Consider the following 55,931-nt stretch of genomic DNA (forward strand, 5'->3'; position numbering starts at 1 on the left):
CACCCCAACCCTCCCCCGGAAGGGGAGGGAGCCAACCCCAATCCCACTTTCAAGATGCTTCGACGAACCCTTCACTGCGCCTTTGCCGCCATGCTCCTCATGGCATCGGCCGCCCACGCGCTGACCGCCGACGAAGCCCGGGCCATCGCCTCCGGCGAATCCGAAGCCCGCATCGCCGCGCTCAACAAGGCCGTGCTCACGGCCGACGAGAAGACCGCCGCCTTCATCCAGGCGATGTCCGACGACGCAGTCAAGTACACCGAGGACAAGGTCTTCGTGATGAAGGACGACAAAGGCTTCGACCCCGTCACCGGCGCCGAGCTGAAAGTGCCCGACACCGCCGAAGACGTCGTCAACAACAACCTCATGCGCGGCGCGCTCGATGCCGCGCAGGCCGCGCTCAAGCTCACGAGCAAGGACGACGCGGTGCGCGCCGAAGCCGCACAGGCCCTGTTCAAGGAGCCCGACGAATCACGCATCCCGATGGTCGAGAAGGCGCTGGCCGCCGAGACCAACCCGAAGATCAAGGCGCAACTCGAACTGGTGCGCGCCGCCAGCATGCTCACCAGCGCCGACAGGGCCAAGCGCCTCGTGGCCGCGAAGGAACTGGGCAGCAACCGCAACCCCGACACCAAGCTGCTGCTCAACCAGCGCCTGGGCGACGAAACCGAAGCGGACGTCAAGGCCGCCATCGTCGCGTCCATCGCCAGCATCGACGGCTCGCTGGTCTGGGGCGACCGCATCAACGCCGTGTTCAGCGGCATCAGCCTGGGCTCGGTGCTGCTGCTGGCCGCGCTGGGCCTGGCCATCACCTACGGGCTGATGGGCGTCATCAACATGGCGCATGGCGAGCTGATGATGATCGGCGCCTACGCCACCTACGTGATGCAGGGCATCTTCCAGAAGTACCTGCCCGAGTCGACGTTCGGGCTGTACCTCGTCGCTGCGATCCCGGTGTCGTTCCTCGCATCGGCGCTGGTCGGCGCGGTGCTCGAACGCGGCGTGATCCGCTTCCTCTACGGCCGCCCCCTCGAGACGCTGCTCGCCACCTGGGGCATCAGCCTGATGCTGCAGCAACTCGTGCGCACGCTGTTCGGCGCGCAGAACGTCGGCGTGGAAAACCCCGGCTGGATGAGCGGCGGCTTCTCGATGCTGAGCAACGTGACGCTGCCGTGGAACCGCATCTGCATCATTATTTTTGCGGCGCTGGTATTGCTCGCGATGGGATGGCTCATCGGCAAGACGCGGCTGGGCCTGTTCGTGCGCGGCGTCACGCAGAACCGGCCGATCGCCTCCTGCATGGGCGTGAACACGGCACGCATCGACACCTACGCCTTCGCGCTCGGCTCCGGCATCGCGGGCCTCGCGGGCTGCGCGCTGAGCCAGATCGGCAACGTCGGCCCTGATCTCGGCCAGAGCTACATCGTCGACAGCTTCATGGTGGTCGTGATGGGCGGCGTCGGCCAGCTCGCGGGCACCGTGTATGCGGCGCTGGGGCTGGGCATTCTCAACAAGTTCATCGAAGGCTGGGCGGGCGCGGTGCTCGCGAAGATCGCGGTGCTTGTCTTCATCATCATCTTCATCCAGAAGCGGCCGCAGGGCATCTTCGCGATGAAGGGCCGGAGCGCAGAAGCATGAGCAAGGTTGTGTTGCCAACCAAAGGTCCGCTCCTGAGCGGCAAGGGCTGGACGGCCTTCTTCGTCGCGCTGATCGTGGTCTGCGCCGTGGCGCCGGTGCTCAACATGTGGGTGCCCGCCGGTAGCCCGCTGCACATGAGCGACTACGCGGTGGCGCTGGTCGGCAAGATCATGTGCTACGCGATCTGCGCGCTGGCCATGGACCTGATCTGGGGCTACACCGGCATCCTCTCGCTGGGCCACGGCCTGTTCTTCGCGCTGGGCGGCTACATGATGGGCATGTACCTCATGCGCCAGATCGGCCGCGACGGCAACTACAAGAGCGACCTGCCGGACTTCATGGTGTTCCTCGACTGGAAGACGCTGCCCTGGCACTGGACCTTCAGCGACAGCTTCATCGCCACGCTGATTCTGGTCGTCGCGGTGCCGGGCCTCATCGCCTTCGTGTTCGGCTTCTTCGCCTTCCGTTCGCGCATCAAGGGCGTGTACTTCTCGATCATCACGCAGGCCATGACCTTCGCGGCCATGCTGCTGTTCTTCCGCAACGAGACGGGCTTCGGCGGCAACAACGGTTTCACCGACTTCAAGCGCATCCTGAACATCCCGATCGCCACGCAGGAGATGCGCATGACGCTGTTCGCGCTCACCGGCCTCACGCTGCTGGGCTTCTTCCTGTTCGCGAAGTGGCTCATCGGCAGCAAGTTTGGCCGCGTGCTGCAGGCCATCCGCGACGCGGAGACGCGCGTGATGTTCTCGGGCTACAACCCGCTGCCGTACAAGCTCACGATCTGGGTGATCTCCGCCGTGATGTGCGGCGTGGCCGGCGCGCTGTACGTGCCGCAGGTCGGCATCATCAACCCGGGCGAGATGAGCGCGGCCAACTCCATCGAGATCGCCATCTGGGCGGCGGTGGGCGGGCGCGCCACGCTGATCGGGCCGATCATCGGCGCCTTCATCGTCAACGGCGCGAAGAGCTGGCTCACGGTGGCGTACCCCGAGTACTGGCTGTATTTCCTGGGCGCGCTGTTCATTGCCGTCACGCTGTTCCTGCCGAACGGCATCGTGGGGCTGGTGCGCAAGTGGTTGTCGAGGGAGAAGGCACCGGCGGCCGGCGCCACGGCGGCGGTGAGCGACGGCCGCGAAGAAGCGCAACGCGCACTCGCCGCCTCGCAGGGCATGGAGCCGGAATCGCTGCACGCGCCGCTGGGCGCCGAACCGAAGGGAGCACGCGCATGACCCCCGACCTGATGGAAGCTGGCGCCGAGCGCGCCGCACGCGCCCGCGGCATGCCCTACGACAGCGGCAGCACCGAATCGGGTGGCCGCGCCGCCGACTTCGGCCGTCACGTCACGCCGGGCGAGGTCGACGTCACCCATGGCCGCATCCTCTACCTCGAGGACGTGAGCGTGAGCTTCGACGGCTTCAAGGCCATCAACAAGCTGTCGCTCGACATTGCGCCCGGCGAACTGCGCTGCATCATCGGCCCCAACGGTGCGGGCAAGACCACGATGATGGACATCATCACCGGCAAGACGCGGCCTGACGAAGGCACCGTGTTTTTCGGCAGCACCATCGACCTGCTGCGCCACCGCGAAGCCGACATCGCCCAGCTGGGCATCGGCCGCAAGTTCCAGAAGCCGACGGTGTTCGAGCACCTGACCGTGTTCGAGAACCTCGAGCTCGCGCTGAAGACCGACAAGGGCGTGCGCGCGTCGATGCTGTTCAGGCTCGACTCGGCGCAGAGCGACCGGCTGGCCGAAGTGCTGCAGACCATCCACCTCGCCGACAGCGTGTCGCGCCTGGCCGGCAACCTGAGTCACGGCCAGAAGCAGTGGCTCGAAATCGGCATGCTGCTGATGCAGGACCCGAAGCTGCTGCTGCTCGACGAGCCTGTGGCCGGCATGACCGACGAGGAAACGGCGCGCACGGCGGAGCTGTTCCTCACGCTCAAGGGCAAGCACTCGCTGATGGTGGTGGAGCACGACATGAGCTTCATTCGCACCATCTCCGAGATCGTCACCGTGCTGTGCGACGGCTCCGTGCTTGCGCAGGGCACGCTGGACGAAGTGCAGGCCGACGAGCGCGTGATCGAGGTCTATCTCGGCCGCTGAGGAACCGAACCCATGCTCACAGTCAAGAACATCCACCAGTACTACGGCGGCTCCCACATCCTGCGCGACGTGAGCTTCGAGGCCACGCTCGGCAAGGTCACCGTGCTGCTCGGCCGCAACGGCGTAGGCAAGACCACGCTGCTCAAGTCGCTGATGGGCCTCGTCCCCATCAAGAGCGGCAGCATCGAACTCGAAGGCAAGCCGATCCAAAAGGCCACGCCCTACGACAGGGCCAGGGACGGCATCGGCTTCGTCCCTCAAGGCCGCGAAATCTTCGCCAGGCTCACGGTGGAAGAAAACCTGCGCATGGGCCTCGCCTACAAGAGCGGCAGCACGCCCATCCCGCAGGAACTGTTCGAGCTGTTCCCCGTGCTCAAGCAGATGATCAACAGAAGGGGCGGCGACCTCTCCGGCGGCCAGCAGCAGCAGTTGGCCATCGCCCGGGCGCTGGCGCCCAAGCCGCGCCTGCTGATCCTCGACGAACCCACCGAGGGCATCCAGCCCAGCATCATCAAGGACATCGGCCGCGTCATCCGCATGCTGGCCGACCGCGGCGACATGGCCATCGTGCTGTGCGAGCAGTACTACGACTTCGCGCAGGAGCTGGCCGACGACTACCTCGTGATGGAGCGCGGCGAGATCATCGCGCGAGGCCTCGGCAAGGACATGGAAGCGCAGGGCGTGCGGCAACTGGTGGCGATCTGAGCCCACTGGCCAGGCCCTCGCGGCCCTGCCAGTACAAGGTCTTCGGCAATTGCGTATCGGCGCGATTTCAGGGTTTACCCTAAAATCGCGCCTTGCCCGCGGCCGCCGGGCACCCCTCCCAGGAGCCTGGCCTTGAACGCCTCCCCACCCGCGCTGGACAGCGCGGTCACCGACATTTCTTCCTTTTCCCTGCCTTCGGGCAAGCCCGCCAACTTCCTGCGCGCGGTGCTCGCGCTTGGCGTCGGCGGCTTCGCCATCGGCACCGGCGAGTTCGTCATCATGGGCCTGCTGCCCGAGGTCGCGCGGGACATCGGCGTGAGCATCCCGCAGGCCGGCCACGTCATCAGCGCCTATGCGCTCGGCGTGGTGATCGGCGCGCCGGTGCTCGCGGTGCTGGCCGCCGGCTGGCGCCGCCGCGCGCTGCTGATCGCGCTCATGGCCGTGTTCGCGGCCGGCAACTTCGCCAGCGCCGCGGCTCCCAACTACCTGCTGCTGAACCTGCTGCGCTTCGCCGCCGGACTGCCGCACGGCACCTATTTCGGCGTGGCCGCGCTGGTGGCCGCCACGCTCGCTCCGCCGGGGCGCCGCGCGCGGGCCGTGGGGCTCGTGATGCTGGGGCTCACCGGTGCCACGCTGGTGGGCGTGCCCATCGCGGCATGGCTGGGCCAGTTCTTCGGCTGGCGCGCGGCCTTCGTGTTCGTGGGCCTCATCGCGCTGGTGGCCATCGCGCTGCTTCGCCGCGACATTCCCGACATGGCGCCCGCCGCCGGCGCCAGCCCCTGGCGCGAACTCGGCGCGCTCAGGCGCAAGCAGGTGTGGTTCACGCTGGGCATCGCGGCCATCGGCTTCGGCGGCATGTTCTCGGTGTTCAGCTACATCAAGCCCACGCTGATCGAGGTGGCCGGCATGCCGGTGGGCGGCGTGCCCATCGTGCTCGCGCTCTTCGGCCTCGGCATGGTGGTGGGCAACCTCGTGGGCTCGCGGCTGGCCGACAAGTCGCTGATGCGCACCATCGGCGGTGTCCTGGCCTATGCGGCGCTGGTGCTCGCGGTGTTCACCTTCGCGGCGCACCACGTCGTGGCTGCAGCATTCACCGTGTTCCTCATCGGCTCGACCGTGGCCATCGGCCCGGCCCTGCAGATCCGCCTGATGGACGTGGCCGGCGACGCGCAGACGCTCGCCGCCGCGCTCAACCACTCGGCCTTCAACATGGCCAACGCGCTCGGCGCATGGCTCGGCGGTGTGGCGATTTCCGCCGGGCTGGGCTGGACTTCGACCGGCTGGGTCGGCGCACTGCTCGCTCTGGCGGGCCTGGGCATCTTCGGCTGGGCGATCGCAAGCGCCCGTGCCGCCGCACGCCGGCCGGCCGCCATCGCCTTCTGAGCCGGCTGCCGGCTACTTCGCAGCGGGCGTCGCGGTGCGCTCGCGCAGCAGCGCCGCGAAGTTCTGCAACTCGGCTGCATTGAGATCCGACACGGCCCAGGCCTGCATGCCGCCCTGGGTCCAGTGCACGAGCTGGTAGCCCTGCCGCGCGGAGAGCACCGGCGCCTGCACCTTTGCATCCGCAGCCGGCCACACGAACAGGTTGATGACGTGCGGCCCCGAGCGGTAGACCAGCGCCGCCACCGTGCGCCCGTCCAGGTAGTCGAGCCGCCCGCCCGCGAGCGGAAAGCCCTCCGCGGCAAGGTCGACCACCGGCGGTGAAAAGTCGAGCTTGCCGGCGAACCACGGCTTGACTGCGTGATGGTCGGACGAGGCCACGTCGGCCAGGTGCGATGCCATCAGCGAGCGCACATGGTTGGCGGTGACGCCCTCGGCGAGAGCGTCCGAAGGCGGCACCGGCGTTGCCAGAAGCACGAGCGCCAGGCCCCAGGCCGTGGCCGCGCCGGTGCCGAACCATGCCAGCCCCTGCCACAGGCCCCGGTTTCGCCGCACAGGCGCGGGTGCAGGCGTGGGCGAGGCGGCCACAGCTTCCTCTGCACGCACCGCCTGCCCGATGCGCGCGGCCAGCCCCTCGGGCGGCATGTGCCGCGCGGCATGGCGTCGGATCAGCGTGCCCAGTTCCTCGTCAGACATTGACATGGCGTGTCCTTCCTCCCGCGTCGCCGGGACGTTCGTCGCGCAGGCTCTCGCGCAGCATCGCCCGCGCGCGCGACAGCCGCGACATGACGGTGCCCAGCGGCACGCCCGCGATGCGCGCGATGTCCTCGTAGCGCATCTCCTCCAGCTCGCGCAGCACGATCACCTCGCGGTACACCGGCGGCAGCGCGTCGATGGCGGCGTTGATTCGCTCGCCCTGCGCGCGCTGCTCCCACTGCCGCGCCGGATCGCCGGCTTCGGGCGAGGAGGGTGCTGAAACCGCCTCGCTGTCGCGCAGCTCGTCGAACTCCACCTGGTCGGCGAGCTGCCGGTTCTGCCGCATCCAGTCGTAGCAGGCGTTGCGCACGATGCCCAGCAGCCACGGCCGGGCGCTCTCGCCGCGCAGCCCATCGAAGAACCGGAACGCGCGCAGATAAGCCTCCTGCACCGCGTCGTCGGCCAGCTGGTCGTCGCGCAGCAGCCAGCGCGCAAGGTTCCATGCCGCATCGAGATGCGGCAGCGCGGCGGCTTCGAACTGGCGTGTGCGGTCGGTCGACAGGCTCAAGGGCTCCTTCTTCCTGCATGACGTGGCAGCCCGGTTTTTTATTCCAGCTTTTTTCGGCCCCCGCCGGAATAAGTAGGGCATGCCATGCGTCATGCCCTCTGCGGATTCTGCTTCTTCTTTCTTCTTCCAGGAGGTCTTCACCATGATCGCCATGCCCGGCTTCGCGCGCATCCTCGTCATCTTTGCGGCCCTGGCGGCTTCGGCCGCCGCCGCGCTTGCAGCAGGCCCCAAGGCCTATGTCGGCAACTTCAAGGACAGCACCGTCAGCGTGATCGACACCGGCACCGAGCGCGTCGTCGCCACGCTGCCTGTGGCGGCGGGGCCCGACGGCATCATCGTCGCGCCCAACGGGCGCAGCGTGTTCGTGAGCGGCTCGGGCGCCGCTGCCGTGAGCGAGATCGACGCCGCGAGCGACCGCGTCACGCGCGCCATCGACGTGGGCAAGGGGCCGCAGGGCCTGGCCATGACCACCGACGGCAAGTGGCTGCTGGTGGCCGTCAACGGCGACGACCGCGTGGCCTTTGTCGACACCTCGGCCCACGGCGTGAGCGCCACCGTGCCGGTGCCCAAGCCGCACACCATCGCCATCCGGCCCGACGGGCGGCAGGCCTACGTCGCTTCGCAGGAGCCGGGGCACTTCGCGCTGGTGGTCATCGACATGGCGACGCGCGCCGTGGTCACGCAGATCCCGCTCGACAAGCCGCCGCGCGACCTCGAGTTCAGCCATGACGGCAAGGCGCTGTACCTCACGCTGGCCGGCGTGGCCGCCGTGCAGGTGCTCGACCCCGCCACCAACCAGTGGGGCGCGCCGGTTCCCACGGGCGTGTCGCCGCACATCGCGCAGCACTTCATGGGCATGGCGAGCGGTGTGGTGGTGGTGCAGGGGCCGGGCGAGGTCATGTTGTTCGATCCGGCCACGCACGCGGCGGTGCGCAGCATCCCTGTGGGCAAGCAGCCGCACTGGCTCGACCTGTCGGCGGACGGCAAGAAGCTGTGGGTGAGCAACGAGGGCTCGAACGACGTCAGCGTGGTCGACCTTGCCGGCGGGCCCATGCACACGGTGGCGGTGGGCAACGCGCCGCGCAAGATCGCGTTGCAGCGCACGGCAGCTTCCGAAGGCGCGCACGCAGGCGGCTCGGCACACGTGGCCATCCGCAACTTCGCCTTCGAGCCCGCGCAGATCACCGTCAAGGCCGGCCAGCGCGTGAGCTGGCAGAACGACGACGGCGCGCCGCACGGCCTGGTCTTCAAGGACGGCTCGACGGGCATCGACCTGCTGCTGCCCGGCAAGGCCTTCGCCCGCGTCTTCGACAAGCCGGGCGTGTACGACTATGTCTGCTCGGTGCATCCGTACATGACGGCGCGGGTCACGGTGGTGGGCTCGCAGCCAGGGTCCTGACTGTCGGCTTTCATCCGGCCCGATTGACAGGGGCGAGCGAACCGGGGGACATTGCCCCGGATGAAGGAAGAAAGACTCTCGCGCCGACGCCTGCTGTGCGGCGGGCTGGCCGCCGCTTCGCTGGGCCATCCGTTCCTGCGGCTGAATGCGCAGCCGGCCACGGCGTCGCGCGATCCGTTCACGCTGGGCGTGGCCTCGGGCGTGCCGTGCGCCGACGGCTTCGTGCTCTGGACACGCCTGGCGCCAGAGCCGCTGCAGGGCGGCGGCATGGGCGATACGCCCGTCGAGGTGCGATGGGAAGTCGCCGACGACGAGGGCTTCAGGCGCGTCGTGGCGAAGGGCTCGGCGATCGCTATGGCCGAGCTTGCGCACTCGGTGCATGTCGAAGTGCAGGGGCTGTCGCCGGGCCGCCCTTACTGGTATCGCTTCACGGCCGGCGGCGCACGCAGCCCGATCGGACGCACGCGCACCACGCCCGCCGAGGACGACGGGACGCAGCAGCCGCTGCGCTTCGCCTTCGCCTCCTGCCAGCAGTACGAGCAGGGCTACTACGCCGCCTACCGCGACATGGCCGCGCAGCCGCTGGACTTCGTGGTGCATCTCGGCGACTACATCTACGAAAGCTCCTGGGGCTCGCGCCACGTGCGGCGCCACGAGGGCGGCATTCCCACGCAGCTGGCCGGGTTCCGCGAACGCTACGCGCTCTACAAGACCGACCCGCACCTGCAGGCCGCGCATGCCGCCTTTCCCTGGCTCGTGACCTGGGACGACCACGAAGTGGCCAACGACTACGCGAACGATTTATCGCCGCGCACCGTCGACCCCGCACAATTCCTCGCGATTCGCGCGGCCGCCTACCAGGCGTGGTACGAGCACATGCCGGTGCCCGCCAGCATGCGCCCGCGCGGGCCCGACGCCACCATCTACGGCCGCCATCGCTTCGGCCGCATGCTCGACGTGCTGCTGACCGACGGACGCCAGTACCGCTCGCACCACGCCTGCCTCGCGGGCCGCGGCGCGTCGCCGCTGGCCGACTGCCCCGGCCGGCTCGCGCCCGAACGCAGCTTCTTCGGCGCGGCGCAAGAGGCGTGGCTCGCGCGCGAACTCGCGGCGCCACCCGCGCAGTGGACCGTGCTCGCCCAGCCCACGCTGCTCGCCGAGGCCGACCGCAAGCGCGGCCCCGAGCACGGCTACTGGATGGACGGATGGGACGGCTACGCCGCCGCCCGCGCGCGCCTGCTCGACGGGCTGGCCGCACACAAGGCGCGCGGCGGCAACGCGCTGGTCGCGAGCGGCGACGTGCACGCCTTCTGGGCCGCCGACCTGCGGCGCGAGGCGCAAGGGCCGGCGGTGGCGACCGAATTCGTCGGCGGCGCCATCACCTCCGAAGGGCCGAGTGCCGCCAACGTGGCGAACATGCTCGCGAAGAACGAGCACCTGTGCTACGGCCGCGGCGACAAGCGCGGCTACGCGCTCGTGACGCTCGATGCCCGCGGCTGCGAGGTCGAGTTCCGCGCGGTGGAGGACGAGAAGAACGCCGATTCGGCCGTGGCGCCCATGGCCCGCTTCTCGGTGGCCCGGGGCGCGCCCGGCGTGCATCTCGAAACCACCTGAATCTCCGCCGCCTGCAGGATCGCGCGGCCGTGCCTATGATGGCCGCGCCATTCTTCATCCCTCTCTTCCTCGGAGCGAGACCCCATGAGCATTCCCACCATCCGTCTCGGCCGCACAGGCCTCACCGTGTCGCGGCTCGCCCTCGGCACCATGACTTTCGGCCTGCAGACCGACGAGACGGTGTCGCACCAGATCCTCGACAAGGCGGCCGAAGGCGGCATCAACTTCCTCGACACTGCCGACGTGTACCCGCTCGGCGGCACGGTCGAGACCACCGGCCGCACCGAGGAAATCATCGGCCGCTGGCTGCAAAAGCAGGGCCCCGCGGGCCGCCGCCGCTTCGTCGTCGCCACCAAGGCGGTCGGCAAGGTCGGCCCGAACAGCTGGGACCAGGGCGCGTCGCGCAAGCACCTGCTGGACGCCATCGATGCTTCGCTCAAGCGGCTGCAGACCGACCACGTCGACCTGTACCAGCTGCACAGCGACGATCGCGAGACGCCGCTCGAAGAGAGCCTGGAGGCGCTCGACGTGATCGTGAAGTCGGGGCGGGCGCGCTACATCGGCGTGTCGAACTTCCTGGCCTACCGGCTGGCGCGCGCGCTGGGCAAGGCCGAGCTGCTCAAGCTCACGCGCTACGTGTCGGTGCAGCCGCGCTACAGCCTGCTGTTCCGCGAGATTGAGCGCGAGCTGCTGCCGCTGGCCAGCGAGGAAGGCCTGGGCGTGATTCCCTATAACCCGCTGGCCGGCGGATTGCTGACTGGCAAGTACAAGCCCGGAGCGAAGCCGGAGGAGAACACGCGCTTCACGCTCGGCACCGCCGGCGGCATGTACCAGGACCGCTACTGGAACGAGCGCAGCTTCAACACCGTGGCCCAGCTGCACAGGCTGGCGGACGAGGCCGGCGTGCCGCTGGCCACGTTGGCGGTGGCGTGGGTCATGGCGAATCCGCTGATCACCGCGCCTCTGCTGGGTGCGAGCCGGCCCGATCAGCTGGATGCGACGCTGGCCGCCGCCGAATACAAGCTTGATCCGGCGCTGAAGCAGAAGCTCGACGAACTGACTGCCGAATACCGCAAGGGCGACGCCCCGCGCTGAGTTCGTCTTGCTCCTTCCCCCTCTGGAGGAAGGCTGGGATGGGGGCAGGCCTTCGCACAGGCGCCGCTTTTTCCATCGCCGTCGCGCCCCCACCCCAACCCTCCCCCAGGAGGGGAGGGAGCAAAACCGAAAACCATTCGGCAATGGCCCGCGCACGGTACGTTCTTGGGCCATGCCTGAGAATCGCTGCCGGCATGAACCGCACGCAATCCCCGCAACTTCGACCGGCATCCGGGCCACAAAGGCAGCCATGGCGCAGCTGATGTCCCTGCTCGTGCAGAACGCGATCCTGGTGGTGTTTGCCGCCAGCTTCGCCGCGCGGCTTGGGCTGCCCGTGCCGGCGGCCGCGGTGCTCGTGCTGACAGGCGCGCTGCTGGCAGCCGGCGATGTCTCGGTGCCCGGCGTGGTGATGGCCGCCGTCATCGCCAACCTGCTGGGCGACGGTGCGTGGTTCTATGCCGGGCGGCGCTTCGGCTACCGCTTCATGCGCATGCTGTGCCGCATCTCGCTGTCGCCCGACACCTGCGTGCGGCGCGGCGAATCGCTCATCACCGATTGGGGCGGCCTCTCGCTCGTGGCTGCCAAGTTCGTGCCGGGCGTGTCGGTGGTGGCGCCGCCGATGGCCGGGGCGCTGGGCATGTCGGTGCGGCGCTTCATCGGCTTCGACGTGGGCGCGGCGCTGGTCTGGACGGGGCTGTTCCTCGGGCTGGGCTGGGTGTTTCGCAACCAGATCCAGGAGGTGCTGGCCGTGCTGGCGCAGGCCGGCGGCATCGCCACCGCGGCAGTGGCTCTTGTGCTGGTGGTGATCCTCGCGGTGCGCTACTGGCGCCGGCGCGCTTTCATGCGGCTCACGGGCATGCCGCGCATCTCGGTGGAAGAGCTGCACGAACTGCTGAACGGCGAGGAGCCGCCGCTGGTGATCGACGTGCGCGGGCAGGCCGGCGTGCAGGTCGATCCGCGCCGCATTCCGGGAGCGCAGTCGTACACGCTCAAGGCGCTGCAGCAGCGCAGCCTCGACCTGTCGCACGCGGCAGGGCGCGACGTGGTGCTGTACTGCAATTGCCCCAACGAGGTGTCGGCCGCGCAGGCCGCGCGCGTGCTGCTGGCACGCGGGGCGCGGCGGGCGCTGCCGCTGACGGGCGGGCTCGATGCGTGGGTGGCCTCGGGCAGGCCCACGAGCGTGGACTGACCGCAAGGCCTGCGCGCAGCAGGAATCGGCCTCCCGTGATATGGTCCCCCGGCTTCGGGTTAACCCCTAAGGTTGCCCTCTCGAACCGGGACTCCTCATGTCTTCTTCCGCCTCCAGAGCTTCTGCTTCTCCGGCCGGTCTTACGCCCGCTCTCACGCTGGTCTTCGCCATCGCCTGCGGCCTGTGCGTGGCCAACATCTACTACGCCCAGCCGTTGATCGGCCCCATCTCCGACACGCTGCAACTGCATGCCGGGCTGGCCGGCCTGATCATGACGTTGACGCAACTCGGCTACGGCGCCGGCCTGCTGCTGCTGGTGCCGCTGGCCGACGTGGTCGAGAACCGCAAGCTCATCGTGGGCGCGCTGGTCGGCGCGGTGATCGGGCTGGTGGGCATCGCGCTTTCGAACTCCGCCATCACCTTCCTCGTGGCCTCGTTCGTGGTGGGCGCATGCGCGGTCGCGGCGCAGGTGCTGCTGCCCTTCGCCTCGCACCTCGCGCCCGAGGCCACGCGCGGCAAGGTGGTCGGCAACATCATGGCCGGCCTGCTGGGCGGGATCATGCTGGCGCGGCCCTTTGCCAGCGTGGTGGCTTCCGCGCTGGGCTGGCGCGCGGTGTTCTGGCTCTCGGCCGCGCTGATGGCCACGCTCATTGCCGTGCTGTGGCGCGTGCTGCCGCAGCGCCGGCCGCATGCCTCGGTGGGCTATGCGCGCACCATGGCCTCGCTGCCCGGCATCGTGCTGAACACGCCGCTGCTGCGCCGGCGCGGCTTCTACCAGGGGATGATGTTCTCCGCCTTCCAGGCCTTCTGGACTGCCGTGCCGCTGGCGCTGGTGCACGAGTTCGGCATGGGACAGCGCGGCATTGCGCTGTTCGCGCTGGCCGGCGCCGCTGGCGCCTTGCTCGCGCCGGTGGCGGGCCGGCTGGCCGACCGGGGGTGGACGCGGCCTGCGACCGGCGCAGCCATCGTCGTCGCGCTGCTGTCCTTCGTGCTCGGTGCGGTCGCCATGCACTACCGCTCGGTGGCCGGGCTGGTCGCGGCGGGCATCCTGCTCGACGGGGCTGTGCAGCTGTGCCAGGTGCTCAACTTCCGCAGCCTGTTCATGCTGGCGCCGGAGCTGCGCGGCCGGCTCAACGGGCTATTCATGACCTTCATCTTCATCTGCGCGGCGGTGGCCTCGGGCATTGCGGCGGCCGTGTATGCCTTCCACGGATGGAGCGGGCTGTGCCTGCTGGGCGGCGGGTATGTGCTGCTGGCGCTGCTGTACTACGCGACCGAGTTCCGCCCGCGGGCCGTGGGCATCGCCGTTGGACGGTAGCCGCGGCATTCAATGAGCCCTCCGGTTTTTTCGCGGCGCATCCAGGTCACCCAGCACGACGCCGCCCTGATCTGGCCCATCTTGTTGCTCTGTACGGCCTACACATTGTTGATGGGCGTTGCAGGTGTATGGGTCATCGACCTGGAGGCGACGGGTTGGTACATCGCATTGGGCATGGTGGCCTGGCTTGCCCTCTTCGCGCTGTGGCTGGTGGGTTTGGTGGTCGTCGTGCGCGCGTGGCTCTGGCTCGAGGCGCGCTGGTTGAAACCCGGCGAGCGCCGGCCCAAGCCCTTCAACGAAAGCGTGCAGGTCGACGTCGACGAAAGCGGCCTCTCGGTGCAAGGGCTCGGCCACGTCGACTGGATCGACGTGCTGACCTTCGAGGGCATTCCCGACAGCGACAACTACCTGATCGTTCATACCCGGCCCTTCAAGAAGCTGATGCTGACGGTGCCCGTCGATGACCTGGTGCCGGCCCTCAACCACTACCTCTCGCTTCGAGCCTGCCCCACGCCGACGGCCACAGGCGTGCTGCAAAGCCGCGCCGTGGTTTTCTGCTGGCGTTGTTTCCAGGCCTGGATTGCGGCGGGCTACGCTCTGGCGGGTGCGGCGGCCATTGCGCTGCTGCTCAATGCTTCCGACGCGGGCTTTCTGAAGACCATGGTGGGGCTGTGCGTGGTCGTGCCGCTGGCTGCATGGCTCGTGTGGTTCATTCCCTTCTCGCAGGTCAGCACTTTCGCGCCCTCGCGGGTGCGCGCCTTCGAACTCGACGGTGTGCAGTTGCGCAGCACCGACGGCAGCTGGCAAGCCGACCTGCGGCAGGCCCGTATCAGCCGCCGCCGTGCAAGCGGCCTCGGCTACGAGTTCAGCTTTCTTGCCATTCGGCCGCAGACGGGAAAGAACCTGGACCTGATGCTCGAAGGCGGCGCCGATCAAGATGCGCTGCTGGACGCCCTGAACGACCGCGCTTTGCTGCCACTGACGAACCCCGAGTTCTGAAAAGCCGGCCAGGCGGCGGTGGTAGCCTTGCCCCCCGATGAACCTCCGCACCAAGATCGTTGCGCTCGCTGTGGCACCCTTGCTCATCGCACTGGTGCTTGTGGCCCTCGCGGTGCGCCACCAGGAGCATGACCTCGCCCAGCGCGAGCGCGCCCTCATCGAGCGCAGCTACATGGACCAGCGCCGCAGCGAACTGCGCAGCTACGTGGACCTGGCCGTGAGCAACCTGCTTCCGCTGTACGAATCCGGCCAGGACGACGAAGCCACCCGCAACGAGGCTCTGCGCCGCCTCGCCGCGCTCAACTACGGCGACGACGGCTACTTCTTCGTCTACGACCTCGAGGGCAACTCGCTCATGCACTCGCGCCAGCCCGAACTGGTCGGCAAGAACCTCTGGGAGCTGCGCGATTCGCGCGGCCGCTACACCATCCAGGAACTGATCAAGGGCGCGAAGGAAAACGGCGGCGGCTACATCGAATACGAGTGGCGCAAGCCGTCGAGCGCGCAGATGGCGCCCAAGCTCGGCTACGTCACGGCGCTGCCGCGCTGGAACTGGATGGTCGGCACCGGCCTGTACCTCGACGACATCCAGTCGACCATGGACACCCTCGATCGGCAGATGAACGCCAACGTCACCGCCACGCTGCTGTGGATTGCCGGCATCGCCGCACTGTGCCTTGGCGTGGTCAGCGCCGCCGGCCTGCTGCTGAACCTCAGCGAGCACCGCACGGCAGAGGCCAAGCTGCGCCTGCTCGCGCGGCGCGTGGTGCAGTCGCAGGAAGAAGAGCGCGGCCACCTCGCGCGCGAGCTGCACGACGGCACCAGCCAGACGCTGGTGTCGGCCAAGCTGCTGATCGAGTCCGCCGTGGAATCGCTCGACCGCCAGCAGCACACCACCACGCCGCCCGCGCTGGCCAAGGCGCTGCAGCGGCTCAACGATTCGCTGATCGAGGTGCGCCGCATCTCGCACCGCCTGCGCCCCGCCTTGCTCGACACACTGGGCCTGCCCGCCGCGCTGGAGCGGCTGGTCGACGAGTTCAGGGAGGAGGGCGGAGTCGATGCGTCGATGATGATGGGCGGCGAATCCTTCGAGCTGCAGCCCGAAGTGAAGACAGCGCTCTTCCGCCTGACGCAGGAAGCATTGACCAACGTGCGCAAGCACGCGCACGCACAGCACGTGCACATTGCGCTGAACTTCGACGACGAAGAGGGCGTGCGTCTGGAAGTGAGCGACGATGGCACCGGCTTCGACATTCAGGCCGTGCAGCTCGACCCGCGGCGCGGCATCGGCCTGCGCAACATGCGCGAGCGCATGGAGGCCATCGGCGGGCGGCTCACCATGAACTCCAACGCGGGGCGCACCTCCATCGAGGCCGAGGTGCCGGCCCGCAGCGCGAAGGCACAGGCCGCATGACCACGACACAACAAGCCAAGGACATGCCTACTGCGGCCGTGCGCCTGTTCCTGGTGGACGATCACCCGCTGGTGCGCGACGGCCTGCGCGCCCGGCTCGGCTCCATGCCCAACCTGCAGATCGTCGGCGAGGCCGGCAGCGCCGCCGAAGCGCTTGCGCTGGTGGAGAGCCTGCGGCCCGACCTCATGCTGATGGACGTCGGCATGAAGGACATGAACGGCATCGAGCTCGCGGCGCTGCTGCTGCAACGCCAGGGCGCGCCGCACATCGTGATGCTCAGCATGTACGACAACCCCGAGTATGTGCAGAAGGCTCTGCAGGCGGGCGCACGCGGCTACGTGCTGAAAGACGCGCCCGCGGCGGAGATCGTCGCGGCCATCGAGGCTGTGTCGGCGGGCGGTACCTTCCTGAGCCCAGCCGTGTCGAAGAAGCTGTTTCGCACGCAGGAGCCGAGGCCGCTGCTCACCCCGCGCGAGAGCGAGATTCTTTCTGCGCTGGGGCGAGGGGAGTCGAGCAAGCAGATCGCGCGTGACCTGGGCCTGAGCGTGCGCACTGTGGAGGCGCATCGGCAGAGCATCAAGCGGCGGCTGGGGATCGAGGGGCAGGCGGAGCTCATCAAGTACGCGGTGGAGCATGCGCGGGAGTTCGGGCAGGGCTCCTGAATCGCTTGCCTGCTTCGTTAACTGCCAGCGCTTTGTGTACCGGCGCTGCCGATTGACGATTGCGCCAAGGAATCGAGGAATCTTCAACAGAAGTTCTTTCTGCGCGAGACAGGCCTTCTAAAGTGAAGATGGCAGTTATGGGCTCTGAGCATTCCATTTGAATCAGCTTCGGGGCGAACTGATCGTGTTCCCCAAGCGTCTGCGTGTGGCCGACTGTAGCCGCAGGAGAAGTTGGCGCGAAGGCCTCTGAGCTGCCGGCTCTCGCCCTCCAGAGCGGTCATCGGAAATTTCGCACTTGGGTCGCTTGTTGCGGAGCGTCGGATATACCATTCACTCGTCTATGGACCCGCTCTACAAGAAAGCCATCGCGCAAGGGGTTGCGGGGATGGCCGTATTCGTTGCCTTCATTTTCTTGCCCGCGGGCACGTGGAAATACTGGCAAGGCTGGCTCTTTATCGCAGTCTTTTCCGCCTCGACCATCGGCTTCACCGTCTATCTCGCCCTTCACGACAGGCCGCTTCTCGAACGCCGTATGAATGCCGGACCACAGCATGAGAAAGAGTGGTCGCAGAAGATCATCGTGTCGCTCATCATCCTCGCGTTTTTTATTTTTATCATCCTTCCTTCACTCGACTATCGATTTGGCGTCTCGCCGGTGCCCGCGTACCTGTCCTTTGTCGGGAACATCGTGATCGTCTTGTCGTTCCTCTTTATTTTCTGGGTGCTGAAGGTCAATAGTTATGCAGCAGCCAACATCAGTGTCGCGGATGATCAAAAAGTGATCGACAGCGGCCCCTATGCTTATGTGCGCCATCCCATGTACGCTGGCGCACTCTGGCTTTTCATTGGCATGCCGCTTGCACTTGGCTCGTGGCTCACGATCTGTCTGGTCCCGTTCATCCTGCCGGTGCTTTTCTGGCGGCTTCTTGATGAGGAAAAAATCTTGCGCCGCGATCTTCCCGGGTACAACGAATACGCAAGCCGTGTACGTCATCGTCTCATTCCGCACCTCTGGTAGGAAGTGGGATGGCCGCCTACAAGAAGTCGGTGCGCTGGAGGCGGTCGGTTAGCGGTGAGCGTCGGGGATGCCTATCGAACAGTCCGAACCTTAGATGGCGGGCCGCGGATCCTTGTCTGCGATGGAGAGATCGACCGGAACCCGGATCTCGCGCGTGACGTTCCCGGGCATCTCGAACATCAGCGTGATGTGCCCTTTTAGAAAGGTGTGCAGCATCGAACCCTCACTGAGACGGGAGGCTGCAAGAGGTGTTTCTGACTTCGCAGTTCACATCGCTTGCTTGCTTGCACATGGCCATTGCTTGGCTTGAAACCAGCTTCAAGCCGGCCGTTTTCGGGTCGGCCCCAACCATGTCGATCTCCGTACCAAAATAGAACGTACTGCTTTTTCCATAAGCCACCGCCCAACATCCATTGCGCACCTCAATTCTGATCTGGCAATCCTGCTTGCCACAATCGCGCAATGCTTCCTTTCTTGCAGCTTGGGCGCTTGTGCTGTCCTCCGACCTGCCACTAGAGCCCTTTACGCCTCTCCCATCGTCGGCCAACGCTCCGAAGCTCTCCGTCCATTTGCCAGTTTCATAGCGAAGCCAGCCATCCCCATGGTTGGCTGCGCCGTTCGGCCTGGCGCTGCGTTGCCGTTGTTCGTTTGGACCATATAGATCCGGATCGCTAGGTGAATAGCATTTTCCGTAACCGGGGATCATTCCAGGCGGGCAGGGTGATCCGCTGTTAGGTGGCTGCTGGGCGTATGCCAAGACTGGGCCCCACATCAACATCGAAACCAGGAAGAGTCGTTTCATATCGAATTTCCATCTGATTGACGTCCTTCCAGCCCGCGATGGTCGCAGGAGTAGCACGGGGATGATCATCTATCCAGCTTACTGAGGATCGCCAACTGCCAGAAGGAAGGAATGCGCATTTCGGACCTCGCGTTAGAGGTGCAATGCCCGAGAGAGATTTAACGTCGTGCTAGATCGATTGATCGTCGATAGCCGTCAGCTTCCAGCACATTCCCGATCGCTTGAAGAGATAGCGGACCTTCTCTCCGGAGTTCGATCCGGCAATTTCGATCTGACCTCCCGAGTCCTCGTCCTTTGCGATCCGAATGATCTTGCCTTCGCGCTTGGCACGATCTAGCGCCGTCATCAGCGGATAAGTCACTTGCCGCTGCGTGAGTTGTTTCGTCACGGGCTTCGGTTCTGGCTCCGCCTTGGCATCGATGGCAGTGGATTGCAGCGGCCAGCGGGTGAACTTCGCCTGGAGGGAGATGCTGTTTGCGAATTTCTCCACGAAGGTTTCGAAGGTTTTGCCGGGGCAATCCAGCGCCTCTGCACGTGCTTGCCCGTTCACAGCAGCATCATCCTTTTGTGCATGGAGAGCACCCGCGGGTTGCCGGACGCCATTGATGGAAAGCACCTGTTCGATGATGCGCTTGTCTCCATCGATGCGGGTCATGGCGACGACTTCGCACGGCTGGTTCTGCCTGCAGATCTTTTGCGCCCGTTGTTCGGCGTAGGTGTCGGCCTCAAAGAAGCAGGTCGCCCGACCGCTCTTTTCCAGCGATGAACCCGCCATGCCAGAGCCAGAGCTCAATGTGCCGGTACAGACGAATTGCTCCGGGTGAGCTTTTGCCGAAGCCGCTGCAAAAAAGAGCGGCAAGAGCAAAGCCAGGCGAGCGAGAACGATCGTTCGTTGCATGGAGGCCTCCTTGATTTTCCTGGTTTGGCAAAGATGGTGTGCGATTTTGGATCTTAGTGTTGGGGCCGAGGCGAAACGAATCAGTTGTGCACGGCTTCGTCCTTGCCGCCATCGGGCGACCGTTCAAAGGCGGTGATGGTGATGGTCATCGGATATCCAGACTCATTGCCAAAATCACATTGCCAGAATCCCGTTCTTCCTATGCGCTTAGTGCTTAAGCCATGGGCAAACTCAGCTCGACGATGGTGCCATGCGGCTGCGCATGCTGGATGACAAGGGCCGCGCCGATGGACTGCGCCCGTGCCCGCATGTTGCCCAGGCCGTGGCCGGACACGCGGCCCTGCTCCGCGGAAATACCGGCTCCGTCGTCCTGCACGCGCAGCTCGAGCCGGTCGGGGCCTTCGACCCGCCTTGCCGTCACGCGCACGGTGGTGGCCGCTGCGTGCTTCAGCACGTTGGTGAAGGCTTCGAGCAGGATGCGCTGGACGTTGAGCACCGTGGTCGGCGTCAGGCTGCGCATCTCGGGCAGCGCCGCCACCTCCCATTCGACCCGCAGCCCCGCGGCCTCCAGCCGCGGCTGCAACCGATAGCGCAGCGTGGCGAGGACCGTGGCGAGGTCGCCGTTCACCGGCTGCAGCGAATCGACCGCCATGCGCAGTTCGTCGAGCGCCGCGTGAGCCTGTTCCTGCAGCGCCTCGGCCGCGGCGCCGCCTTTCTTCATCATGCTGAGCAGTCCCACCAGATGTGCGCCCACGCCATCATGGATGTCGCGCATGATGCGTTGGCGCTCCTGCAGCGCGGCCTGCTCCTCGCTCTGACGCTGCTGCAGCCGATGGGACTCGCCGAGCTCGGCTTCCCGCTCGGCGATGCGCCGCGCCAGAGAGGCATTGAGCTCCCTGTATGCGGCCACCTGGCGAACGTAGTGCCCCACGACCGTCCCGCCCATCGCCAGCACCAGGAAGAACACGGCCAGCGGCAGCATGGCGTAGGACATCGAACCCGACTCGGGAATGCGGACCACCATGAAGTCGCGCGCACCGGCGACGATCGCCGTGACGCCGGCCAGGCACATCAGCGTCGACTCCCACGTGGGCGCCATCCACATCTTTCGCACGATGCTGTACATCATCACCATCGCCGGCAGTAGCAGGCTGCCGAGCACCAAGGTGTAGATCAACGGCTGGTGCCACAGAAAGCTGGCCGTGACGGCGCATACGCACAGCCCCAGGTACACCCAGAAGGCAACCCGCATCCAGGGGCGCAGCTCGGCGATCGCCACCATGACGAAGCGCGCCATCAGCAGCAGGAGCACGCATAGCGCGATGCCGCCGACCGCGCCCCAGGCCGGCCACGGCAGCGGCGGCGTGATCAGCAGCCGGCCGGAGATGGTCGTCACCCCGAACAGCGAGATCAGCGCGAAGATGCCATACAGGCCCTCCCGGTGCTGCCACCACAGGCCGCCCGCAATCAGCCCCATGAACACGAGTGCCCAGGTGATTGCGGTGGGAGCGGACTGGCGCCAGAGTTCATTGGTGCGATACATCGGAACGACCACCGACTGGACGCCGAAGATGACCGCGCTGAGTCCGCCCCAGCGGCCGGGCTGCACCGCCGCATCCACCTGCAGTTCGGTGGGGGCGTCATGCGAGAGCAGGGCGGCCGGCACGGTCATCAGGACCGGTAGCTTGGCCATGTCCGTCGATTCATCGCCCAGCTCGCCCAGCTTGGTCACCAGATGGCCGCCGACGCGCACCTCGACCTGGTTGCCGATGCGCGGAAAAAAAAGCGCGTATGGCTCCGCACCGCGGACCGGCGGCAGCATGAGCTGATAGCGGGCCCTGCCGCCGCTGTGCGGGTGGTCGATGTCCCACCGATGTGGCAGGGCGCGCTCGACGGGCGCCTCGGCCGGGCTTCCATCGGGCCAGAGCGTGACGAGCGCACGGTCGATCTGCACGAAGCCCGCGTCGGCCCCACCGCCCTCACCGCCGGCATTGCCCGCTTCGGCGCGCGGAGCGGCCAACAGCAGCGCGAGCGTCAGGCTAGCGATCCAGCAAGCCCAGTTGACGGGCCTCGAAGACCGCCTCGGTTTTCGAATGCACGGCAAGTTTGCTGTAGATGCTCTTGACATGGGTCTGGATGGTACTGAGCGAAACGCCGAGCAGGCTCGTCAGTTCGGGGTAGGTATAGCCGCGGGAGACCAGAGCGAGGACTTCGGTCTCGCGCGGCGACAGCGAGGCGACGGCGGGCGCGGCCGCAGCGATCGGCGCGGCCGTGCCGGGCGCCATGCGGGTCAGGAGCTGACGCGCAATGATCGGCGACATGGGCGAGCCGCCGGCGTGCAGCTGCAGCACGTGGCGCGACAGATCGTCCTCGGTGCCGTCCTTGAGCAGGTAGCCGCGCGCGCCGGCCTCGAAGGCCCGGATCATGTTGGCCTCGTCTCCGAACATCGTGATCACCATCGTCTCTGCCTTCGGCGCGAGCTGGCGGCACCACTCGATGACCTCGAAGCCCGAGCCGTCGGGCAGGCCGAGATCGACCAGCAGCACGTCGGGCCGCCCCTCGCGCAGCCAGGCATGGATCTCGCCGGCCGTGGCTGCCGTGAACACCAGTTCCAGCGCCGGGCTCTGGGCTACCGCGCTGCACAGGCGCGCGCGCGTGCCGGCCTCGTCCTCGACCAGCGCGACGCGGACGCGGTCAATGGCGGTCATTGCACAGCGCGGCCGCAGGGGGTGTCGCGAGCACAGTTTTCATTCAGGTCTCTTTCCTGGGAACCGGTGAGTGACAGGCCCGCACGCAGGCGCGCGTGGGCTTCCGATGCGCGAGCTTTGCCTGCTTTGCACAGGCCGCGTATCCCGCGATCAGGGGAGGCGGCCTTCAGCCATCTTTCGCACACTGCGCTCCACATTTTGTGACATCCGGCTCTGTTTTTTTACGAGGACCTCCCGACATGACATCTTTCAAGAAAACGCTGTGTGCGACTGCGGCAAGTACCAGCCTGGTGTTGTTGGCCGCCTGTGGTGGCGGCGGCGGCGGGGGCAGCGGCGCCGCCCTGTTCCCCGTTGCCGGGTCGCCGCCAGCGGCCCCGCCGTCGACGCCGCCATCGGCGCCGCCAGCCTCGAACCCGCCGCAGACCTCATCGCAGCTGTCCGGCGTGGCCGCCACCGGCGCGCCCTTCGCGGGCGCCAGCATCGTCGTCGTCGACCAGACCGGCGCCACCGTGTGCACGACGCAGACCGATAGCGCAGGGGCCTACGCCTGTCCTCTGCCCGCCAGCGCCAAGGCCCCGCTGGTGATCACGGCCCAGCGCGACGACCTGACGCTCTACAGCACGACCGCCAGCACCACGGGGGGCACGGCCAACGTCTCGCCATTGACCACCATCATCGTTTCCCGGCTGTCGCCGGACGGCAACCCCGCCAGCCTGGCCGGTGCCATCCAGGCGAACCCCGGCGCCCTGACCGAAGCCTCGATCCAGCAGCAGGTGACGAGCCTGGTGGCCGCCCTCCAGCCGCTGCTGAGCACGCTGGGCCAGGGGACCCTCGATCCGGTCTCCGGCGTCTTCGTGGCCGACGGCACCGGCCCGGACAAGGTGCTCGACGCCATCTCGGTGAGCGTGCGCCCCGACGGCACCGCCGCCAACATCGAGATCACGGTCAAGACCGTCCCCGCGACCGAAGGCAGCGCGCCCGTTTCGATCACTTTCCGTTCCAGCGACAGCACCACGCCGACGCTGCCTCCGATCGCGGCCGGCGATCTGGCGCAGGTCCCGTCGCCCGCGGCGGTCGCGGCGCTGTTCGACAAGGTCACGGCATGCTTTGCACTGCCGCTGTCGCAGCGCGTCAATGCGCCGAACGACACGTCGGCCGTGACGGGCACCGCCACCGACGTGATCGCGCCCGCCTGCCGCACGATGTTCGTCGGCGACGACCCCGGCACCTACTACCAGAACGGCTCGTACGTGGGGCGCGACGGCAGCAACGCCGGCGCCTTCGCGGGCCTGTTCAGGCCCGGCACCACCGGACTCAAGTGGGACCGCGGCAACTTCGAGCACGTTCGCGCGAACGGCGACCTGCTCCTGAGCTACCGCACGACGGACGTGTCCGGCAACGTCGACTACGACACCATCGTTGCGCGCAACGTGAATGGCACGCTCAAGCTGTCGGGCAACGGCTACACCTACGCCGCCCGCGTGCGGCCTTATTCCGAACATCGCGAGCTGATCAACACGCCGGACTTCAGCTACTACACGACGGGCTACAACGTCAACATCGACAACAAGACGGACGGCAACGGCAATTCGATCTTCAGCCAGGTGGTGCTGACGACCCCCACCGGCTCGACGCGGGTCTACCTGCCGACCGCGGGGCTGTCCTATCTCGTCGCCGCGAAGGACGATGGCGTGACGCCGACGTCCGGCAGCGTCTTCCGTCTGCGCGGCGAGTACCAGAACACCGCGACGGCGGGCAACCCGAGCGACAGGGAGAGCAGCCTGTTCTTCCTGAACCCGCAGTACAGTGACGCGCAGATCAGCGCGCTGAACGACCAGAGCGTCTGGAAGCTCGAGTTCGTGCCGGTGGGCGGCGCTGTCGGCAATCCCGGCAATGTGACGCAGTCCTACCGCACGCTGTCGCGGGCGCAGAGCATCGGGGAGATCCGTCAGGTCGCCTTCGTCGGCCTGACGGCGGCAATGCGCTCGCAGCTGATCTCGGCAAGCTCGGCCACGGGCAACCTCGTCTTCGGCGCGCCAAGCCAGAACGATCCGAACCTCATCGACTTCAGCGCCGACGGCAACCTGGACGCGTGGACCGTGCCGCAAGGCGCACTTCCCCCCACGTCGTTCACGGCGTACGGGCGCGCACCGAGCCCCGGCCCGGGCCAGCAGGGCGCCCGCTTCAACGACAGCACGGGCGTTGCGAGCCAGGCACGCTCGGTGGTCCTGCGCTGCTCGACGCAGACCGTGAACGATCTGCACTGCGACAGCAGCCTCGGGCTGCAGTACGCTGCAGGCACGTCGCTCAACAACTTCGAGCTCTGGGCACGCACGTCCCGCCAATTGGAGATGAGCAAGAAAGTGGCGCTCTACGAGTTCCACTGAATCGGCATCGAGCCCGTTGCACGGCCCCGCCTCGGCGGGGCTTTTTCATTTGCGGGTTGGCGCTCGATGCACGGTAGCCAGGCCTTCATGGCAACATCGAAATACCCTTGCCCGATGTCCTTCAAACAACCTCATCAAAATCCCCTCGAATGCCCGACCTTCCCCATAGCCCCGCCGCCGACCGCAACAAGCAGCCCATTCTGGACGCGCTGATCCGCATCCTCGGCGAGCGCGGCACTGTGTTGGAGATTGCGTCCGGTACGGGGCAGCACGCCGCCTGGTTCGCGGCAACCATGACTCAATGGGTATGGCAACCCACCGACGCAGATGCCCGCATGCTCCCCGCGATTGCAAGCCGAGTCGCGGAAGCCGCGCGACCGAATCTCCGCCCGCCGCTCCTGCTCGACGTGATGGCCCCTCGATGGCCATTGCAGGGTTCCGCACCCGCTGAAGAAGAAAAGAAGTTCGACGCGATCTACTGCGCCAACATGCTGCACATCGCGCCCTGGACCACATGCGCTGCCTTGATGCAGGGGGCCGCGCGGCATCTGCTTCCTGGCGGCGTGTTGATCACGTACGGGCCGTATCTGGAAGATGAAGTTCCAACGGCGCCGGGCAACCTCGCGTTCGACGAAGATCTGCGCGCCCGAAATTCCGCATGGGGCATTCGCCGCGTGGAAGACGTGACGGCAGAGGCGCACCGAGCAGGCCTCGTGTTGCGCGAGCGGCACGCGATGCCCGCGAACAACCTGCTGCTGGTCTTCGGCTTCCGGTGAATGCGTGGGTGCAGTTCGTTGCGCTGGAGATTCTTCTCGCGCCAGCGTGCATCGATCACGATGTTTCACTTTTGAAACGCGCGCATGTCCCGCTCCCTCGGCGGGGCGTTTAAAGTTCGAGCCCGGTGCGCTCCGCGCCACTCATTTCCCTTCAACCGTCCGATCGAAGAAAGAACCTCATCTTGAACAAGACCGACCTCATCACGGCCATTGCCGCCGACACCAACCTCAGCAAGGCCGATGCCGCCCGCGCGCTCGACTCCACCATCGAAAACCTGTCGCGCGCCCTGGCCGGCGGCGACACGGTGCAACTGATCGGCTTCGGCACCTTCGCCGTGGCGAGCCGACCCGAGCGCACGGGCCGCAATCCGTCGACCGGCGAGCCGATGACCATCAAGGCCAGCAAGGCGCCCAAGTTCACCGCCGGCAAGGCGCTGAAGGACGCGGTCAACGCGCCCGCCGCAGGCCAGTAAGAGCTTCTTTCCTTCCTCCGTGGCGCCGGCGCAGCAGCGCACGGCCTGCGGAGGGGCCATCTTCAGGTAGCCGTCGCGTTCCGCGCTAGAGTCCGTGCACGTCCACAAGCTCAGCCATCAGACATGCCCGACGCACCTGTGCCAACGCAACGTTCCCATGCGCTCTTGCTGCCGCTGCCGCAGTGGCTGCTTCGGCTCCTTCCGATAGGGGCCTGTCTTCTGGTTCTGGGCTGCGCAGGCCCCACCGGGCCACGGCCGGGAGCCGCCGTCACCAGCACGCTGACGGCCGAACAAACCAACAGCATCGCGATCCATGCACTGGGGCTGGTCGGCACGCCATACCGCTATGGGGGCAACACGCCGGATGGCGGCTTCGACTGCAGCGGCCTCATCGGCTACGTCTATCTCAACAGCGTGGGGCAGTCGCCGCCGCGCACGGTGGCGCGGATGGCGTCCTTCGGCAGTCCGGTGGCGATGTCCGACGTTCGCACCGGCGACCTCGTGCTCTTCGGCTCGTTCGCACCGACGCATGCCGGCATCTACGTGGGCGGAGGCCGCTTCGTGCATGCGCCGTCGACCGGCGGCGAGGTGCGGCTCGACAGGCTCGACGGCGTGTATTGGTCGCGCCAGCCGACGCAGGCTCGGCGGCCCTGAGGGTTCAGGCGGACTTGCCGCGACCGCTCTTCCTGGCAGGGCCTTCGGTGCGCGGGCTCGCCGCGCCCGCCGCGGCGCTGCTGCCGTTCAACTGATCGACCCACGACAACGCATCGACATACGACATGAACCGGTTGAGGTATTCCGGCGACAGGTCGCGCATCAGCGTGAGCGAACGGTGCACGAGGTGATGCGAGTTGAGGGGGCCCGCGTTCTCCGGCACCTTCGCCAGTGATTGCGTCAAGCGCCGATCCGCGCTGAGCCTGGACCATGTGCTCTTGAAGTAGCGGATCGACTTCAGTTCGGTGGAAGGCGAAAAGGCAGGGAGGCCGCGTGCCGCATTGCCCGCCGCGGGCGGCGAGCTGTCGCCAGGCACCGGTGCATGCCGGGCAATGTGATCGACGAGGCCGGCGAGCGCCCCGCGCTCTGGTGCGGCTTCCTGCTTCGCCACATCCGCTGGCTGTGCCTTTCCAAGATCCTCGCCGTACACGGCAAGCAGCGTGGCGACCTTGTCGTCGAGGATGCGCCGGGCCTCGCCGCTGTACGCGGCCGCGCGCCTGGCCATCGCTTCGATGACACGAAAGCGCACGGGATCGAAACGATGATCGCCGCGCTTGATCGATGCGGCGACCATCGCGGCGGTGTCGAGGCACGTCTCGTGATCAGTCACGGGGCTTTGCGCCGGCATTGTTGGAGGGCCTCGGCGTGGGCGCCATTTCCACGCGCCTGTTCTTCGAGCGCCCATCGGCATCTGCATTCGAGGCCACTGCCTGCTCAGATCCGAACGCCGCCGCGAAGATCGACGACGACGGTACGCCCGATTCGATCAGCGCCCGCGTCACCGTCAAGGCACGCTGCGCCGAGAGCTCCCAGTTGTCTGCAAATTGGCGCGCGTTGTCGCGCATCTGCCGGTCGTCGGTGAAGCCGCTCACCATCAGGATCTCGTCGCGCGACTTGAGGTACGCGCTCAGCGGCGCGGCCAGGCTCTTGAGCAGTTGCCGGCCTTCGGGCTGAAGCTCCGCGGAGTTGAAGGCAAACAGCACGCTGCCGCTGATGCCGATGCGGCCGTTGTTCAGCGTCACGCGGCCGGCTGCGAGCGGCCCCGCGAGAGCTTGCTCCAGCGTTTGCCGGCGCTTGGCCTCGGCCTGCCGCTGCTTGACCTCGGTCTCCAGCCTGGACGCGAGCTCCAGCTGCATGCCGATCGCGCACACCAGGATCAGCACGAAGGCACCGAGCAGGCCCGCCATCAGGTCGCCGAACACCGCCCACACCGGCACGCCCGGTTCGTCGAAGCCGGCATCGAGGTCTTCGCGCATCATGCTTCGCTGTCCACCGGTGCCTGCTGTTGCTGCCGGCTGGCGATCTGCTGCATGTCTTCGACAATCTGCTTTTGCGACATGATGCTCAGGTCGATGACTTCGCGCGCCTGCGCAACGTAGTAGGCCAATTGCTCGTCGCTGCGCGTGATGGACTTGCCCAGCGCGCCTTCGATGCGCTGCAGGTGGCCCACGAGCTTGTCGTTCGACTGGCTGAACAGCTGCACGGCAAGGCCGAAGGCTTCACCGAGGCTCGCCACTTCGACGGCACTGCCGGTGATCTGCGCGGCAACGGCGGCCATCTTCTCGGACTCCGCATCGGCCTTTTCGGTGAAGCGGCTGCCCACGCGCTCCAGCAGGTCGGCCGATGCGGACACCAGCGTGTCGATGGCCGTGCGCTGTTCGGTGGAGGCATGGTTCACGGCATCGAGCAGGGTGGCCAGCGTTTCGAGGATGCGGCTGCGCTCTTCCAGCATCGCGTTGTCGCGGGTCATGCTGTCGGCGAGTTTCTGGCGCAGCTCGGTGACAACCTCGGCTGCGGCGCGCGGTGCTTCCGCTGCGGCTTGCAGCAGCTGCGCGATCTCGGCGACGGTGTTCTTCGCATGCGCCTCGGTCTGGGCCGACATGTCCCGCGCGGTTTGCGCCATGGCGTCGATCAGTTGCTGCTGCTGGCTCGCGTTGTGTGCGCCGGCCTGCTGCCATTCCTGCTGCAGCGATGCGGCCATGGTGGCCAGCGATTGCGTCCACGCCAAGAGGCGCTGTTCGTCGCGCGATGCCATCTCGGACACGATCTCGGCCGCGGCCCGTGGAGCTTCCGAAGCCGCCTGCAGCAACTGTGCGATCTCGGCGACGGTGCTCTTCGCGTGCGCTTCGGTCTGGGCCGACATGTCGCGCGCGGCCTGCGCCATGGTTCCGAGAAGTTGTTGCTGCTGGCTCGCGTTGTGTGCGCTGGCTTGCTGCCATTCCTTTTGCAGCGAGGCGGCCATGGCCGTGAGCGATTGCGTCCAGGCCGCGAGGCGTTGCTCGTCGCGCGATGCCATGTCGGTCTGCAGCCTCGCGTGTGCGCCATCGACCGTGTCCAGCAGCGACGCGGAGTGCTGTGCAAAGGCGGCGGCGGCCGACGACAGGGCCTGGCGCGCATCGCCCGAGAGTTTTTCGCTCACGCGCTGATGCTGCGCAAGCGCGCTGCCCCAGGTGTCCGACACGTTGCCCACGGCGCTCTCGAGGCGGGCGGAGACGGTGTCGACCAGCGCAGCCGAGCGTTGCTCGAAGGTCTGCGCGAATTGGTCGTGCGAGCCGCGCATGTCCTTCGACAAGGCTTCGCTCGTGCGCTGGTGTTCAGCGAGCGCTGTCTTCCAGGTATCGGCCACGCGGGTGGTGGTGGCCTCGAAGCGGGTCGACAGGCCGTCGAGCTGCTGCTGCACGGTCTGCGAGATGGTGTCGTGCAGCGTGGCCGTTTCGCGCGCGATGCCGGCCATGGTGGCTTCGACGACCGGCTGGATTGCCGCGCCGGCGACGCGTGCGCTCTCGGTCAGGCTCTGCTTCAGCGACTGGTCGACGGAAGTGGCGAGGCTGCCGTACACGGCCTCGGCCTTGCTGTGGAAGAGGTCCTGGCTGGTGGCGAGGCGTTCGTTCAGCGCGTGGCTCTGGCGTTCCATCGCCAGCATCATGGCCTGCAGCTGGCCGACCAGCTCGGGCATGGCGTGGGCCTGCTGCTGCAGCAGCTTGAACGATTCCTCGCGCTGATGCGTGAGCGAGAAGACGCGCAGGGTGGTCGCGATCTGGGTGTCGAGCAATTGCCCGGCCTGCAGCCGCTCGCGCCGGCTCAGCGCCGAGGCCAGGCCCAGCATCGCCGACGCGGCCACGCCTGCCACGGAGGTGCCGAAGGCCAGTCCGAGGCCCTTCACGGGAGCGGACAGCGAGTCGCGGATGGTCTGCAGGTCGGTCGAGCTTTCCAGCGCGAGGCCGGTGCCCTTGAGCGTGACCACCATGCCGACGAATGTACCGAGCATGCCCAGCAGCACGAGAAAGCCGGCGAGGTACGGCGTCATCGCCGGGCCGGGCAGGCCGACGCGTTCGCCCTCGATGCGCAGGCGCACCGCGTTGCGCAGCGAAGGATGCAGCCGGCCGAGCCATGCGCCGAGGTTCTCTGGCGGGGTGGAGAGGTCCGCCACGGCCTGCGTCAATGTGGAGGTGGCCTGCTGGAAGCGATGAAGTTCCAGCGCGCCCATGAGGTAGGACGCGCCAATGATCGCGGTGACGGCCAGCGCCAGCGGGTTCGTGCCGATGTATCCGGCGCCCACCCAGCCGACGACGGCCAGGCCTGCGACAAAGACGGCGTATTGAAGGAAGCGGGTCATGGGGTCCTGGTGGCCTGGGTGCGAAGTGCTTCGAGCAGCCCTTCGACCGGTTGAAATCGAAAGTCCAGTTCGGCGAGCAGCACGTCCTGGGCGTCTTTGCGGAACACGTCCAGCCACGCATCGGGGGGTTGGGTGCCGCTGTCTGTCTCTGCTTCGTCAGGCGTCCCGGCGGCCTTGCGCAAGCGCTCGAAGTGCTTTTCGAGCATCCCGGGCACGGCCGACAGCAGGCTGTGCTCGCGCGCCTCCAGCACCTGCGCCATGACCACGTCCACCGATGCCAGCCGGGCCATGGCCGGCGATCTGGCTGCCAGCGCCGAGCGCAGCCGGCTGCGCAGCGAACCGACACCGGCCTCCATCGCCTGTTGCCGGGCAAGGTAGCGCCGGCGGTACGGGGTGAACTCGGGCGTCGCGTCCTTGCCGGTGCCGAAGGTGCTGTCTTCGGCGATGGCATTCGCCAGGGCGGTTCGCACGCGTTGGCATTCGCCTTCTTCGGTGTTGCGGGGAGCGCGGGTGCCGGGCTGTGCCATCGTTGCCGGTGCGCCATCGAGCGCCGCGGACAGCGAGATGGCATCGGTCCAGCCGAACCACTGGCTCAGTCGGTCGGCGGTGGGTTGTGCGGGTTCGCGAGCATCGATGTCAGCCAGTCGGGAAAGCAAGCGAATGAGCGCCGAGCCGTTGAAACTTGTGCGCCTGAAAACTTGCCCCATACCGCTTGAACGCGCCTGATCGAAAAACCTGGCAGTCTACAACAGCGACCTCTCGCAGAGGCCTGCCCGGCGGCCTCCCCAGGCCCCGGCTGTGTAACGAAATGCCAGTTCCATCACGCCCGCGGCGACTTCACGTGCTCGGGCCGCACGCCCATGCCCACGGTCCGCGCCGGCAGCCTGCGCAGCAGCGGCCAGCGCGCCAGCAGCCGCAGCGGCCAGGGCAGGTGCCCGGAGCCGGACGCCAGCTCGCCGCCGAGCACGGGCACCAGCACGCGGTCCTGTATCAGGCGCTGCGCCGCCTGCGTCACGCGCACCGGCCATTCCCGGCGGCGCTGGAGCTGGGGCAGCAGGGCGTCGATTTCCTTCTCGCTCGCGGCGCCGGCCAAGGCCTGGGCCAGCAGGTTCGCGGCGGCCACGGCGTCCTGTACGGCGAGATTGATGCCGACACCGCCCACCGGCGACATCGCATGGGCCGCGTCGCCGATGCACAGCAGCCCGCGGCACGACCAGGCCTCGAGGCGGTCGACCGTCACCTCGAGCAGCTTCACCGCGTCCCAGCCGGGCAGGGCCGATGGCAGCCGGGCGGCGAGAAAGGGAGCGACCTTTCCGATCTCTTCATGGAACGCCTCGATGCCCCGGGCCTGCAGCGCAGCGTGGCCGCCCTTGGGAATCACGAAGGCGCATTGCCAGTAATCGCCGCGGTTCAGCATCGCCAGGAAGCGCCCGCGCGCGATGTAGCCCCCGGTGGTGGAGGGGTCGCCGGCCTGCTTGGGAATGGCCATCCACAGCGCGTCGATGGGTGCGCCGTAGCTGATGTGCGGCAGCGCCGCGGCATCGCGCAGCGCGGAATGCCGGCCATCGGCCGCCACCACCAGCGAAGCATGCAGCTCGACATCCTGCGGCTGGCCCGCGCGGGCGCCGCGCCGCACCTTCACGCCGTTGACGCGTCCCTTGTCCTGCAGCAGGCCGATGACCTCGGCATCGGTCCACAGCTCGAAGCCCGGATAGCGCCGGGCCTCGTCGCACATGAAATCGAGGAACTCCCATTGCGGCATCAACACTAGGAACTTGCTGTGCGAGGGCAGGTGCGTGAAATCGGCCACCGGGATGCTGCGGCCTTCGAAGGTGACGCGCAGTTCCTCGATGCGGTCGTGCGGGCGCTGCAGGAAGGCGTCGAGCAGGCCCAGCTCGTGCAGGATCTCGAGCGTCGACGGGTGCACGGTGTCGCCGCGAAAGTCGCGCAGGAAGTCGAGATGCTTTTCCAGCACGACGACGGGCACGCCGGCCCGGGCCAGCAGAAGGCCCAGCACCATGCCGGCAGGACCGCCACCTGCGATGCAGCAGCGTGGTTGTGTGTCCATGGCTTCGATTCTTTCGCCCCCTGATCGCGTCCTGATGAGGGCTCACATATTCGCGCCTGGTCCGGTTCCTGCGTGTAGGCCCGCAGGCATTGCACTGCGGGACGGCGCCTGCCGTACCCGGGTTTTCCATTACGCAAAGCCACGCATGCACTCCGCGCAGTCCGACGGATGCGCCCGCGCCGAAGCCCGGCAAAACTCCTCGGGTTCAATATAGAGGAGACATCCGCATGCACAGCATCCGACGCCATCTGGTGTGGCTGGTCGTGGCCGTGGTCGGCGCATTCGCGCTCGGCACCGTGGCCCTGACCCGAGGCGAAAGCGTCAACGCCCTCTGGGTGGTGGCCGCCGCGATCTGCACCTACCTGATCGCCTACCGCTACTACAGCCTGTTCATCGCCGACAAGGTGCTGGGCCTGGACGGCAACCGCAAGACGCCGGCACACCGCCACAACGACGGCCTGGACTATGTGCCGACCGACAAGAACGTGCTGTTCGGCCACCACTTCGCGGCCATCGCCGGTGCGGGCCCGCTGGTGGGTCCGGTGCTGGCGGCGCAAATGGGCTACCTGCCCGGGCTGCTGTGGATCCTGGCGGGCGTGGTGTTCGCCGGCGCGGTGCAGGACTTCATCATTCTGTTCATCTCCACGCGGCGCGACGGCCGCTCGCTCGGCGACCTCGTCAAGCAGGAGATGGGCGTGGTGCCCGGCATGATCGCGCTGTTCGGCACCTTCATGATCATGATCATCATCCTCGCGGTGCTGGCGCTGATCGTGGTGAAGGCGCTGGCTGAATCGCCGTGGGGCACCTTCACGGTGGCAGCGACGATTCCGGTGGCATTGTTCATGGGCGTGTACCTGCGCTACATCCGCCCGGGGCGCATCGGCGAGGTGTCGCTGATCGGCTTCGTGCTGCTGATGCTGGCCATCTTCGGCGGCCAGGCCGTGAGCCAGAACCCCGAGTGGGCCCCGCTCTTCACCTTCGACGGCAAGGCGCTCACGTGGATGCTGGTGGGCTACGGCTTCATTGCCGCGAGCCTGCCGGTATGGCTGCTGCTGGCGCCGCGCGACTACCTGTCGACCTTCCTGAAGATCGGCACCATCATCGCGCTGGCCATCGGCATCGTGTTCGTGATGCCTACGCTGCAGATGCCGTCCGTCACGCAGTTCGCGCAGGGCAACGGCCCGGTGTGGGCGGGCAGCCTGTTCCCGTTCCTGTTCATCACCATCGCCTGCGGCGCCGTCTCGGGCTTTCATGCGCTGATCTCCTCGGGCACCACGCCCAAGATGCTCGACAACGAGCGCCATGCGCGCTTCATCGGCTACGGCGGCATGCTGGCCGAGTCCTTCGTCGCGGTGATGGCGCTGGTCGCGGCCTCGTGCATCGAGCCCGGCATCTACTTCGCGATGAACAGCCCCGGCGCGCTGGTCGGCACGACCGCGCAGCAGGTGGCGGCCACGGTGTCGAGCTGGGGCTTCGTGATCACGCCCGAGATGCTGCTGCAGACCGCCAAGGACGTGGGCGAGACGACGATCCTCGGCCGCGCAGGCGGTGCGCCGACGCTGGCCGTGGGCATGGCCCACATCCTCCATCAGGTGATCGGCGGGCAGGCCATGATGGCCTTCTGGTACCACTTCGCGATCCTGTTCGAGGCGCTGTTCATCCTCACGGCTGTGGATGCCGGCACGCGCGCGGGCCGCTTCATGCTGCAGGACCTGCTGGGCAGCTTCGTGCCCGCGCTCAAGCGCACCGACTCGCTGCCGGCCAACCTCGTCGCCACCGCGCTGTGCGTCGCGGCCTGGGGTTACTTCCTGTACCAGGGCGTGGTCGATCCGCTGGGCGGCATCAACACGCTGTGGCCGCTGTTCGGCATCTCCAACCAGATGCTGGCCGCGGTGGCGCTGATGCTGGGCGTGGTCGTGCTGTTCCGCATGAAGCGCGAGCGCTATGCGTGGGTGGCGATTGCGCCTGCCGTGTGGCTGCTGGCGTGCACGCTCACCGCGGGCTGGCAGAAGATCTTCTCGGCCGACCCGAAGATCGGCTTCCTCTCGCATGCGGCCAAGTACACCGACGGCATCGCCAGCGGCGTGCTGGTGGCGCCGGCCAAGACGCCCGAGGCCATGTCGCGCATCGTGTTCAACGACCGCCTCGACGCGGCGCTGTGCGCGCTCTTCATCTTCGTGGTGCTGAGCGTGCTGGTCTACAGCATCAAGGCCTGCCTGGCAGCGCGTGCGGCCAACCGGCCGACCACCAAGGAAACGCCGTTCGAGCCAGTGGGCGCTGCCGCTGCCACGGCCGCGCACTGACGCCATGGGCCTCGCATTGCCGGAAGCCGGGCGCTACTTTGCGCGCTCGCTCAAGCAGTCTCTGCGGCTCATGGTCGGGCTGCCCGACTACGACGCCTACCTGACGCACATGGCGGCCACCCACCCGGACCGCGCGCCGATGAGCTACGAGGCCTTCTTCCGCGAACGGCTGGAGGCGCGCTACGGGGCAGGCAAGGGGCGTTGCTGCTGACGCGCCGCTGCATCTAGAATCCTGCGGTCGCGCGACGCGATCCCTTCGCCCAAAGCCCCGGCCATCGAGCCGGTGCGGGCCGGCGAAGGCACCCAACCCAGATTTCCTCCAGGCAGGGCGTACACGGTTTCTCCATCCGATCGATGGGGAGCCGGTGTGGCGCTTCGCGATTTCAAGAACAAATCGCCCTGAGGGAATTTCGCCATGTCCGTCCGTTCTCGCGCGCTGCGTTTTCGCCTGCGCCATCCGTCCCTGTTCGTTGCCGCCCTGGCCGCCGCGCACTGCGCGGCACAGGCCCAGAGCGCTGATGCGACGCTCAAGGAAGTGACCGTCAGCTCCGAGCAGGACGTCGGCTATGCGCCGTCCATCGGCAGCACTGCCACCAAGGGCTCCGCGCCCCTGCGCGACATTCCGCAGGCGGTCAACGTGGTGCCGGCGCAGCTGCTGCGCGACCAGGGCGCGACTTCGATGCAGGACGCGCTGCGCAACGCGCCCGGCGTGTCGTTCAACGCGGGCGACGGCCAGCGCGACCAGGTGGTGATCCGCGGCTTCACCGCCATCGCCGACTGGTTCGTCGACGGCGTGCGCGACGACGCGCTGTACTTCCGCGATCTCTCGGACACCGAACGCATCGAGGTGCTGAAGGGCCCGGCCGCAGTGCTGTACGGCCGCGGCTCCTCGGGCGGCCTGATCAACCGCGTGACCAAGAAGCCGGTCTTCGACCGCGCCTTCGGCGAAGTCTCGCTCGGCCTCGGCACGCACGACTTCAAGCGGCTCACCACCGACCTCAACACGCCCATCGGCGAGAACATGGCGTTTCGCCTCAACGTCGCGCGCGAGAAGTCGGGCAGCTACCGCGACCAGCAGTTCATCGACCGCTACAACGTCGCGCCGTCGCTGGCCATCAAGTTCAGTCCGCAGACCGATCTGCTGCTGCAGTACACCAACGCCTACGACCAGCGGCTCACCGACTTCGGCATTCCGGCGCTCAACGGCCGCCCGGTGAACGTGCCCATCGGCACCTACTACGGCTCGGCCTTCGGCAAGCGCGACGACACCACCACGACGAAGGTGCAGTCGTTCACCGCCACGCTGAACCACCGCTTCAGCGACACGCTGAGCCTGCGCAACACCACGCGCTATTCCAGCTACGGACTCGACCGCTACAACACGCTGCCCAGCGGTACCACCGACCCCGTTCGCCTGACCGTGGGCCGCACGCGCGGCTTCATCCTGCGCGACGAGAGCGGCTGGTTCAACCAGACCGACCTGACATGGCGCAACGAGCTCGGCGGCTTCAGGCAGGAATGGCTGCTGGGCGCGGAGTTCGGCCAGCAGGAGAAGCGGGCGTACTCCGTGTCGTCGGCCACCGGCTTCGAACGCGTGAGCATCCTGAACCCGGTGGCCGCACCCGCGCCGATTCCGCTCGCGAGCTACACGGCCAGCAGCGCGATCCCGAGCAACACGCGCTTCAAGACCGCCGCGCTCTACGCGCAGGACCAGATCACCCTGGCACCGCAGTGGAAGGCGCTGGTCGGCGGGCGCTACGACGTTTTCGGGCAGGACACCTCGTTCGAACGCACGCTGGCGCCGTTGTCGCGCACCGATCGCAAGTTCAGCCCGCGCGCGGGCGTGGTCTGGCAGCCGAGCGAAACGCAGTCGTACTACGTGTCGTACAGCCGCTCGTTCCAGCCTTCGGCCGAGACCTTCGCGCTGTCGGCCAGCAACACCGCCAACGACCCCGAGATCACGGTGAACAAGGAGATCGGCGCCAAGCTCGACTTCCTGGATGGCGCGCTCAACCTCACTGCTGCGGTGTTCAACCTGGAGCGCTCGGGCATCAAGAACACCGACCCGACCAATCCCGCACGGCAGATCAACGTGGGCACGCAGCGCACCAACGGCATGGAGCTGGCGCTGGCCGGCAAGCTGCCGGGCCGCTGGGACATCAGCGCGGGCTATGCGTACCTCGACGGCCGCATGACCAAGTCGCTGGCCACGGTGAGTTCGCTGCAGTTGCCGGTTGGAGCGGCGATGCCGGTGCAGGGCAAGATCGCGCCCCTCACACCGCGGCACTCGGCTTTCGTGTGGCTCATGAAGGACCTGGGCAACGGCCTGAGCGCGGGCGGCGGCGTCAACTACGTGGCCGCGCGCTATGCGTCGCTGAGCAACCTCGTCACGCTGCCTTCCTATGTCACGGCAGACCTGGCCGCGAGCTACAAGACCGGGCGCTACGAGATTTCGGCGAACCTGAAGAACATCACGAACCGCAAGTACTACGTGTCGGGGCATGGCAGCGTGGACAACCTGATCATGCCGGGGCCCGGGCGCGAATTGCAGGTGATGCTGACCGCGAAGTTCTGAGGCACGGGCGCGGGCTCAGTCTCCGGCTGAGGCGGCCTGCGCGAAATCCGGCTTCTCCATTCGGCGCGACCGCGCGACGATGCCTGCACGACAACACTATTCGTGGAGAACATCGATGCCATCCGAACTCAACCAGATGACCGGCCTGTCGCTGCGCTTTCGCGTGCTGCTGTCGGGTGTGCTGTTGCTGGTGGCCGCGCTCAGCGCCGCGCGTCCTTCGGATGCGGGCGTCGAACTGCAGGCGGAACAGCGCTTCCAGCTGGCCCTCGAAGCACAGGCCGACCGCGACTACCGCGCGATGCTCGTACAGCTGCGGCAGGCCGCCACCGAAGGCCACGCCGAGGCGCAGGAGATGCTCGGCATGGTGCTGCTGACCGGCCCGACGCTGTACGGCACGGCCGTGAAGGCCGACCGCTGCGAGGCCGGGGCGTGGATGCGCCGCGCGGCAATGCAGGGCAGCGAGACGGCGAAGGTGCAGCTGACCTTCCTGAACCGGCTGCGCGCCTCGCCTGCGGGGAAGCGCGCCTGCGAATGAATGAATGAATGAATGCGCCCCGCATCGACGGGCTCGCGAAGATTTCGCCGCTGCAGGCGGGAAGTTGGCCTACTCGCAGCGTCTGCGCCCGCGCATGGGCGAAGGCCGCGGGGCAGCGCAAGCTCGGGGCTCGATCATTCCGCTACGAGGATCTTGACCATGCGCAAGCCGACGACTCTCCCACGCCATCCCGAGGACGTCACGCAACTCGATGTGTCCCAGGCCGTTCTCGAGGACGAGGAGAACCCCAGCGCCCTGCGCGCACTCACGCCGCATGAACGCGCCTTGCTGTTTCCCGCGCGCGAGGGCTGGGGCGCCGTGTGCGGTCGAGCCGTGCGCAGCCTGACGAGCAGTCCGGTGAAGCTGCTGGGCGCCGCGGCGGTGGTGGGGCTCGCGCTGGCCCTGGCCTACGCGAAGCGCCCGGACCGGGCTTGAGCGTCCGCGCCGTGCTGCTGCCGGGTTTGCATTGCAGCAAACCCGCGCTCCAGATCGGCCATCAGATCCGAGGGCGCCTCCAAGCCAATGTGCAACCGCACCACCGCCCCGCGCCCGCTCCAATCCGTCACGCTGCGCGCCGCACGCATGTTGGTCCATGCCACCAGGCTTTCATAGCCGCCCCATGACGAGCCACGCCCGAACAGCGTGAGTGCATCGACGAAGCGCTCGACCGCCGCGCTTTCGATGCCTGGCTGCAGCTCGATGGACAGCAGCCCGTTCGTGCCCTTGCAATCGCGTTTCCAGAGGTCGTGCCCCGGGTGCTGTGGCAGTGCCGGGCAGAACACGGTCGCCACCTCGGGCCGCTCCTGCAGCCAGTGCGCCACCTCCAGCGCATGCCGCTCGTGCATCTGCAGCCGCGCCGACAGCGTGCGCATGCCGCGCAGCACCAGCCACGCGTCGTCGGGGCTCACGGTCATGCCGAACGCATCGCAGCGTTCGTTGAGCGGGCGCCATGCGGCTTCGGTCGTGGCGACGGTGCCCATCATCACGTCCGAGTGGCCCGAGAGGTACTTGGTCGCGGCCATCGTCGAGATGTCCGCGCCCAGCGCGAGCGGGCGGTATTGGACGCCCGATCCCCAGGTGTTGTCCGCCGCGAGCAGCGCGCCGCGCGCATGCGCCAGTGCCGCGAGCTTGGGCAGGTCGCACATCTCGTAGACCAGCGAGCCGGGGCACTCCGCATACACGAGCCGCGTGTTCGGCTCGAACAGTTCCCCGATGCCGCCGCCATCCGCTGCAAAGAACGAGCTGCGGATACCGTACGGCTCGAGGAAGGAATGCACGAGATTGCGCGTGGGCTCGTACACGCTGTCCGACATCAGCACGTGGTCGCCCGGCTTCAGGTACGACAGCAGCACCATGCCGATGGCGGCAAGGCCGGTCGGAAAGAGCCGTGTGCGATAGGCGCCTTCGAGTTCGCTCACCGCATCCTCGAGCGCGAAGGTGGTCGGCGTGCCGCGTGCGCCATAGCTGAAGATGCGCTCCTCGTCGCGCCTAGCCCGCGCGTCGCGCATCGCGCCCACGCTGTCGAACAGCACGGTGCTCGCGCGCACCAGGGGCGTGTTGACGGGCGATCCGCCGGCGTATGACGGCGTCTTGCCGGTGCGTGTGAGCCGGGTATTGAGCGCCAGGCCGGCGGGGACGGAGTGCGAATCGGACATGGTTGGGGAGGGGCGAAGGGAGGTTGGACCGCCATGTTGCGTCAATCAGTCGGCGCGTGCACCCGAAAGCTTGACGATGCGCGACCAGCGGTCGATGTCCTGGCGCAGCTGCGCCGCGAAGGCGTCCGGCGAATTGGCCACCACCTCGCTGCCGCCGTCGGTCACGAGCTTGCTCACCTCGGGCAGATGCAGCGTGCGCACGATGGCTTCGTTCAGGTAGGCCACGCGTTCCGGCGGCGTGCCGGCGGGCGCGAAGAAGCCGTACCAGTCTTCGAAGCGCGCACCGGCATAGCCCAGCTCTTCCAGTGTCGGCACCTTCGAGAACACGCCGATGCGGCGCGGGCTGGTCACGGCGAGCACGCGCAGCTTGCCGTTCTGCACGAGGCCGGCGACCGAAGCGGTGGACGTGACCAGCACGTCGACCTGTCCGCCGAGCAGGTCGGTCAGTGCCGGCCCGGCGCCCTTGTAGGGCACGTGCGTCATCTCCACGCCGTTGTCCTTGGCCAGCACCACGCCGACGAGGTGCGACAGCGTGCCGTTGCCGGGCGTCGCATAGGTCACCTTGCCGGGGCTGGCCTTGGCCTTCGTCGCGAGGTCGGCGAAGCTCTTGAGGGGCGAGCTGGCGTCCACCACCAGCGCGAGCGGTGCGGCGTTGATCTGCGTGATGGGAATGAAGTTCTTGATCGGGTCGAAGCCCGGCGCCGCGTACAGCGTGGGGTTCACGGCCATGATCGACACCTGCGAGGTGAGCACGGTGTAGCCGTCGGGCCTGGCGTCGGCCACGGCCTTGGCGCCGATGTTGCCGCCCGCGCCGCCGCGGTTGTCGACCACTGCCGCCTGCCCCATGATTTCCGGCAGGCGTGTGGTGACGAGGCGCGCCGTCGCGTCGTTGCCGCCGCCGGGCGGAAAGGGCGAGATGAACTTCACCGTCTGCGAGGGGAAGCCGTTGCGTGGCGCCAGCGGTTCGGCGGCGGCTGGCTGCAGGGCGAGCGCCGCGAGCCATGCGGCGGCGACGGCATAACGGGCGATGTGCGGGATGCGGCTGGCGAACGGCATGGCGGAACTCCTGGAATAGGAACGGACAAGGACGAACGGAAAGCGGAACCGGGGATGTCAGCCGTGCGATGCGGCGGCGGGCAGGCGGAAGGCGGCGCGCTCCTGCGCGTCGAGCTGCGCGACGAGGCCTGTCTCCCATGCGAGGTAGCGGCGCGCGGCTTCCTTGTTGCCGTCGTGCCGGTCGTGCACGAAGAACAGGTAGTCGATGCAGTCGCCGTCGGCGGGGAGCGCGGGCGTGGCCTCGACGGGCAGGCCGGCGGCGCGCCATGCGGCCATGCCGCCTGCCAGCAGCAGCGGTGCGCTCGGCAAGCCCGCGAGCTCGGAGGCCGCGGCCCATGCCGCGAGCGGGGCGTCGTCGGCAACCAGCACGAGCTGGCGCGTCTCGGTGTTCGCCACGTCGCGGGCGAGGCGGGGGCGGATCGACCAGCGGGCCTGCGCGATGTGGCCGGCGCGAAACTGCATGCTGGCGCGCAGGTCGACTACCGCCACCTCGTTGCGCTCGATGCGCGCGGCGAGCGCCTGTGCATCGATGGTGGGCAGCGCGGGCGCGCGGGGCGCGGCGGCAGGCGCGAGCGACAGCCCGCTCGCCAGCCCGCCTTCGAGCACGCTCGCGTCGTGCCCCATCTGCCGCAGCCAGCTCGCGATGGTCGGCGCACGCACGCCGTCGTTGTCGAACAGCACAAGCCGTGCGCCGCGCACGCCGAAGTACTGGTCACCCGCCTGCATCAGCTGTCCGCCCGGCGTGTGCTGCGCACCGGGCAGGCTGCCGGCTGCGAATTCTTCCGGCGTGCGCACGTCGCACAGGAACAGGGTGCGCTCTGCGTCGTCGGCCCACTGCCGCACGGCCTGCGCGTTCACCATCGGCACGTCGAAGCGGGCGGCCAGGGCCCTGGCGGCGGAGCGCAGGTCGGTGTTGCCGCTGTCGTCGGCGTAGCGCCGCGTGCCGCCGTGCTCCAGCGTGTGATCGGCAAGGTACCAGCCCTGCGTGCCGTTCTCCAGCGCATAGACGGGGTTGGGCAGCCCCAGGTTGATGAGCGTCTGCGCGCCGATGATGCTGCGTGTGCGGCCCGCGCAGTTGATGACGATGGGCGTGGTGGTGTCGGGCACCAGCCGGCGCACGCGGTAGGCCAGCTCGCCGTTGGGGCAGCAGGTGGCGCCCGGGATGTTCATCTTGTGGAACTCGCTGGCGGGGCGGCCGTCGAGCACAACCACTTTGTCTTTGCGAGCGAGCATCTCCGCGAGCTGGCCGGCGCTGACGCGGGGTGTGTGATAGACCTCCTCGGCCAGTTCGCCGAAGGTCTTCGAGGGCAGGTTGACGCCCGCGAAGAGCACGTAGCCCGCGGCCTTCCAGGCACGAGTGCCCCCTTGCAGCACATGCACGCTGCCGTAGCCCAGCACGGCGAGGCGCGCGGCGGCGCGCTCGGCCACGTCGGCGTCGCCCTCGTCGTACACCACCACGCGCACGCCGCGGCGCGGCACGAGGCGCGGCGCATCGATCTCCAGCCGGCTGAAGGGCAGGGGAATGCCGTAGAACAGATGGGCCTCGCCGTACTGGCCGTGCTCGCGCACGTCGAGCAGCGCGATCTCGCCGCCGTCGTGCAGCCAGGATTTGAGGGTCTTCGGGTCGATGGAGGAAGTCATGAGGCGGGTCGTCGGGACGAATGAAATCCTGCGAGGCCACGCTGCGCGGCCCGCATGAAAGCGAAGCGGAAAAAAACGCGGCTAGCGGCGCGTCTGCACGCCGATGCCCATGGTCTGGTACGTGCCCGCGTCGAGGTCGTAGGCGGTGCGCTGGTTCAGCGTTTCGAGCGCGCGGCCGTACATGTGCAGGTGGCGGATGACCTGCTCGCCCTGGATCTCGACCGAGTGGATGTCCTCGGGCATCAGCGCGATGCCCTTGCCCGGCGCGACGACGACCAGAGCCGTCTGCTTCAGCTTGCCCACGCCCGGTACGCTGCGGTCGTCGGTGCGCTCGTACACGCGGTTGTGCTCGGTGCCTTCCACGGCCGCGATGCAGGCCCAGGTGGTGTGGTTGTGCGGCACGATTTTCTTGCCCGGGCGCATCACGTTCAGGTACAGCGCGTAGCTCTGGTCGGGATCTTCGGCGATGAGGTAGCGGGCCTGGTGCTCGCCCGCCTCGGGCGGCGGGAAGTCGGCGGCGCCCCAGTATTCGGTGTGCGCGGCCAGGCCTTGAAGCGAATCGAGCACCACGTCGAGCTTTTCCCGGGTGGCTTCAGCGCCGCCTATGGCCTTCTTCATGTCGGCGATGGACGCCTCGACGGCCCGGCTGCGTTGCTCGGATGGGGTGCTCATGCGGTTTTCTCCAGTGGGGTTGCCTGTTCGGTGTGCATCCACTGTAGTGACGGGGGCGTGACGCAACAATCCAGCTGGCGCAGGAAACACTTCAATAAAATTAATACATGCCCACGCTCGATCTCGAACTGCTGCGTTCCTTCGCGGCCGTCGTCAGCCACCAGAGCTTTGCCGCCGCCGCTGTGCACCTCGGGCGCACGCAGTCGGCCATCACGCAGCAGATGCAGCGGCTGGAGGAGCAGATCGGCCACCCGCTGTTCGCCAAGCAGGGCCGGCAGAAGCGGCTCACGCAGCACGGCGAGAGGCTGCTCACCTACGCGCACCACATGCTCGCGGTGAACGACGAAGCGCTGCGCAGCCTGCGGCAGGGGCAGCTCGAAGGCAATCTGCGCATCGGCGCGCCGCACGACGTGGCCGAGACCATGCTGCCGCTGCTGCTGACCGAGGTGGCGCGCACCTCGCCGCTGCTGCAGCTGGACATCCACATCGGCCGCAGTCCCTACCTGATGACCTCGCTCAAGAGCGGCGAGGTCGACATGATCATCTCCAACCGCGCCGACGCGCAGTTCGACGGCGTGGTGCTGCGCAACTCGCCCACCGTGTGGCTGTGCGCCGCGGGCTACGTGCACGACCCGGCCAAGCCGGTGCCGCTCATCATGGCGGACGGGCCCAGCATCTTCCGCCGCATCGGCCACGAGGCGCTCGACGCGGCGGGCGTGGCCTGGACGCCGCGCTACACCTCGTCGAGCCTGATCGGCATCAAGGCTGCGCTGCGTGCGGGGCTGGGCGTGACGGCCCGCGGCGTGGAACAGCTCGACGCGGGCCTGCGCGTGCTCGGCGCGGGCGACGGCATGCCGCGGCTGCCCGACCTGGCGTACTACCTCTACGTGCGCAGCCACGTGGTGAATCCGGTCACGCGGCAGGTGTTCGAGACGCTGAAGAAGCACCTTCGGCTGCCGCGCACCGACATGCCGGCGTAGGGGCCGCGGCAGCGGATGATGCCGCGCTCAGTGCGGCGTCGGCGTCACTGCATAGTTGCCGCGTCCGCTCTGCTTGGCCCGGTACATGGCCGCGTCGGCCGTGGCGAGCAGGTCTTGCGGCGTTTCGTTGCCGTCGCCCAGGGCGATGCCGATCGATACGCCGATGACCGTGTCGCAATGCCCCGTCTCCAGTTGCAGCGGCCGGGCGATCGCGTCGATGCAGCGCTGGGCCAGGGTCGTCGCGCCCTGTTCCGCGGAGCTTTCGAAGTCGGCGGCCAGCAGCACGAATTCGTCGCCCCCGATGCGCGCCACCGTGTCGGTCTGCCGCACCAGGCCCTGCAGCCGTTGCGCGATTTCCAGCAACGCCTTGTCGCCCGCCTCGTGGCCGAGCGTGTCGTTGAGTTTCTTGAATCCGTCGAGGTCGAGGTAGAGCACGGCCATCTGGCGCGCATGCCGCTTGGCCCGTAGCAGCGCCTGCTGGAGCCGTTCGTCGAGCAGCTTGCGGTTGGGCAGGCCGGTCAGGCTGTCGTGGTGGGCCAGGCGCGCCAAGGCCTCCTGGTTGTCCAGCAGCTTGGCCAGTAGCCGGTTGAAGGCCTGCGTCAGGTACCCGATCTCGTCGTCGCGCACCACCCGCAGCGGCGTCAGCGCGAGTTCGCCGCGGGTCATCCGGTCGGCCTGGTCGGCGGCGCGCAGCAGCGGCCGCAGCAGCCACGCCATGATCAGCCCGATCACGATGAGTACCGCTGCCACGGCGGGTGCGCGTTGCTGCAGGATGAAGGTCTGCATGCGCCCCACCGGGGCCAGCGCTTCCGAAACGGGCAGCCGGGCCACCACGAACCAGCCGCTGTTCGGCACCGAGGCGATGGCGGAGATTTCGTCGATGCCCTTGGCATTGCGCGTCGTCCCGCTGCCGCGATAGCCCGCCATGGCGCGGTCGTGCAGCGGGTTCACGCCGTCGGGCGGGGTGGGTGTGAGGGACATCGAGACGTCCGTCGAGGCCACGAAGATGCGGTCGCGCGGCGACACCACCAGGATGCCGCCTGCTTCGCCCACGCGCCCCTGTTGCAAATGGTCGAGCAGGCCGTCGGCCGAGAGGTCCGCCGTGCCGAGCAACACGGCGGCCACCTGCCCGGCGGCGTCGCGCACGGGCACGGCCATGGGCAAGACCGAGTGCCGGGAGGCTGTGGCCCGCGGACGGCCCGGCGCGGACTGCCCTGCGCGCGCGGACGCGAATTCCGAACCGTCCGTTGCGAGCTGCCCCGTACCGTCGAGCCGCTTGCCGGTGGCGTCCGCGACCATCAGGCCGAGCGGAAAGACCGGGCTCAGCGTGCTGCGCTCCGCCAGCCATCCCCGCAGCCGGTCGGGCTGCGTCAGGAGTTCCGGCGGCAGGGTGGCCGCCAGGCGTTCGAGGAACGACAACCGCTCGCCCAGGTAGTTGTCGACGTTGCGCGCCACGTAGGCGGCCAGCGCCGTTTGCTGCACCGCCACCGATCGGGTCAGCTCCTCCCGCAGGAAGCGGCTGAGCTGGATGTAGCTGCCGGCGGTTCCCACCACCGCCATCAAAAGGCCCATCATGAGCAGGCGAACAACAAGGCTGTTGGCGGATTTTCTGAAGTTCACTCTGGCGGTGGGGCGTGAGGGCGTGAGGTGCGGGACTGTATCCCAAGCGCCCGGGCGCGCCGTGATCGCGCCCGAAACGTCACGCGGCGACGCCGAAGAAATGCTGGCGGTAGCGCGGCGACACGTCGTCCACGCGCAGCATCATCGGCAGGTCGGCGGTGTTGAACGCGACATCGAGCGCGGGCGGGCCGAGCAGGCGCGCGCCGCAGCGCAGGTAACCCTTGATGAGCGGCGGCGCGGCGGGAGGCGCGGTGTCGCTGTCCGCATCGGCTTCTGCATCGGTGTCCAGCGGCAATGCGATGCGTGGCTCCACGCGCCAGCGCTGCTCGACCAGGTGCGTGCGGCACAGCTGGTGCCACAGCCGCGCGGCAGCCAGGCCCTGGTCGTCGAGCCCGATGCTGGCGCAGCCGATCATGGTGTCGAGTGCGTGGTCGACCATGTACTGCCCCAGCGCGGCCCACAGCGCCATGATCACGCTGCCCGAGCGCCAATCCGCATCCACGCACGAGCGGCCCAGCTCCAGCGCCCGCGCACGCAGCGGCGCGAGCGGCGCCAGGTCGAACTCGGTGTCGGTGTAGAAGCCGCCCGCGCGGCGCGCTGCTTCCGGAGTCAACACGCGGTAGGTGCCGATGAGCGGGCCGCGGCCGTGCACGGGGTCCACCGCATGCACCAGCAGGTGGTCGCAGAAGGGGTCGAAGCGGTCGGCATCGAGTCCGGGCGGTGTGCCTTCGGGTGGCGCGAGACGGGCGCCCATTTCCTGCGCGAACACGCGAAAGCGCAGGCGCTGGGCGTCGCGCACGTCTTCCTCGCAATCGGCCCAGCGGGTTTCCAGCAGGGGCGCCGCGGCAGCGAGCGGCGCGAGCGAACGGCGGGGCAAGGCGTGCGAAGCGGTGATGTCCATGTGCATGCGGCAATTCAGTTGGATGGCGGATAGCGGTCGACCAGGCGGTTCTGCCGCCGGTTGAGCCGTGCGAGGGCGAGCAGGCCGATGGGCCGTACGCCGGCCTTGCGCTGCGCTGCCCCGATGGCGAACAGCAGCCGCTGCTTGGCGAAGACCATGCGAAAGCCCTGCAGCACGCCGATGTCGGGGTCCCAGGCCTCGATGGCTTCGGATCCCGCGCCGTTGATCTCCATGATGGTGAAGCTGCGCCCGGCGCCGAGTTCGCGCAGGTTCTCGCAGCGCACGTCGAAGCGCCCGAAATGGAAGTCGGGCATGTCGCGCGCGATGGCGTCGATGGCACGCACCAGCTCGGGCGTGATGAGCGCCGCGCCGTCGCGGTACAGCCCGCCGACGCGGGTCGAGCCGATGGTGGCCAGCCGAACCTGCTGGCCGGCGGCCGGCACGCTCTCGGATGGCACGCTGCATTCGTGGCGCGGCGAGCGCGCGATGCGGCGCGCGCGCACGTCGGCCGCCACGAGCTGCGCCACGGTGCTGCGGCCGTCGCCCGTCACGCGCGGGAAGTAGCGCAGCGCGAGGCCGATGATGCGGCCCTCGCCGGTGACGGGATCGCGTGCGTAGAAGATGCCTGCCTCGCCTTCCTGCGGCAGGTAGCGTTGCAGCACGACCGTTTCGCCGGAAGGAAAGGCGGCCAGGTACGCCCGCAGCGCAGCCATGTCGGGCAGCAGGCGGACGCCGTAGCCGCACAGGCCCAGGTCGGGCTTGGCGACGACGGGGAATGCGAGGCCGTTCTCAGCCATGATTCGCCGCAACGAGTCTTCGTTCGCCGTGCCATCGTTGAACACCGCGCAGTAGTCGGCCGTGAGCGAGCGCGCCAGCGGCCCCATGCCGCGGAAGTATTCGAGCTTGCCTTCGCCCACCAGTCCGCCCGAGGTGAGATGCGGGTTGGCCGCCGACGGCAAGGTGGCACCGCCGTAGCGCAGCGACAGCCACAGCCACTGCACCACCAGCGGCACGCAGATGAGCCACTTGGGCATGCGCTCCAGCACGCTGCATTCGCGCACCACGGCGAGCCGCGCGGTGTCGGCGCCGAGGTCGAGTCCGGCGGCCATCACGCGGCCTCCGCTGTGCGCGTGGCAACGAGCCCGACGGCGGCGATGCGGTCGATGTGCGCATACACCGGGCGTTCCAGTTCCTCGCCGAACACGTCGGGATCGATCTCGGCATACGACCACTCGAAACCCGGCGCGGTGAGCAGCGGCCGTATCTCGGCAAGGAACGGGTCTTCGCCATCGACCATCGCCACGCCGGTGTAGAGCAGCAGCTGCCCGCCCGGCGCCAGCCGCTTCAGCGACTCGGCCGCGATGCGCACGCCGAGCGCCCGCCCGAGCCGCGCGCCGCCGTGGCGGTAGGCGCGCTGCGCGGCATCGTCGAGGTAGGGCGGATTCGACACGATGAGGTCGAAGTCGCCTTCGACCGCCGACAGCGCATCGCCCTGCGCGAGCGTCACAGGGATGCCGGCGGCCTCCGCATTGACGGCCGTGTACTCCAGCGCCAGCGGATTGATGTCGTTCATCACGATCGTGCAGGGCGTGTCCATCGCCGCCAGCGCCCGCGCCATCGCAATGCCGCCCGCGCCGCTGCCGCAGCCCACGTCGAGCACGCGCAGCGGCTGCTTTGTCTTGCGCGGGTTCAGCGCATAGCGGATGAAACGCCCGAAGCGATGCGTGTCGGGCCCGAAGAACACGGCGTTCTCCTCGACCGTCGGGTAGGCCGAGTGAAAGAACAGGTCGTCGCCGAGGCTGGCGATGCGCACCGTGCTGCGCAGCAGCGACCCTGTGCGGCGCACGATGCCGGCCTGCTCCATGCCGGCCAGCAGTTCCGGCGGCACGGTGCCCGCTTCGAACGGCAGGTTCCAGCCGAAGATATCGCGCAGCGTCGCTCCCGGCTCGCGCCCGCGCCGCGCGAGCACGCGCTGGTGGGTCAAGGGCGTGACGGTCGTGAAGCGATAGCCCGTGGCCGCCACCTGGCGCAGCACGCCGGCTGCGTTCATCATGCGGCGACCTCCTCGGTTTGTTGCAGTTCGGCGGTGTAGCGCGCGAAGCAGCGCTCTCCGCAAACGAGCCGCATCAGCGCGCCCTCGGCGATGAACTGCCCGCAGGACGGATCGGCCTCGACCAGCGGCCGGATCACCTCGCGTATCCACGCGCGCGAGTGCGACACGTCGAGCGCCGCATGCAGGTCGAAGTAGGCGCGCGCACGGCCGCTCAGGCCCAGGCGGCGCATGCCGGCCGCCACCTGCTTCACCCGCCCGGGGGCCGTGAGCTCGATGACGCCGAGCGCGCCGACGGCGTGGTACGCGTAGCGCCGCGTGGTCGCCAGCCCGACCATGGTGTTGGCCAGCGCGAGCGACTCCCATACGGTGGTGTCGATGGCCGGATGCAGGTCGAGTTCGCGCACCATGTGCTCCAGCATCTGGCCGTGCATGGCGCTGCGCTTGCCATGGCCCATCTCGTCCCAGAAGTTGCGCGCGCATTCGAGCTTGGGCTGCGGCGGCAGCTTGACCTGGGTGCAGGCCAGCAGGTCTTCGAAGCCCGCTTCGCCTGCGGCCTCCTGCGTGAGGAACCAGCGCATCTGCGGCAGGGTGGCTTCTTGAGCCAGCCGGTCGAACAGCGGGTGATGCTGGCCGGGGCCCGTGCGCGCGAGCGACGCGAACCAGTTGGCGAAATGGTCCGCATTGCCGGCCGAGGCCGATGCCGCCACCTGCACCGTGGTGCGCAGGGCTTCGAGGTACCTGCCTTCGATCAGGCGGCATTCATGCTCTCGGGCGAGCTCTTCCTGCCAGTGGGGCGACGGGCTGCCGAACTTCAGCCGTGCGGCGTTGAAGTGCGCCAGATGCCGATGAAGCTGCGTTTCCGCGTGGGTGTGGGCGTTCGGGGCGTTGTCTGGAGACATGGCCGATCCTCGTCATCCGCTGGGCAAAAGAGGCAGCGTGCGCCTTTGCAAAGCGGCTGTCCGTCAGACGGCGCCTACAGATTGGCCCCAGGGGCGAAGATCGGGCTCAGGTCGCCCAGATGCGCGGCGTGGCCGCAGGCAGCTGCCACAGCTCGCCGCGCCATGCCTGCCAGACTTGCCGCAGCAACTGCATCGCGGGCTCGACCACGGGCGCGAGCACGCGCAGCACGACCACTTCGGCATGCGGGCTGGTAGCACCTGCGCTGCCGAACAGCGGGCTCGCTTCGAGCAGTGAGCGTGCGTGCGCCAGCAGGGCCTCGCGCCGGGCGCGCGCTACCGGCGAGCCCGCCACGAAGAACAGCGAGGCCAGGCAGCGGTGGCCGTTGAGGCCAATGGGGCTTTGCAGCAGCCGGTGGTCGGCCGCGTCGATGCGTCCGCGCTCCAGCCACACGCCGGGCACCTCGATGTGCTGCAGGTAGCTGCCGCGCTCGAAGGGCTGGTTGGCATTCGGCAGGCCGAGCGCAGTGATGTCCCAGCCGATCAGCTCGGCGCCGGGCTCGATCTCGATGGAAAGCCGGTTCTCTGCCTGGCAGCCGCTGTAGCAGATGGCTTCGAGCGGCAGCCATTCGAGCCGCGCGCCGGCTGCGAGGCGGATGCGCGTGCGCTGCAGCGCCAGCTCGCCTTCGGAGCGGTAGAAGCGCGAGGCGCCGGGCGTGGTGATCAGGCCATGGCTGCCGTCGGCGGCCTCGATGCCGAGGTCGAGCGTGTCTCCACCCACCAGGCCGCCCGGCGGATGCACGAGCACGTTGTGGCAGACGGCGTCGCCCTCGGGGTACAGGCTCTGCAGGATGCGCAGCGGGCCGTCATGGCGGAAGCGGGCGACGGTGCGGGCGGATTCCCGCTGGTAGGAGAGATGGAGACGGGCGTGCCAGGGCATTCGCGGAGTCTAGTCGGGGTGTTTTCGTGGAACACCGCGGAACCGGCTTCGCCGGGCCGCCGGTGTTGCCCCCGGTAGGGGGTTGGCGAAGCGACACGAAGTGCGCGAAGCCTGGGGGCGAGCCCTACTTCCAGGCGCCGTCGTGCGCGGCACTCGCTTCGTCGATGAGTGCCGGCCCGATGCATTCGATCGGGTGTGGCGAGGCGCGGAACACATCGCGGCACGACAGCTCGGCATCGCGCTGGTCCTGCCGCTCGCCGCGGAACACGCGCAGGCGCTCGGCATCGATGCCGAACACCACGCGGCCGATGTTCGACCAGAAGATCGCGCCGGCGCACATCACACAGGGTTCGCCCGAGGCATAGAGCGTGGCGCCCGCGAGTTCCTCGCGCGGGAGCTTGCGCTCGGCCAGCGCGCGCAGCGCATTGATTTCTGCATGCGCCGTGCAGTCGCCGGTCTCGGTATTGCTGTTGCCGGCTTCGGCCAGCACTTCGCCGGCGGCCGAGACGATGACGCAGCCGAAGGGGCGGTTGCCCCGGCGGCGCGCCGCGTGCGACCAGACGATGGCCTTGCGCAGATAGCGGCCGTCGCGTTCATCGAGTGCTGTTTCGGCGGGATAGTTGACGGTGTGGGTGTCGCTGTGGAAATTCATGCTTTGGGAAGGGAGCGTTCGATGCGCAATGGAAGCATCGAAGTATTGAAGATGGCGTCGGACGCGGGCTTGATCTTGAGGCCGAAGACATCGGCCACTTCGTCGACCTGCTGTTCGAGCAAGAGCTTCCGGATGTCGCCGAGGCCATGATCGCGCGTGTCGGCCGCGCCCACGTACTGCGCGGTGATGCCCCAGCGCTCGAGTTCGATTTTCTCATCGAGGATGGGCTCGCGCTGGCGCATGGCCGCGATGCTCGGCGCCGGATTGGAAAAAGTCTCGACGATGGCGCGGTTGCTCGCGCGCAGGAAGGCCGCGACCACCTTCGGGTTCTGCGCGATGAGATTGCTGCCCGCAAGGATCGCGTTGCCGTACAGATTGACGCCCGCGTCGGCGTACTTGAGCACCGACAGTTCCTCGGGCTTCATGCGCGCGAACAGCGACACGGCCGAGTCGTGGAAGTAGGTGGCGGCATCGACGTCGCCGCGCACCATCACGTTGTCGCGCGCGCTGAAGTCGGTGGTCTGCCACTGGAAGGCGTCGGCGCGCATGCCCTGCTTGCGCGCGACCAGGGGCCATGCACGGCGGGTCGATTCGACGGCGGCGGCCGCCACCTTCTTGCCCGCGAGGCTCTTGAAATCGCCGGTCACGCCGCGGTCCTTGCGGCCGATGATCGCGAACGGTGCGCGGTTGTAGTACTGGTACACGGCCTGCACCATCGGCGTGCCGGGGTTCTGCGCATTGAACTCGACCAGCGAACTGATGTCGCCCAGGCCGAGCTGGTAGACGCCGCTGGCAATGCGGGTGATGGAGGCCACCGAGCCGGCGCCGGTGTCGATGCTCACGTCGAGCCCCTCGTCCCTGTAGTAGCCCTTGGTCTGCGCGAGGAAGAAGGGCGCGGTCTGGCCGTTGATGCGGAAGTCGAGCGTGAACTTGAGCGGGGTGAGCCTGGCGCCGCCCTGCGCGAAGACGGCGGGAGCGGCAAGGGTGGCGGCGCTGGCCGCGAGGAAGGATCGACGTTGCATGTGGGGCCTCGGAAGCTTCGGTTCTTGAATCCCTCCGCAAAAATGCGGCGGGCGTTTCAAGAGCAATTTCCGGGCGGGCGCACGTTCGTGGTGCGTGCGCTGCTGAACGCTTCTACTCTTGCGGTGGGTCATGCACGACGCATGCCAAGGGATTTTGCTCGGGCATTGCAAGGGAAAACGTGCGCCGACCAGGAAGCCGCGCCACAATCCGGGCGCGCAATTTGCAAAGCAGGTTGCGCAGAGTAGAAGCGTTCAGCCACGCGACGGTTCCCGTCGATGGCAGGAAATTGCTCTTTCAGTTCGTCCCCCACACGACCACCGAAGGAGTCCGCGCATGCTCGTCACCCAACAACCCGTCTTCCGCAAGTTCTGGCATGCCGTCATGCCGCTCGCCGAACTGGCCGGCGGCCCGAAGCCTTTCAGGCTGCTGGGCGAAGACATCGTTCTCTTCATCGACGCCGACGGCCAGCCAGCCGCGCTGCGGGACCGCTGCTGCCACCGCACCGCGAAGCTCTCGAAGGGCTGGTGCGTGGACGGAGAAGGCCGGACCTGCGGCACCGGCGCTATCCAGTGCGGCTACCACGGCTGGACCTACGACCGCAGCGGCCAGGTCATCCGCATTCCGCAGTACGAGCCCGACCGCAAGATCTCGCCCGAGTACCGCACCACGGCCTACCGCTGCACGGCGCGCTATGGCTATGCGTGGGTGGCGCTCGAGGAGCCCATTGCCGACATCCCGGCCATTGCGGAGTTCGACGACCCGGGCTACCGCACGATCTTCCAGTTCTACGAAGAGTGGCAGACCAGCCCGATGCGCGCGCTGGAGAATTCCTTCGACAACTCGCACTTCAGCTTCGTGCACCGTGCCACCTTCGGCGTGGCCGCGAGCCCGAAGCCGAGCAAGTACGAACTGGTGGAGAACGAGTCGGGCTTCTACGCGGAGACGGTCATCGATGCGGCCAACCCGGTGAAGTTCCATGCGATCAGTGGCGTGACCGATCCGATCACCACGCGCCACATGCGCAACGCGTATTACCTGCCGTTCTCGCGCCGGCTCGACATCGAGTACCCGAGCGGCGTGCGCCACATCATCATCAACTGCTTCACGCCCATTGACGACGGCCGCATGCAGCTGTGCCAATGGCTGTTCCGCAACGACACAGAGGCTGACTGCACGGCGCAGATGCTGATCGACTTCGACGACGCGGTGACGCGCGAGGACAAGGACATCCTCGAATCGACCGACCCCGATGCGCTGGTCGATACGCGGCGGCGCGGCGTGGAGTATTCGATGGAATCGGATCGGCCCGGCATGCTGATTCGCAAGCACCTGATGCAGCTGCTGGCGAAGCATGGCGAGGCGGAGGTTTATCGCGGCATGAGCAGTGCCGTGATTCCGATTGCAAAGGCCGCCTGAGCGGCCTCCGCATCAAGCCGGGGCAGTCGCCGGGTTCGGGCGCGTTGCGTGCGACGAGCCCTGTTCGTAGCGGTCCATCGCAAGGCCATCGGTGCGGATCTCCGGGCGCTGGCCCATCACCATGTCGGAGATGAGCTTGCCCGAGCCGCAGGCCATGGTCCAGCCCAGCGTGCCGTGGCCGGTGTTGAGGAACAGGTTGGCATAGCGCGTGCCGCCGACGATGGGCGTGCTGTCGGGCGTCATCGGGCGCAGGCCGGTCCAGAAGCTGGCGCGGGGCACGTCGCCGCCGGGGAACAGGTCGGTCACCACCTTCTCGAGCGTGGCGCGGCGTGCGGGGTTCAGGCGCAGGTCGAAGCCGCCGAGCTCGGCCATGCCGCCCACGCGGATGCGGTTGTCAAAACGCGTGACGGCCACCTTGTAGGTCTCGTCGAGCACCGTCGATTGCGGCGCGAGCGATTCGTCGAGCAGCGGCACGGTCAGCGAATAGCCCTTGACCGGGTACACCGGGATGTCGAGGCCCAGCGAGGCGATGGCGGCGCGCGAGTAGCTGCCGAAGGCCATCACGTAGCGGTCGGCCGTGAGGATCTTGCCGGCGGTGGTGCGCACGCCGGTGATGCGGCCGCCGTCGGTTTCCAGCGCGTCGATGGTCTGGCCGAAGCGGAAGTCGACGCCCAGGCTGCGGGCGATCTCGGCGAGGCCGCGCGTGAACAGGTGGCAGTCGCCGGTTTCGTCGTTGGGCAGGCGCAGGCCACCCGTGAGGCGGTCGCGCGCGCCGGCCAATGCGGGCTCGACGCGGGCGAGGGCGTCGCGGTCGAGCAGTTCGTAGGGCACGCCGCATTCCTCGAGCACCGCGATGTCGCGCTGCACCGCGTCGAGCTGGGCCTGCGTACGGAACAGCTGCAGCGTGCCACCGGTGCGCTGCTCGTACTGCAGGCCGGTGTCGGCGCGCAATTGCTGCAGGCAGCCGCGGCTGTATTCGGCCACGCGCATCATGCGTTCCTTGTTCACGGCATAGGCCTCGGGCGAGCAGTTGCGCAGCATCGCGGCCATCCAGCGCAGCTGGAACAGCGTGCCGTCGGGGCGGATCGACAGCGGCGCGTGCTTCTTGAACATCCACTTGATCGCCTTCAGCGGAATGCCCGGCGCGGCCCACGGCGTGGAGTAGCCCGGCGACACCTGGCCGGCGTTGCCGAAGCTGGTTTCCTCGGCGGGGCCGGCCTGCCGGTCGAGCAGGGTGACCTCGGCGCCCGAGCGCGCGAGGTAGTAGGCCGTGGTGGTGCCGATCACGCCGCCGCCGAGAACGATGACTTTCATGGTGTATTCGCCGATTCAGATGGAATGAGTGGAATCTAAAGTGCACAATGCAGTGGATTCCATCGTTTTCAGTGAATTGGCAGTGAAATTCACTGAGACTCATCGTCCAACGCCGCGCCAGAAGTGAAATGCCCGAACTCGACCGAATCGACCGCCGCATCCTCGACCTTTTGCAGCGCCAGGGCCGCGTTTCCATGACCGAGTTGGCCGAGCACATCGGCCTGTCGGCCTCGCCCTGCGCCGAGCGCGTGAAGCGCATGGAGCGCGACGGCGTCATCACCGGCTACCACGCGCACGTGTCGCCCGAGGCACTGGGCAAGACGCTGCTGGTGTTCGTCGAGATCAAGCTCTCCGCCAAGTCGGGCGACGTGTTCGACAAGGTGCGCAAGGAGCTGCTGCACATGCCCGAGGTGCTCGAATGCCATCTGGTGTCGGGCAGCTTCGACTACCTCGTGAAGGCGCGCCTGAGCGGCATGAGCGAGTACCGGCACCTGCTGGGCGACATCCTAAAGAAGCTGCCGGTGGCGGCCGAGTCGCACAGCTACGTGGTGATGGAAGAAATCAAGGAAACGCTGATGCTGGCGGTCGACCGCTGAGCACACACCTCATTCAAGGACATGCATGACCATTTCGATTCGCCGCGACGGCACCACCGGCACGCGCCACATCCTCAAGATCCGCAACCACGAGATGCCGGTCGACGCCTCGCCCGCGGGCGGCGGCAGCGACGCGGGCCCCGAGCCGCATGACCTGTACGACGCTTCGCTCGCCGCATGCAAGGCGCTCACGGTGCTGATCTACGCGCGCCGCAAGGGCATCCCGGTGGAAGACATCGAGGTCGTGGTCGACCGCGACGCCAGCGAGGAGCGCAAGGGTGTCTACCGCCTCAAGTCGGGCCTGCGCCTGAGCGGCGACCTGAGCGAAGCGCAGCGCGACGAACTGCTGCGCGTGGCGGGCAAGTGCCCGGTGCACAAGCTCATGACCGAGGTGAAGACCGAGATCGAGACCGGCTGGGCGGACTGAGCGCCAAGTGCCGCACGGCCAAAAGGCGTGGTCAGGTCCGTTTTGGGGCAAGGATTTACACTAGCCGGTGCCGTTTACAGGACACTTTCAACAATGAAGTGGGTCATTCTCGCCATCTTCGCGCTCAGTGCGCTCTACGTTCATTTCCGCGGCCAGGTGCGGCATCGCTTCTTCAGGCAGCTCTCCGACCACTCGACCTTCCTCGCTCCGCTGAACGTCTTCATGTACCTTTTCTCGAAGGTGCCGGGTACACCGTACCTGTCGCCCGCGCAGTTCCCCGAGATGCGCGTGCTCGAAGAGAACTGGGAGGTCATCCGCGAGGAAGCGCTGGCCATGCGCAATGGCGGCAGCATCAAGGCATCGAGCCAGTTCAACGACGTGGGCTTCAACTCCTTCTTCAAGAGCGGCTGGAAGCGCTTCTACCTGAAG

53 protein-coding genes (1 of these 53 running past the window's edge) are annotated in these 55,931 nt (G+C 67.8%); 28 read left to right on the top strand and 25 right to left on the bottom strand.

What is annotated here, in order from left to right; genetic code table 11:
- Positions 1–90: 90 nt before the first annotated feature.
- The 5 genes from urtB to ACCD11_RS09735 all read left to right on the top strand — a co-directional run bounded on the left by urtB (position 91) and on the right by ACCD11_RS09735 (position 5,836).
- Positions 91–1,638: an urea ABC transporter permease subunit UrtB gene (gene urtB, locus ACCD11_RS09715; protein ID WP_413313692.1), complete on the top strand. Its 1,548-nt coding sequence runs from the start codon at positions 91–93 to the stop codon at positions 1,636–1,638.
- Positions 1,635–2,873: an urea ABC transporter permease subunit UrtC gene (urtC, locus tag ACCD11_RS09720; RefSeq protein WP_413313693.1), complete on the top strand. Its 1,239-nt coding sequence runs from the start codon at positions 1,635–1,637 to the stop codon at positions 2,871–2,873. Before urtB ends, urtC begins: the two co-directional genes overlap by 4 nt.
- Positions 2,870–3,748 carry an urea ABC transporter ATP-binding protein UrtD gene (urtD, locus tag ACCD11_RS09725; RefSeq protein ID WP_007837229.1) on the top strand — a complete coding sequence of 293 codons (879 nt, stop codon included), beginning with the start codon at positions 2,870–2,872 and terminating at the stop codon, positions 3,746–3,748. Before urtC ends, urtD begins: the two co-directional genes overlap by 4 nt.
- A gap of 12 nt (positions 3,749–3,760) precedes the next feature.
- Positions 3,761–4,453 carry an urea ABC transporter ATP-binding subunit UrtE gene (gene urtE, locus ACCD11_RS09730; RefSeq protein WP_413313695.1) on the top strand — a complete coding sequence of 231 codons (693 nt, stop codon included), beginning with the start codon at positions 3,761–3,763 and terminating at the stop codon, positions 4,451–4,453.
- A gap of 132 nt (positions 4,454–4,585) precedes the next feature.
- Positions 4,586–5,836, top strand: coding sequence for an MFS transporter (locus ACCD11_RS09735; RefSeq protein WP_413313696.1), 1,251 nt, complete (start codon positions 4,586–4,588; stop codon positions 5,834–5,836).
- A gap of 12 nt (positions 5,837–5,848) precedes the next feature.
- Here the strand turns inward: ACCD11_RS09735 and ACCD11_RS09740 are convergent, their stop codons facing one another.
- Both ACCD11_RS09740 and ACCD11_RS09745 read right to left on the bottom strand, forming a co-directional pair.
- Positions 5,849–6,535: an anti-sigma factor family protein gene (locus tag ACCD11_RS09740; RefSeq protein WP_413313697.1), complete on the bottom strand. Its 687-nt coding sequence runs from the start codon at positions 6,533–6,535 to the stop codon at positions 5,849–5,851.
- Positions 6,522–7,097, bottom strand: a complete 576-nt coding sequence (locus tag ACCD11_RS09745) for a sigma-70 family RNA polymerase sigma factor (RefSeq protein ID WP_007837233.1) — start codon at positions 7,095–7,097, stop codon at positions 6,522–6,524. The genes ACCD11_RS09740 and ACCD11_RS09745 overlap by 14 nt, the downstream gene beginning before the upstream one ends.
- A gap of 142 nt (positions 7,098–7,239) precedes the next feature.
- Here ACCD11_RS09745 and ACCD11_RS09750 point away from each other — a divergent pair, with 142 nt between their 5' ends.
- The 9 genes from ACCD11_RS09750 to ACCD11_RS09790 all read left to right on the top strand — a co-directional run bounded on the left by ACCD11_RS09750 (position 7,240) and on the right by ACCD11_RS09790 (position 17,805).
- Positions 7,240–8,496, top strand: coding sequence for a plastocyanin/azurin family copper-binding protein (locus ACCD11_RS09750; RefSeq protein ID WP_413313698.1), 1,257 nt, complete (start codon positions 7,240–7,242; stop codon positions 8,494–8,496).
- A 60-nt stretch (positions 8,497–8,556) separates the two neighbouring features.
- Positions 8,557–10,110, top strand: a complete 1,554-nt coding sequence (locus ACCD11_RS09755) for an alkaline phosphatase D family protein (RefSeq protein WP_413313699.1) — start codon at positions 8,557–8,559, stop codon at positions 10,108–10,110.
- Between the two features lie 84 nt (positions 10,111–10,194).
- A complete protein-coding gene (locus tag ACCD11_RS09760; RefSeq protein WP_413313700.1) occupies positions 10,195–11,205 on the top strand; it encodes an aldo/keto reductase in 1,011 nt (336 codons plus the stop codon).
- Between the two features lie 262 nt (positions 11,206–11,467).
- The gene (locus ACCD11_RS09765; RefSeq protein WP_237726160.1) at positions 11,468–12,394 is read left to right on the top strand and encodes a VTT domain-containing protein; all 927 of its coding nucleotides are present in this window, start codon (positions 11,468–11,470) and stop codon (positions 12,392–12,394) included.
- 97 nt (positions 12,395–12,491) lie between these two features.
- Positions 12,492–13,712: an MFS transporter gene (locus ACCD11_RS09770; protein ID WP_413313701.1), complete on the top strand. Its 1,221-nt coding sequence runs from the start codon at positions 12,492–12,494 to the stop codon at positions 13,710–13,712.
- Between the two features lie 12 nt (positions 13,713–13,724).
- Positions 13,725–14,711 (top strand): hypothetical protein, encoded by a 987-nt coding sequence (locus tag ACCD11_RS09775; protein ID WP_413313702.1) that lies wholly within the window; start codon positions 13,725–13,727, stop codon positions 14,709–14,711.
- A gap of 37 nt (positions 14,712–14,748) precedes the next feature.
- Entirely contained in the window at positions 14,749–16,125 is a 1,377-nt protein-coding gene (locus tag ACCD11_RS09780; RefSeq protein WP_007837241.1) for a cache domain-containing protein, read from the top strand.
- On the top strand, positions 16,122–16,787 hold the full coding sequence (locus tag ACCD11_RS09785) for a response regulator transcription factor (protein ID WP_007837242.1): 666 nt from the start codon (positions 16,122–16,124) through the stop codon (positions 16,785–16,787). Before ACCD11_RS09780 ends, ACCD11_RS09785 begins: the two co-directional genes overlap by 4 nt.
- 340 nt (positions 16,788–17,127) lie before the next feature.
- The gene (locus ACCD11_RS09790; protein WP_413313703.1) at positions 17,128–17,805 is read left to right on the top strand and encodes a methyltransferase family protein; all 678 of its coding nucleotides are present in this window, start codon (positions 17,128–17,130) and stop codon (positions 17,803–17,805) included.
- A gap of 90 nt (positions 17,806–17,895) precedes the next feature.
- On the opposite strand, the gene ACCD11_RS09795 is transcribed toward ACCD11_RS09790, so the two are convergent.
- The 5 genes from ACCD11_RS09795 to ACCD11_RS09815 all read right to left on the bottom strand — a co-directional run bounded on the left by ACCD11_RS09795 (position 17,896) and on the right by ACCD11_RS09815 (position 22,213).
- The gene (locus ACCD11_RS09795; RefSeq protein WP_413313704.1) at positions 17,896–18,021 is read right to left on the bottom strand and encodes a hypothetical protein; all 126 of its coding nucleotides are present in this window, start codon (positions 18,019–18,021) and stop codon (positions 17,896–17,898) included.
- 7 nt (positions 18,022–18,028) lie between these two features.
- Entirely contained in the window at positions 18,029–18,607 is a 579-nt protein-coding gene (locus tag ACCD11_RS09800) for a DUF4189 domain-containing protein (RefSeq protein ID WP_413313705.1), read from the bottom strand.
- A 169-nt stretch (positions 18,608–18,776) separates the two neighbouring features.
- Positions 18,777–19,505 carry a hypothetical protein gene (locus ACCD11_RS09805; RefSeq protein ID WP_413313706.1) on the bottom strand — a complete coding sequence of 243 codons (729 nt, stop codon included), beginning with the start codon at positions 19,503–19,505 and terminating at the stop codon, positions 18,777–18,779.
- Positions 19,506–19,719: 214 nt separating this feature from the next.
- The gene (locus tag ACCD11_RS09810; protein ID WP_413313707.1) at positions 19,720–21,525 is read right to left on the bottom strand and encodes an ATP-binding protein; all 1,806 of its coding nucleotides are present in this window, start codon (positions 21,523–21,525) and stop codon (positions 19,720–19,722) included.
- 19 nt (positions 21,526–21,544) lie between these two features.
- Complete coding sequence (locus tag ACCD11_RS09815; RefSeq protein ID WP_007837248.1) at positions 21,545–22,213, bottom strand: response regulator transcription factor; 669 nt, start codon at positions 22,211–22,213, stop codon at positions 21,545–21,547.
- A 239-nt stretch (positions 22,214–22,452) separates the two neighbouring features.
- Here ACCD11_RS09815 and ACCD11_RS09820 point away from each other — a divergent pair, with 239 nt between their 5' ends.
- From ACCD11_RS09820 to ACCD11_RS09835, 4 genes are all read left to right on the top strand, one after another.
- Positions 22,453–24,600 (top strand): carboxypeptidase regulatory-like domain-containing protein, encoded by a 2,148-nt coding sequence (locus ACCD11_RS09820; RefSeq protein ID WP_413313708.1) that lies wholly within the window; start codon positions 22,453–22,455, stop codon positions 24,598–24,600.
- A gap of 149 nt (positions 24,601–24,749) precedes the next feature.
- A complete protein-coding gene (locus ACCD11_RS09825) occupies positions 24,750–25,376 on the top strand; it encodes a DUF938 domain-containing protein (protein ID WP_413313709.1) in 627 nt (208 codons plus the stop codon).
- Between the two features lie 182 nt (positions 25,377–25,558).
- Positions 25,559–25,849: an HU family DNA-binding protein gene (locus ACCD11_RS09830; RefSeq protein ID WP_056593546.1), complete on the top strand. Its 291-nt coding sequence runs from the start codon at positions 25,559–25,561 to the stop codon at positions 25,847–25,849.
- A 123-nt stretch (positions 25,850–25,972) separates the two neighbouring features.
- Positions 25,973–26,503 carry a C40 family peptidase gene (locus ACCD11_RS09835; RefSeq protein ID WP_413313710.1) on the top strand — a complete coding sequence of 177 codons (531 nt, stop codon included), beginning with the start codon at positions 25,973–25,975 and terminating at the stop codon, positions 26,501–26,503.
- A gap of 4 nt (positions 26,504–26,507) precedes the next feature.
- Here the strand turns inward: ACCD11_RS09835 and ACCD11_RS09840 are convergent, their stop codons facing one another.
- The 5 genes from ACCD11_RS09840 to ACCD11_RS09860 form a co-directional block, all read right to left on the bottom strand.
- Positions 26,508–27,191: a DUF2894 domain-containing protein gene (locus tag ACCD11_RS09840; RefSeq protein ID WP_007837261.1), complete on the bottom strand. Its 684-nt coding sequence runs from the start codon at positions 27,189–27,191 to the stop codon at positions 26,508–26,510.
- Complete coding sequence (locus ACCD11_RS09845; protein WP_413313769.1) at positions 27,166–27,819, bottom strand: OmpA family protein; 654 nt, start codon at positions 27,817–27,819, stop codon at positions 27,166–27,168. The genes ACCD11_RS09840 and ACCD11_RS09845 overlap by 26 nt, the downstream gene beginning before the upstream one ends.
- Positions 27,819–30,179 carry a DUF802 domain-containing protein gene (locus tag ACCD11_RS09850; RefSeq protein ID WP_413313711.1) on the bottom strand — a complete coding sequence of 787 codons (2,361 nt, stop codon included), beginning with the start codon at positions 30,177–30,179 and terminating at the stop codon, positions 27,819–27,821. Before ACCD11_RS09850 ends, ACCD11_RS09845 begins: the two co-directional genes overlap by 1 nt.
- Positions 30,176–30,886 (bottom strand): DUF3348 domain-containing protein, encoded by a 711-nt coding sequence (locus tag ACCD11_RS09855; RefSeq protein ID WP_007837265.1) that lies wholly within the window; start codon positions 30,884–30,886, stop codon positions 30,176–30,178. Before ACCD11_RS09855 ends, ACCD11_RS09850 begins: the two co-directional genes overlap by 4 nt.
- A 113-nt stretch (positions 30,887–30,999) precedes the next feature.
- Positions 31,000–32,247 (bottom strand): FAD-dependent oxidoreductase, encoded by a 1,248-nt coding sequence (locus ACCD11_RS09860; RefSeq protein WP_413313712.1) that lies wholly within the window; start codon positions 32,245–32,247, stop codon positions 31,000–31,002.
- Between the two features lie 227 nt (positions 32,248–32,474).
- Between ACCD11_RS09860 and ACCD11_RS09865 the strand changes: the two genes are divergently transcribed.
- The 5 genes from ACCD11_RS09865 (at position 32,475) to ACCD11_RS09885 (ending at position 38,095) form a co-directional block, all read left to right on the top strand.
- Positions 32,475–34,550 (top strand): carbon starvation CstA family protein, encoded by a 2,076-nt coding sequence (locus ACCD11_RS09865; RefSeq protein ID WP_413313713.1) that lies wholly within the window; start codon positions 32,475–32,477, stop codon positions 34,548–34,550.
- A 4-nt stretch (positions 34,551–34,554) separates the two neighbouring features.
- Complete coding sequence (locus ACCD11_RS09870) at positions 34,555–34,761, top strand: YbdD/YjiX family protein (RefSeq protein WP_007837269.1); 207 nt, start codon at positions 34,555–34,557, stop codon at positions 34,759–34,761.
- Between the two features lie 204 nt (positions 34,762–34,965).
- Entirely contained in the window at positions 34,966–37,125 is a 2,160-nt protein-coding gene (locus ACCD11_RS09875; protein ID WP_413313714.1) for a TonB-dependent receptor, read from the top strand.
- A gap of 115 nt (positions 37,126–37,240) precedes the next feature.
- Positions 37,241–37,660 (top strand): sel1 repeat family protein, encoded by a 420-nt coding sequence (locus ACCD11_RS09880; RefSeq protein WP_413313715.1) that lies wholly within the window; start codon positions 37,241–37,243, stop codon positions 37,658–37,660.
- Positions 37,661–37,819: 159 nt separating this feature from the next.
- Positions 37,820–38,095, top strand: coding sequence for a hypothetical protein (locus tag ACCD11_RS09885; protein WP_413313716.1), 276 nt, complete (start codon positions 37,820–37,822; stop codon positions 38,093–38,095).
- Here ACCD11_RS09885 and metC read toward each other — a convergent pair.
- The 4 genes from metC to ACCD11_RS09905 all read right to left on the bottom strand — a co-directional run bounded on the left by metC (position 38,068) and on the right by ACCD11_RS09905 (position 42,684).
- On the bottom strand, positions 38,068–39,315 hold the full coding sequence (gene metC / locus ACCD11_RS09890; RefSeq protein ID WP_413313718.1) for a cystathionine beta-lyase: 1,248 nt from the start codon (positions 39,313–39,315) through the stop codon (positions 38,068–38,070). The genes ACCD11_RS09885 and metC overlap by 28 nt on opposite strands.
- Positions 39,316–39,360: 45 nt before the next feature.
- Positions 39,361–40,371, bottom strand: coding sequence for a Bug family tripartite tricarboxylate transporter substrate binding protein (locus ACCD11_RS09895; protein ID WP_413313719.1), 1,011 nt, complete (start codon positions 40,369–40,371; stop codon positions 39,361–39,363).
- A gap of 57 nt (positions 40,372–40,428) precedes the next feature.
- Positions 40,429–42,012: a rhodanese-like domain-containing protein gene (locus tag ACCD11_RS09900; RefSeq protein ID WP_413313720.1), complete on the bottom strand. Its 1,584-nt coding sequence runs from the start codon at positions 42,010–42,012 to the stop codon at positions 40,429–40,431.
- Positions 42,013–42,093: 81 nt separating this feature from the next.
- Positions 42,094–42,684: a hypothetical protein gene (locus ACCD11_RS09905; protein ID WP_413313721.1), complete on the bottom strand. Its 591-nt coding sequence runs from the start codon at positions 42,682–42,684 to the stop codon at positions 42,094–42,096.
- 107 nt (positions 42,685–42,791) lie between these two features.
- Here ACCD11_RS09905 and ACCD11_RS09910 point away from each other — a divergent pair, with 107 nt between their 5' ends.
- Positions 42,792–43,664, top strand: a complete 873-nt coding sequence (locus ACCD11_RS09910; protein WP_413313722.1) for a LysR substrate-binding domain-containing protein — start codon at positions 42,792–42,794, stop codon at positions 43,662–43,664.
- Positions 43,665–43,691: 27 nt separating this feature from the next.
- Here the strand turns inward: ACCD11_RS09910 and ACCD11_RS09915 are convergent, their stop codons facing one another.
- The 8 genes from ACCD11_RS09915 to ACCD11_RS09950 all read right to left on the bottom strand — a co-directional run bounded on the left by ACCD11_RS09915 (position 43,692) and on the right by ACCD11_RS09950 (position 51,748).
- Complete coding sequence (locus tag ACCD11_RS09915; RefSeq protein WP_413313723.1) at positions 43,692–45,239, bottom strand: diguanylate cyclase domain-containing protein; 1,548 nt, start codon at positions 45,237–45,239, stop codon at positions 43,692–43,694.
- Between the two features lie 124 nt (positions 45,240–45,363).
- Positions 45,364–46,191, bottom strand: coding sequence for a GNAT family N-acetyltransferase (locus ACCD11_RS09920; RefSeq protein ID WP_413313724.1), 828 nt, complete (start codon positions 46,189–46,191; stop codon positions 45,364–45,366).
- A gap of 8 nt (positions 46,192–46,199) precedes the next feature.
- Positions 46,200–47,294 carry a hypothetical protein gene (locus ACCD11_RS09925; protein WP_413313725.1) on the bottom strand — a complete coding sequence of 365 codons (1,095 nt, stop codon included), beginning with the start codon at positions 47,292–47,294 and terminating at the stop codon, positions 46,200–46,202.
- A complete protein-coding gene (locus ACCD11_RS09930; protein WP_007837290.1) occupies positions 47,294–48,238 on the bottom strand; it encodes a methyltransferase in 945 nt (314 codons plus the stop codon). Before ACCD11_RS09930 ends, ACCD11_RS09925 begins: the two co-directional genes overlap by 1 nt.
- Positions 48,235–49,137, bottom strand: a complete 903-nt coding sequence (locus ACCD11_RS09935) for an iron-containing redox enzyme family protein (RefSeq protein ID WP_413313726.1) — start codon at positions 49,135–49,137, stop codon at positions 48,235–48,237. The genes ACCD11_RS09930 and ACCD11_RS09935 overlap by 4 nt, the downstream gene beginning before the upstream one ends.
- A gap of 106 nt (positions 49,138–49,243) precedes the next feature.
- Positions 49,244–50,074 (bottom strand): urease accessory protein UreD, encoded by an 831-nt coding sequence (locus ACCD11_RS09940; RefSeq protein ID WP_007837292.1) that lies wholly within the window; start codon positions 50,072–50,074, stop codon positions 49,244–49,246.
- A 124-nt stretch (positions 50,075–50,198) separates the two neighbouring features.
- Positions 50,199–50,726, bottom strand: a complete 528-nt coding sequence (locus ACCD11_RS09945; protein ID WP_413313727.1) for a nucleoside deaminase — start codon at positions 50,724–50,726, stop codon at positions 50,199–50,201.
- On the bottom strand, positions 50,723–51,748 hold the full coding sequence (locus ACCD11_RS09950; protein ID WP_007836107.1) for an ABC transporter substrate-binding protein: 1,026 nt from the start codon (positions 51,746–51,748) through the stop codon (positions 50,723–50,725). The genes ACCD11_RS09945 and ACCD11_RS09950 overlap by 4 nt, the downstream gene beginning before the upstream one ends.
- Before the next feature lie 334 nt (positions 51,749–52,082).
- Between ACCD11_RS09950 and ACCD11_RS09955 the strand changes: the two genes are divergently transcribed.
- The gene (locus tag ACCD11_RS09955) at positions 52,083–53,165 is read left to right on the top strand and encodes a Rieske 2Fe-2S domain-containing protein (protein ID WP_413313729.1); all 1,083 of its coding nucleotides are present in this window, start codon (positions 52,083–52,085) and stop codon (positions 53,163–53,165) included.
- A gap of 12 nt (positions 53,166–53,177) precedes the next feature.
- On the opposite strand, the gene ACCD11_RS09960 is transcribed toward ACCD11_RS09955, so the two are convergent.
- Positions 53,178–54,479: a D-amino acid dehydrogenase gene (locus ACCD11_RS09960; protein ID WP_413313730.1), complete on the bottom strand. Its 1,302-nt coding sequence runs from the start codon at positions 54,477–54,479 to the stop codon at positions 53,178–53,180.
- A gap of 128 nt (positions 54,480–54,607) precedes the next feature.
- Here ACCD11_RS09960 and ACCD11_RS09965 point away from each other — a divergent pair, with 128 nt between their 5' ends.
- The 3 genes from ACCD11_RS09965 to lpxO all read left to right on the top strand — a co-directional run.
- A complete protein-coding gene (locus ACCD11_RS09965) occupies positions 54,608–55,075 on the top strand; it encodes a winged helix-turn-helix transcriptional regulator (RefSeq protein WP_007836101.1) in 468 nt (155 codons plus the stop codon).
- 25 nt (positions 55,076–55,100) lie between these two features.
- Positions 55,101–55,502, top strand: coding sequence for an OsmC family protein (locus tag ACCD11_RS09970; protein WP_413313731.1), 402 nt, complete (start codon positions 55,101–55,103; stop codon positions 55,500–55,502).
- A 93-nt stretch (positions 55,503–55,595) separates the two neighbouring features.
- Positions 55,596–55,931, top strand: the beginning of a protein-coding gene (lpxO, locus tag ACCD11_RS09975; RefSeq protein ID WP_007836098.1) for a lipid A hydroxylase LpxO. Its footprint extends 561 nt past the window's final position; 336 of the gene's 897 nt are visible here — the first part of the coding sequence; it begins with the start codon at positions 55,596–55,598; the stop codon falls past the right edge of the window.

The sequence above is a fragment of the Variovorax sp. Varisp36 genome (genome assembly GCF_047304235.1).
In the GTDB taxonomy this organism is placed as follows: domain Bacteria; phylum Pseudomonadota; class Gammaproteobacteria; order Burkholderiales; family Burkholderiaceae_C; genus Variovorax.

Coding starts and splice junctions, on each gene's coding strand:
- ACCD11_RS09860 (WP_413313712.1), bottom strand. CDS start 32,247: ATGGACACACAACCACGCTGCTGCATCGCAGGTGGCGGTCCTGCCGGC.
- ACCD11_RS09895 (WP_413313719.1), bottom strand. CDS start 40,371: ATGCCGTTCGCCAGCCGCATCCCGCACATCGCCCGTTATGCCGTCGCC.
- ACCD11_RS09960 (WP_413313730.1), bottom strand. CDS start 54,479: ATGAAAGTCATCGTTCTCGGCGGCGGCGTGATCGGCACCACCACGGCC.
- ACCD11_RS09850 (WP_413313711.1), bottom strand. CDS start 30,179: ATGACCCGCTTCCTTCAATACGCCGTCTTTGTCGCAGGCCTGGCCGTC.
- ACCD11_RS09760 (WP_413313700.1), top strand. CDS start 10,195: ATGAGCATTCCCACCATCCGTCTCGGCCGCACAGGCCTCACCGTGTCG.
- ACCD11_RS09910 (WP_413313722.1), top strand. CDS start 42,792: ATGCCCACGCTCGATCTCGAACTGCTGCGTTCCTTCGCGGCCGTCGTC.
- ACCD11_RS09885 (WP_413313716.1), top strand. CDS start 37,820: ATGCGCAAGCCGACGACTCTCCCACGCCATCCCGAGGACGTCACGCAA.
- ACCD11_RS09950 (WP_007836107.1), bottom strand. CDS start 51,748: ATGCAACGTCGATCCTTCCTCGCGGCCAGCGCCGCCACCCTTGCCGCT.
- metC (WP_413313718.1), bottom strand. CDS start 39,315: ATGTCCGATTCGCACTCCGTCCCCGCCGGCCTGGCGCTCAATACCCGG.
- ACCD11_RS09965 (WP_007836101.1), top strand. CDS start 54,608: ATGCCCGAACTCGACCGAATCGACCGCCGCATCCTCGACCTTTTGCAG.
- ACCD11_RS09790 (WP_413313703.1), top strand. CDS start 17,128: ATGGACCCGCTCTACAAGAAAGCCATCGCGCAAGGGGTTGCGGGGATG.
- ACCD11_RS09795 (WP_413313704.1), bottom strand. CDS start 18,021: ATGCTGCACACCTTTCTAAAAGGGCACATCACGCTGATGTTCGAGATG.
- ACCD11_RS09835 (WP_413313710.1), top strand. CDS start 25,973: ATGCCCGACGCACCTGTGCCAACGCAACGTTCCCATGCGCTCTTGCTG.
- ACCD11_RS09855 (WP_007837265.1), bottom strand. CDS start 30,886: ATGGGGCAAGTTTTCAGGCGCACAAGTTTCAACGGCTCGGCGCTCATT.
- ACCD11_RS09900 (WP_413313720.1), bottom strand. CDS start 42,012: ATGACTTCCTCCATCGACCCGAAGACCCTCAAATCCTGGCTGCACGAC.
- ACCD11_RS09820 (WP_413313708.1), top strand. CDS start 22,453: ATGACATCTTTCAAGAAAACGCTGTGTGCGACTGCGGCAAGTACCAGC.
- ACCD11_RS09945 (WP_413313727.1), bottom strand. CDS start 50,726: ATGAATTTCCACAGCGACACCCACACCGTCAACTATCCCGCCGAAACA.
- ACCD11_RS09925 (WP_413313725.1), bottom strand. CDS start 47,294: ATGGCCGCCGGACTCGACCTCGGCGCCGACACCGCGCGGCTCGCCGTG.
- ACCD11_RS09825 (WP_413313709.1), top strand. CDS start 24,750: ATGCCCGACCTTCCCCATAGCCCCGCCGCCGACCGCAACAAGCAGCCC.
- ACCD11_RS09880 (WP_413313715.1), top strand. CDS start 37,241: ATGCCATCCGAACTCAACCAGATGACCGGCCTGTCGCTGCGCTTTCGC.
- ACCD11_RS09740 (WP_413313697.1), bottom strand. CDS start 6,535: ATGTCAATGTCTGACGAGGAACTGGGCACGCTGATCCGACGCCATGCC.
- ACCD11_RS09930 (WP_007837290.1), bottom strand. CDS start 48,238: ATGATGAACGCAGCCGGCGTGCTGCGCCAGGTGGCGGCCACGGGCTAT.
- ACCD11_RS09750 (WP_413313698.1), top strand. CDS start 7,240: ATGATCGCCATGCCCGGCTTCGCGCGCATCCTCGTCATCTTTGCGGCC.
- ACCD11_RS09970 (WP_413313731.1), top strand. CDS start 55,101: ATGACCATTTCGATTCGCCGCGACGGCACCACCGGCACGCGCCACATC.
- ACCD11_RS09755 (WP_413313699.1), top strand. CDS start 8,557: ATGAAGGAAGAAAGACTCTCGCGCCGACGCCTGCTGTGCGGCGGGCTG.
- ACCD11_RS09870 (WP_007837269.1), top strand. CDS start 34,555: ATGGGCCTCGCATTGCCGGAAGCCGGGCGCTACTTTGCGCGCTCGCTC.
- ACCD11_RS09865 (WP_413313713.1), top strand. CDS start 32,475: ATGCACAGCATCCGACGCCATCTGGTGTGGCTGGTCGTGGCCGTGGTC.
- ACCD11_RS09920 (WP_413313724.1), bottom strand. CDS start 46,191: ATGCACATGGACATCACCGCTTCGCACGCCTTGCCCCGCCGTTCGCTC.
- ACCD11_RS09805 (WP_413313706.1), bottom strand. CDS start 19,505: ATGCAACGAACGATCGTTCTCGCTCGCCTGGCTTTGCTCTTGCCGCTC.
- urtB (WP_413313692.1), top strand. CDS start 91: ATGCTCCTCATGGCATCGGCCGCCCACGCGCTGACCGCCGACGAAGCC.
- ACCD11_RS09775 (WP_413313702.1), top strand. CDS start 13,725: ATGAGCCCTCCGGTTTTTTCGCGGCGCATCCAGGTCACCCAGCACGAC.
- ACCD11_RS09840 (WP_007837261.1), bottom strand. CDS start 27,191: ATGCCGGCGCAAAGCCCCGTGACTGATCACGAGACGTGCCTCGACACC.
- ACCD11_RS09915 (WP_413313723.1), bottom strand. CDS start 45,239: ATGATGGGCCTTTTGATGGCGGTGGTGGGAACCGCCGGCAGCTACATC.
- ACCD11_RS09800 (WP_413313705.1), bottom strand. CDS start 18,607: ATGAAACGACTCTTCCTGGTTTCGATGTTGATGTGGGGCCCAGTCTTG.
- ACCD11_RS09940 (WP_007837292.1), bottom strand. CDS start 50,074: ATGCCCTGGCACGCCCGTCTCCATCTCTCCTACCAGCGGGAATCCGCC.
- urtD (WP_007837229.1), top strand. CDS start 2,870: ATGACCCCCGACCTGATGGAAGCTGGCGCCGAGCGCGCCGCACGCGCC.
- ACCD11_RS09935 (WP_413313726.1), bottom strand. CDS start 49,137: ATGTCTCCAGACAACGCCCCGAACGCCCACACCCACGCGGAAACGCAG.
- urtC (WP_413313693.1), top strand. CDS start 1,635: ATGAGCAAGGTTGTGTTGCCAACCAAAGGTCCGCTCCTGAGCGGCAAG.
- ACCD11_RS09770 (WP_413313701.1), top strand. CDS start 12,492: ATGTCTTCTTCCGCCTCCAGAGCTTCTGCTTCTCCGGCCGGTCTTACG.
- ACCD11_RS09780 (WP_007837241.1), top strand. CDS start 14,749: ATGAACCTCCGCACCAAGATCGTTGCGCTCGCTGTGGCACCCTTGCTC.
- ACCD11_RS09875 (WP_413313714.1), top strand. CDS start 34,966: ATGTCCGTCCGTTCTCGCGCGCTGCGTTTTCGCCTGCGCCATCCGTCC.
- ACCD11_RS09815 (WP_007837248.1), bottom strand. CDS start 22,213: ATGACCGCCATTGACCGCGTCCGCGTCGCGCTGGTCGAGGACGAGGCC.
- ACCD11_RS09765 (WP_237726160.1), top strand. CDS start 11,468: ATGTCCCTGCTCGTGCAGAACGCGATCCTGGTGGTGTTTGCCGCCAGC.
- ACCD11_RS09955 (WP_413313729.1), top strand. CDS start 52,083: ATGCTCGTCACCCAACAACCCGTCTTCCGCAAGTTCTGGCATGCCGTC.
- ACCD11_RS09845 (WP_413313769.1), bottom strand. CDS start 27,819: ATGCGCGAAGACCTCGATGCCGGCTTCGACGAACCGGGCGTGCCGGTG.
- urtE (WP_413313695.1), top strand. CDS start 3,761: ATGCTCACAGTCAAGAACATCCACCAGTACTACGGCGGCTCCCACATC.
- ACCD11_RS09905 (WP_413313721.1), bottom strand. CDS start 42,684: ATGAGCACCCCATCCGAGCAACGCAGCCGGGCCGTCGAGGCGTCCATC.
- ACCD11_RS09785 (WP_007837242.1), top strand. CDS start 16,122: ATGACCACGACACAACAAGCCAAGGACATGCCTACTGCGGCCGTGCGC.